Source organism: Vibrio sinaloensis (assembly GCF_000808535.1).
In the GTDB taxonomy this organism is placed as follows: Bacteria; Pseudomonadota; Gammaproteobacteria; order Enterobacterales; family Vibrionaceae; genus Vibrio; species Vibrio sinaloensis_D.
In genome coordinates, this window is record NZ_JWLV01000001.1 from 574,828 (window position 1) to 632,498 (window position 57,671).

A 57,671-nucleotide genomic window follows, 5' to 3' on the forward strand; every position below is an offset into this window, starting at 1 on the left:
TGGTGACATAGGCAAAATGCGCTAATCCAACCTGATGGCCGGGTAAATCACGGTTCTCCCCTTCCCCGTGGTCACTCATTGCAATGTATTGATACTCATCACCAAAATGTAACCAGTTTCTCGGCTTTCCACTCCACTCGCCCTGACCTTCATCGCGAACATACCAATGCGGGAACGCCGCTTGATAGAACTTCAACATTTCTGGGATATCTTTTACTACTAAGTTCACATGCTCTAGTTGAATCATGGTTTTCTCCTTTGATTTCTTAGCCAACGGAGACCATGCTAAAACCTCAAGTTAGGTTTAGGTAAAGTGTTTTTTTTGCTTTTTTTTACTCAGGTGCATTTTTCACTAGCGCGACCATGATCTCGCCACTTTCAGGCTTAAAACTCTCTGGCTGAGTGATCAGATTGATATGCTGAGCGGTACTGACGACAAATAGAGGCACCACCGTCGCTGATTGGTATTGCAGTTGGTAATCCTCAAAGGTGAAACTGTCGCTTATTCGAGTGTGCTTAACCTCCGCTCCCTGAGCGATCAAGCTGGCAATTTGTTTATAGCCAATGGTTCCTCCAAGCAACAACGAGTAGGAATGCTCTCCATTATGAGAAAGTTTATCTAATGAATCTTGGTTCTTTTTATCTTGCAGGCTAAACACTTTTCTGGCGCCAAATTCATGAGAAAAGTGCACGCCCGCCACAGAGTTTAAGTGCTGGTCGGGAGTAACAGATATCACCTGCCCTATACCGATCAAGTCTAAATACTCATCCGCATGGCTCGACGTTGGATTCCCATAATAACTTTCAAAACCCGCCATGCGCGCCTTACTAACGTAATCCCAGTTGGTATCCGACATCAGTACACGGCAATCGTAGTTTTTTATTGCGGTGCCAATCGTTCGAGCCACATCATTTGCGCCAACAATGAGGAACCCTCGCGGAGACGGTTCCGCAACCCCAAGCAACCTTGCAACGGGACGGGCGGTTGCACTCTGCAGTACGACTGTCCCAATGATCACCATAAAGATCAGAGGCACCAGCAGGTTCGCCTGTGAGACTTCTAAGTTCGTTAATTTTAGGGCAAACAACGAGGACACCGCCGCGGCTACAATACCACGTGGAGCAACCCAAGCGAGAAAGGCTTTCTCTTGAAGCTCTAGGCTACTTTTGAGGGTTGAGAGAAAGATGGATACCGGACGCGATACAAGCTGGATGAAGGCAAACAACACTAACGCGGATAGACCTAGCTGTTCAAAATCACTGAGCTCAACACTGGCTGCGAGCAAAATAAACAAACCAGAAATAAACAGGATGGTTAAGTTCTCTTTAAAATGAAGAATATGACTGATGTTGACGCCCTTGGCATTGGCTAACCACACCCCCATCACGGTGACCGTCAATAAGCCTGATTCGTGCTCTAAATAATTTGAGGCGGTAAATACCCCAAGTAATATGACAAGAACGGCAAAAGGCTGCAGATACTCAGGTAACCAATGCCGCCTTATGATTGCTGCGACTAATGCGCCTGCCGCAATACCAAGCGCAAAGCCAATGAGCAGTATGAGTCCAAACACAATCAGACTGTTCACTTGGCTTTGCGAGACAATAAACTCGTAGACCATAACAACAAACAGAGCGCCCAACGGATCAATCAGTATCCCTTCCCAACGCAGAATGTTTGACAACTTGCTGCTGGGTCGCACGGTGCGAAGCAAAGGCACAATCACCGTAGGCCCTGTAACAACGGTCAAACTCCCGAACAGTAAAGAGAGGGTCCAATCAAACCCTAATAGATAGTGGGTAGCCGCTGATGTCATTGCCCAAGAGATGATGGCCCCAAGGGTCACAATACTCCAAACGCTTTTGCTTATTCCTCTTATCTGCTTGAAGTTCAGTGTCAGGCTACCTTCAAACAGAATCACAGCGACGGCAAGGGAGATAAACGGGAAGTAAAGCTCACCCAAGGTATCTTGGGGTTGGAGTACACCTAAGATAGGTCCAACAATGAGCCCAGTGACTAACAAGAATAGAATCGCTGGCAATTTAAAATGCCAAGCAACCCACTGACAGCACAACCCCAACAATCCAATACTGGCCAGAGTCAGCGCAATTGTTTCTGAAGACATCAACAAATTCCATTTCGTGGACCTAATGAATCTTGATTAAGCACGCTGCCTAACCCTTTTCCCAGGTCATGAGTTAACTGTGATTTCCGCTTACACGGATGAATAAGAGAGTACTCCTTTAAAGTAGCCAACAATCGCCCATTATTGAAAGCACTGTTTGCCAAAACCAAAAAGGACGGTTTATAAAAACCGTCCTTAAAGAAGATTGAGCCATGTGGCCAACTACTTGAAATACGCTATTAAGCTCAATCTAATTGACCAACAATCACTTACTTAATCGCAAAGTAGTCTAGCGCTATGCGCCCTTTGCCTTCTAGGTTTCCGACAGGTTGCATCTCCACTTTGATCGCCTCTCCCTTTAACTCAAATTCGTTAACCGTCACCTTAATCGCATCACTATCAAATGAGTTAACATCAACATTCGCAGCGACGATACGGCCGTCCACAATCAAATCAAAGGCGGGGATCTCAGCTTGCTTGGGAACCACAAACTCAATCGAATAACGTTCGCCCGGCGTGGCATAAGCCGTGGCATAGATTCCGCCATTGTCATACCAACCAGTTCCGTTGAAGTCGAAGCTCTCCGCCTTCCAGTAACTGAAGTACGCATGGTAGTCCTCGCTATTTTCTGGCGATGCTGGGGGCCATTTCACTTCATCAAGTTTTACTTCCTCTACATAACTGAAGCCATGCGTTTGCATCGTTTGTTTGATGAAATCAAGGCGAGTGAGCGTGTTTTCAAACGTGTCAAACCAGTATCGCGCGCCAATCTGTATCCCAATCTCGCCCAAAATGTAAAACTCACCATCCTTTTCAACCGTGATACCAGACCCTGAATCCCCAAGAATCGAATGCCACTGCAGATCGGTTTGCGGGGTATAGGCGTCGTCAAAAACCAAAGGCGTCACCCAACGGTTGTGGCGATCAAGGTAAACGTATTTTGTCCCGCCATTTCGACCGTTATAGTTTCCGTAGCCAATCTGATTAACTTTATAGTGCTCTTTTGGATCAAACATACCTTCAACTGGCAACTTGGCAGGCTTAATCCCAGTGATCGGTGTATCCAATCGAACAAGCGCGAAGTCTCTACCATCAGGAGACGTAAACTCGTATTCCCCATACTCCCCATTCGGATCGGTAATCGCACTGACGCTTTTTACCTGATGGAACACACCATCCTCATCTTTTTCGAACGATGAGCACGTAACTCGGTTTTGATAGTTTTCAGATTTTGCGCCACTCACATGATCCGCTGTAATAACCCAGAATGGGTCGATAAGTGTCGCGCTGCCCGCGTTCATGTGACAAGCGAAGTCAAACTTGCTCTGCAAAGCAAACTCTTTATGCTGCTGAACGGAGCGATCAGCACGACCTAAGCCTGCGTTGGCCGAAAATGACGCCAACACTGCGGTAGCAATAAGTAACTTGTTCATTTATTTGCCCTCACTTAGGTTGATCGCTTCCAAGCTCAAATAGCCGTCGTTTTGTGACCAACCAAATTGATCAGGCTTAAATGCAAGTTGAATCGTTAAAATGTCAGCATCAGATTCGGTAGTGAACTGCACATTATTTTGGGTCGTCGCGATGCTGGTCGGATAGAAGTTATCAATAGTGACGCACTCTTCGTTTAGGCAAGCAGTAAACTCTGAAGCAGACAACCAGTTGTGAGTATACAAATCAAGCCTAAAGTCACCTGATTTACCTGGCTTAACCTGAAAAGAAAAACCACCACCCGGCTTGGCATAAATGGCGTGATTCGACTCATCGAGGTAGTCTTTAGAGCTTCCGCCTTCCCAATAGTACTCGTTCCCATGGGCTGGCTTTTCGTTCTTTAATTCGTATTCACCAATCATCTGAACATCACTGATCAGATCGACACCTTGTTTCGCAGTAAAACGATGTTCACCGTACCAAAACACCCAATCCAAGCCATCGAGATCAACGACATCCGCATAGCGAGAATCACCTTGACTTAGTGTGTAACCGTAGAATTCTGACGATATCAATAGCGACTCACCCGCGACGGTAGAAATATTGGACAACTGATTTTCAGCCGCCAAAGCACCACTCGATAGAAACAGCAGAGCCATTATTTTTAGCTTCATTATTACTCTCCGTTATAGACAACCTCATGACTATACATTGGAAAAATGAAGCGTAATTACATGCGTTTAATATCAGGAATGAAACTTCAATTAATTTAACTGCTTACAGTTGCTTACTTGTAAACAGGCGAGGCCTTATGTAAATAGTACGCAATTCCATATTAATCGAAATATGACATTATGTAGGAGAAGAGAAATTGAGAAAAGAAAGTGAAGTAGAAACGAAAAAGCCCGCTAACTAATTAGCGGGCTTCTCTTGAATGTGGCGGAGAGATAGGGATTTGAATTTTATCTCCCGTACTCATATCTTAATTAAGCATTTAATTTTCAATCAATTACAATTATTGGGCAGGCTTATAGTGAAACAATTGATTTACCTTGTTGACTATATAGATTAAGGTTGGGGTGTCAAGAAACAGCTCAAAATATGTCAAAAAAAACGTTGAAGGAAAGTAAGTAAAACTGAGCTATTAACATAGTCCAGACACGTAATCCGACAAGCAATCAGATCAACTAAGTACTCGCACCATTGAGAACATGTCTTCTTTGATATTGTCAGCTCGCAACGCCAATATTTCATCTATACGGTTTAGTCTCGCCTCCTCCTTCAAAGCGAATAAATCCATTTTATCGAGTAGATACATAACTAGTGATGTGAGCACGGCAGTGAGTAATGATGAGATCAGAATTGACCAAGGCTCACCAATACCTGTGGAATTTAGCCAAGACTCAATACCAATACTCGCGAAGATACTTAAAGAACCCGCCATTAGCTTTAGTATTGCATCGCCTTTCTGAGTCATCGATGTTTTTTCATTGCGCAAAATAGGTACAATTTGCATAAGCGCCTTAAAGCCTTCTTTAACCATTCTGAAGATACTTTTGAAAATACCTACAAAACAGTTCACTATCCCTTCAAGTAACATAGATAAGAAGTTTTTAAAGAAAGACAATAAGCCAGACTTAAGCATTGATTCAGCTTTATTTAAAACATGATCTTTTAGGCGGGTTACTCGAATCGACAACGCTTGCTTAAATGACGTAGCTTTAACTCCCTCTTCTATCCCTTTAACAAAGCAATCTTTAAGTTCAAAGTACAATGGTTTAATAATAAACATGACTAAATCACCAATTGACTGATGTCCTGCCGCACTAGAAGCGTCAACTGCCATTCTCTTTTGTACTTCTCGATCATTCAATAAATTATCAGCAACCTTTGTATTGGTCTTAAAATCAATCTCTTGTTGAGCCTCATCCATCTTTTTAACCATATTCTTTCTAGTAGCGATTTCTTCTTCTGAAAGCTCTTTCTTTTTCCCCCCAACAATCACGAAGCCTTGTTCTGCTTCTTGTGCAAGTTCATCTCTCGATTTATCAAATTTGCCAACGTTCGCACCACTATTGTTCTTTCTACTCGTAATTACTAAGTTAGCTTCGGTGTTTACAATTTCTTTAATATCTTCAGGATGAAGAGCTTTATTCCCAGAAAGGTTATTACATATCTCCGCACATGAGATTGCATGATCTCCTTCAGCAGATTGTTCAACATCACCATGTTTTTTCGCTTCTTCTTGAGTTCGGAAAATGGTCTTTCCTGGCTCATACTCATCATCAGCGGAAGTTGAATCGCCGAAATGTTTATCTTTTGACTTTTCTACATCTCTTACATTGATAGTTGTGCCATCTCGAGTAAGTTTACCGTGATTGTATTCTGTAGCTTTGGCAAGGTTATCAATGTGTTCCTGTTCGTTTAAAGTTTCCGTAAAGCTATCGCTCATCGGTATTACAATCTCAGAATCATAACTGAATGATTTACATTCGCCATACAAGCGAGTCGCTGTAATTCCTTGCTTTACACCAATTTTAAACGCTCGCATTGTGCCGTCAAACAAGCTAAGAAATACTGGTTCTAAGATATGATCCAGTGGATCAATCTGGTCATCTAAAACCTTCAAAAGAGCATTTGCTTCCTCTTTTGAAGCCAACGTGTCAAAGTTACGAATATGCTCAGAGTATTCTTTAGACATATCTGCAAATGTAAGAGCTCCAGTATCAACCTGACCTTTTAGATGGCGATTGTTTTCGCTCATTTTTGGAACTGAGCGGATATAAGAACGTTCTTCAAACTTTTTTAACTTGGCTCGTCTATTTTTTAGTTTTTGTAAATCACTCATAAATACTCCTAATCATTAGGCTACCAAGCTATTCCAAGCATCAATAAACTCCACTTCATGATCATTTAGGTCATCATCAGCCAAAGTGACCATGTTTATCACCGTATCGAAAATAGCAATATCCTCGGGCGTGTTGAGCCCATTGTTTTTGATCAGTTCCCATACCGTATTCAAGTTCGGTGGATTGTTGTACCACTCCTCCATCCTATCTTTCGTCGCTTGAGATAGCTTATCTGACCTACCAATACCGGCAACCAATACCTCTAACTCTTCACGCTCGTTACCACAAATCTCATGATCAGCACTTGCTGCGCAAATTCCCACGGCAAAAGCAGTAACAAGGAAGTTTTCTCGGGACTCTATATCAGAAAGCTTGCTAGCTAATTCATCTCGGAGTTTCTCCATTTCAATGTTTTTACTAGCCTCGGCTTCTTGTTTGCCCATACGCTTCCCTCTAGCGACAGCCTCATTTTCAGAATCATCGTAATACTCAGCCACCCCTCCCGCAGCAGCTCCAACACCTGCGGCCACAGCTGCTCCAACAGCAGTAACGGCTCCAACAGGCCCCGCAACAGGCAAAGCAACGACTGCTGCCACACCAGCGCAAGCACCACCTAAAACTTTCCAAAAGCTCATACCAATGTCCTCACGTAATAAACTAAATGAATATAATATGAATCTAGAATCATTTAAAAATGCCCAGTAGGCAACACTTTGAAACAATTTATCGTCCTTCATCACACTTCGTTTGATTCTGTTCCTTTGAGCTGATCTAGATATGTTTACCTTGCTAAAGCGCTAAAGGGACAGGCACCCTTAACCACTATATCTATAGCGACCTTTTTACATAACGAGGCTAATAAACAGTTTCTATAACCGACACTGTACAAAGCTGCCTTACTTAGATTTATGGAGAGAATCTCACGTTGCGTTTAAAGCCCAGCTGATAGCAGCGTTAAAACTGGACTAAGAAACCCACTGACATCTTTTCTACGTTGACGTGGAGCCTGCAACTTTAGCTAGATTTGAGGGAAAATACGCAGCGATAGTAAGTCGGTAGGTGGATCATGTAAGCACAAGTAGAAGGTCGAGGAGTAATCATTCCTTTAGAAATTATTGCTGTCATTGTCGATAGCATCCAGGTGTCATTACAGGGCGATAATGATCATCATTGAAGAGTAAGTTGGATGATTAATAGGTTGCTACTGATTTTTGGTATGGTGTGTGGTGTCACAATCATGCTTGTGCTTTTGTATATTCTCATGGCTGATTTCTATGCAGTATTATTTTTAACGCGAAACGAATTAGAAATCTCACGTATCTACGCCCTGATGCCTTTGCTGGCTTCCATTACATTATTGTTTCAAACCACTGTTCCGCTCCTCATGCTAGGGAAGTTTCACTATGCTGTATCTTTAAGAGAAAGATGCGTACGCCGTAACATCATTGTCTACCTTTCAATCTTTACAGTTGTACTGTTTTTTACTGTTAGGCCGATGCTTGATATGTACTTAGTGGCTAACAGTTATGAGTATGAAAGAACGGTAGATACTAAAAAGCCATTCGATGTTGATGTTTATGTCCAAAGGATAAATGAACATATGCCTTTGCGGCCTGACTAGTTAAAGGCACAGGCACCTTTAACATCCGTTTATGCGAAGAAAACGAATGGGGTAGATATGCCTAATGTGGCTTTGCAGTCCGACTAGGGATTGGGCGAAGCTCGATAAGCTTCGAGTACCCAGAACGACGAAAGCCCGCTGATTTTTCAGCGGGCTTTCTAAATGTGGCGGAGAGATAGGGATTTGAAAGCTATACCTACCGCAAAAAACAAAAATTAACCGTTATATATCAACAATATACATTAAGAGTGCAAAGTGTTAATTGTCAATTCTTTTAGTCAGTTGACATTACACTCTTTTCTACTAGGGTTCAACCAAAACGATACAATCTTCACCGCTCATAAAACCATTCTAGATAGTCAGACTCGACAGTCATATCAGCTATATGGGTGCAAGAAATACGAATTAATGATCGATCCCATACGCTAGCTGTATTGAGCTTCCGTTACGCATATTTTCCCTTCAATCGCCACGTTAAGCAAAGCGCACTACTCGCTGCTTCACGAAGAGCACAGGGGGCTAGAGCGATCGCGACTCGACCACTATAAAATATATCTATATTTATCAAACAATTAGAGTTAAATGTTCCTATGAGATATACAGGGTGTAGGAGTGATCAATACGCTCAATGAATTAGATACAGAAAGGGTTATCTAACCGCTCACGATATTAGTATCGATAGTCAAGCTTAACACCCATATCATCTATATGAGTGCACACATTTATGGATCGATCCCTGAGCTACGTTTAAGAGCGCTGATTACACTCATAGCTCACATCCAATAGTCATACTGAGCCAAATTTACTGTTCGAAGTTTCACAAGATGCATAAGGTGCTGGAGTGATCAATACGCTCAATGAACTAGATACAGCAAGCGTAATTTAACCGCTCACGATATTAGTACCGATAGTCAAGCTCAACACCCATATCAACTATATGAGTGCACACGTTTATGATCGATCCCTGAGCTAAGTATAAGAGCGCTGATTACGCTCATAGCTCACCTCCAATAGTCATACTGAGCCAGAATTTACTGCTCGAAGTTTCACAAGATGCATAAGGTGATAGAGCGATCGCAACTCGACCATATATTAAATATTACCTATACTTATCAATAAATTAGAGGTAATAATTCCTATAAAGCATACAGGGTGCTGGAGTGATCAATACGCTCAATGAACTAGATACAGCAAGCGTAATTTAACCGCTCACGATATTAGTACCGATAGTCAAGCTCAACACCCATATCAACTATATGAGTGCACACGTTTATGATCGATCCCTGAGCTAAGTATAAGAGCGCTGATTACGCTCATAGCTCACCTCTAATAGTCATACCGAGCCAGAATTTACTGTTCGAAGTTTCACAAGATGCATAAGGTGCTAGAGCGATCGCAACTCGACCATTATTAAATATTACCTATACTTATCAATCAGTTAGAGGCGACGATCCCTATAAAGCATACAGGGTGCTGGAGTGATCAATACGCTCAACGAACTAGATACAGCAAGCGTAATTTAACCGCTCGCGATATTAGTACCGATAGTCAAGCTCAACACCCATATCAACTATATGAGTGCACACGTTTATGATCGATCCCTGAGCCAAGTATAAGAGCGCTGATTACGCTCATAGCTCACTTCCAATAGTCATACTGAGCCAGAATTTACTGTTCGAAGTTTCACAAGATGCATAAGGTGCTAGAGCGATCGTAACTCGACCATCATTAAATATTACCTATACTTATCAATCAGTTAGATGTGACAATTCCTATAAAGCATACAGGATGCTGGAGTGATCAATACGCTCAACGAACTAGATACAGCAAGCGTAATTTAACCGCTCGCGATATTAGTACCGATAGTCAAGCTCAACACCCATATCAACTATATGAGTGCACACGTTTATGATCGATCCCTGAGCCAAGTATAAGAGCGATTACGCTCATAGCTCACTTCCAATAGTCATACTGAGCCAGAATTTACTGTTCGAAGTTTCACAAGATGCATAAGGTGCTAGAGCGATCGCAACTCGACCATTATTAAATATTACCTATACTTATCAATTAATTAGAGGTAATAACTCCTATAAAGCATACAGGGTGCTGGAGTGATCAATACGCTCAACGAACTAGATACAGCAAGCGTAATTTAACCGCTCACGATATTAGTACCGATAGTCAAGCTCAACACCCATATCATCTATATGAGTGCACACATTTATGATCGATCCCTTAGCTAAGTATAAGAGCGCTGATTACACTCATAGCTCACCTCCAATAGTCATGCTGAGCCAAGGTTTACTGTTCGCAGTTTCACAAGATGCATAGGGTGCTAGAGCGATCGCAACTCGACCATACATTAAATATGTCTATATTTATCAACCAATTAGAGTTAAAGGTTCCTATGGGATATACAGGGTGCAGGAATGATCAGTACGCCAATAAATTAGATACAGGAACAGGTATCTAACCGCTCACAACATCAGTATCAGTAGTCAGGCTTTACAGGCATATTAACTATATGGGTGCAGCATTATATGATTTTATGATCGATCCCTGAACTCACCTTACTAAGCTACTCAGTTATAGTAATATATGCCTTATGTGGTTAAGGAGAAACCTAATGCTATTCTGGACACCTGATATCCCTTGTGAGCTAAACAATTGGCTAAACTCAGCCACTGATCGAATCCTGTGTTGTGAGGTGAACCCCTGGAATTGTGCTGGGTCTTCAGAGTTTGAGACTAGAATCGCAGAGAACGCTCAATGTCTATGCATCCCCATAACTATTAGGGGCGATCAGGTCGAGGATATTATCCATACAATTTGGCAATATACATCCTCCAACAAAAGCTGCACCGAAAGTTTTATCAATAAAAATCATACACTTCGCCGTGATGAACTACGTCAACAGATACACTCCAAGGAGATACCAGACCTGAGTATCTATGATTGTGTCGATTTACTTTCTGAATTCAACACAGCTACAGTGCTGTGCATTAGAATTGGCAACTCAATACCAGATTACTTAATGAGCTGGGTCGATTATATGAGTCGATATACCTGTATAAAAGTTATCATTCTTTATCCAAAAACCTTACGTAAGAGAAAGCAGTTTATACACCTGCGCAGCCTCAAAGCACCAGTTCTAACAAATAGCTGCATTGTAGATGCATGTAACAACGCGGCATATCAATTGACGGGAAAGCATATGCAATACAACGAATTGATTACTGCTCTCTCAATTAGTCATTCACTAAATGATTTCTTATCGATTGTACAAACAGCAATTCTATCTCAATGCACCATTAAGGCACTGTTATCCCCCACTGGCAAACTAAGATTAACGAGTTATCGACAGCATTCTTGACTAAATTAGGGAGCGGAAACTTTCAGCCTACCAAGGCTTCTAAGGTTTAGGGTTTAGGGTTGAGTACATACTTTTGATTGTAAGCTATTGTTTTATCTTTCAATAATAAGAATTATCTTCCAGTTTTAACGTGGTGCACGAACGATCACGATATCTATATCGGTGCGTAGACATTTCTTAGGTTTACACCGCATTACTTACTAAAACAATGAACCTTGTACTATGGGTGTCAATAATAGGTTCGGATCGATACCTTCTGTACCCCCAACTAAAAAAGGGCTTTTGGGGTCATGGAGACTTTTGTTTTTCATAACTATATTCTCATTAAAAGTAGCATAGCAATATGAGCAGCCATGAAGGCATGTATTGTACATGCCTATATCAATACTTTTTATACAGCCACAGGCTTCTCGCTGACCACTATCCTTTATAGAGCTCACATCTAAGTTAAACACTGATTTTATCAAGCGATCATCAATGCACTTACCATGCTTGATTCCATATGACTCTCCATCAATCTCTTCTGCACAGCTCTCTATTGTCATCCCGTGTTCGTTAGCAACTCTTGCCATGTAGCTAGACAACTCGTTTAGCTCATCTGGCATCTTAGTGATATCAGCGTATGTCAGACCGTCAATTAGGTTTAAGTTTCTCTCCGTCTTCTTATAAAAGTCAGAAAAGCTAATTACAACTTTATGGGTTTTGCCTGCCAACATTGATGCAATTTTAGCAAATACTCGCTTGTGTTCATTTATATCAACTAGGCTGGACAACAGTATGGGATCATACCGCCATATAACTTTATCAGCACCTATCCTGTCGCTTAGCTTTACAAAAGTATCAATAGCCCTGTGGGGACGGGGAACTCTAGTTTCCAGTTGCTTGGGGTAGGCAGTAACCGTGTACTGGAAATAGTATTTATACCCTAGGGCATCTAGCTCATTAAGATGATTCATTAACATGGCAGGGTTTCTAGTCCAAAAGACAAAAAGCTCTACGTCTTCTGGTAACAGGGAAACCCTTCTAACTTGATGGGCGTTAAAAGGGTTTCTAGTCAATAAAAAACCCTCACGAACTCTATTCATGAACCATGGCGTATAAAAAGCTGGTATATCAGTTCTACGGCTAACGCTAATGATCATACTTTTCGCTCAAATTTCAGCATATTAAATGCTAGGTAGTTTGCCTTCAATATAGGGTAAAAATCTATTGAACATGATGAGCAGTCACTCTGACTGCCATTGTTAGTACACTGTGATTTCAAGCTACTCACATTTGGAACAACTTCATCTGGAATAGTAAAAAAATTATAGCTATACCCAAGCCATTCATTATGCTTTGTTTTGTAGAAGTACCTACTTGGATCAGTTGAAGGCTTGAATGAACTTTGCTGAAGAATTTTACTAATTGTACCGAACTGACTTAACCCATCCACATGAGAAGATTCCGCAGGGTAGTCTGTAACATATGTGTTTATAAAATAGACATTTTGTTTTTTATTACTTTTCGCTAATAAATTAGCGAAGTCGCAACGATGCTCATAACTTAATTCCGTGAGTGACTTCGGAAAAACTATCAGATCTACGTCTTGTAAGTCTGAAGCTCCTAGCGAGCTTATACAACCTTTTTTAAAAGTTGCCCAACCAAACGTTGGTCGGTAGCTCCAATCAACAAAATCTAAGCCTTTATAGTTGATATCGACGCCAATACCTTTATCAATCAACACTCTATATAATGCATAACAATCAATACCTGATCCACAGCCAATCGACAAAATGTTCACATGGTCACCTTCGAAATCGGCGAAAAAATCTTCATACATCTCATAGTATTCACAAAAATATGCGGAAAAATACTTAATTATATACTTTTGCTGATATGTGATATCTGCATACGAGTCGACGGATAAGTCCGCTCCGTTTAATGAACACCACTGATTTGCTGCGATAAAATCATCAAAAACCTGCCCGACTTTATCATTGAGAAACTCTTTAGTTGACATAGCTACCTAACCTTATGCTCGCTCGTGTGTAGAGGCACCAGCTTTTAATTGGACTATTTCTATATTATCGGAACCCCAATATGCATAATCATGCATTGATCACAGTAAACTCTAAACGCTAAGGCATTGTTTATCAAAATTAAATGAGCGCAGCGTTTAACAATTTTTACAGAAGAAGCGATTTCGGGAACATAAGTTATCGTATAGAAAAACCCGCTCTAGGCGGGTTTCTGTTATGAGTTCTTTTTGTAGTCGTATGTGCAGAGCAATCGTCGGTAGTCAGTGCCTTTCTTGTTTGGCATCCCAAGCAATACTGCCTCTACCTCATCATAAGGAATTTGATCATTCCACAAAGACCAGATAATCGCGTCTATTTTCCGCGTTCGAGTTATACAATTATCAGCGAAGATTTCATCAACAGATGTATGAGCAAGCTCTTCCACCCAAGGCAATGTCTTTAAATGCCCCTCTATTTTAGCCACTTGCTGAGCCTTTAAAGTCTCTGCTTTTGCCAGTGTGCTATTAATTTTGTCAAAGGCATAGATGGGAAACCACTGCTGAACTGAAATGTTGATTTTATCAATAAGCTGTAACAACTGGTGGTTCGACTCTTCTATAATGTCAAAATAGTCGGTCATATAGCTAGCAGCGTTCTTGTGCTCATATTTAATTGATTTGCTTGAGCCGATAACTAGTATCTTATCGTTATTGTTTAAAGAATCGATATCCTCGGTAATGTTAACCTCAATGCTAGAGCCATCAGGATTAGCACCACTATAGATATCCTTTACAACGCTTTGCACTTTCCTGATATCCATCGCAGATACAGGCAGGTTTAAGTCCGATAGTGAGCGATAAATCTCTCCAAAGTCATCGGTTTTAACCTTGTTAATGCGAATAGTGGTAGCAAAACCCTCAAGATCAATATCATGTTCGCTAATCTCATGAGACATAGAGCCAGCGTCATGCTCTACCAGCAAGAAATTATCACGAATCCGCTTAGCATCATCAGAGTTAGGTTCAACATACGTAAACACAGTTTTAAGCAAGCTCTTGATATTATCGTCACCGATTCCATAACCAAGGAATATTATCGGGTTATGAATAAAGATAGAAAGTAACTGCGCTCGAATTAACTCGTATTTCTCGTTAAAATCGTTGTAGTCTCTATCGGTAATAATGACCTTTGACGCGTCACTATGACATCCATGAATTTTGTAGACAGAGCCGTACGGATTACTCAAAAGGATATCGTTACCGACTAAAGGTTCAAAGCTAAACACATCCTCTATAAGACTGTCATAGTTTGTAGTGATTACAGAGCCAATGTTTTTCCTTATTTTTTTTAGTTCTGCAAGCTCATCTAGCATCCCTTCACGATAGTTCAGCTCAGACAGTAAGCTGGCTATGTAAATCTTGAATCTGCTTAGATAGTTTTCCTTTGCCATTTCCTCATAGAAAATGTCATTGATATGCTTAAACTTGCCATTTCTATCTTCCTCCAATGTCTGGTTAAAGATGACCTCTAACTTACCCGCTACCTGCGTGTAGTCGCACTTGCCATCAACACGAGACTTTGCTTTGATATCAAGGTAAGCCTCTATGTTACCAGTACACTCCAATGCGATATGTTCTAGCAAACTATCCCATGTAAAGCTGTTTTCGAGATAACGCAAACTGACACCAGTACCAACAAACAGTACAGGGTGGTTACGGTACTTACCTATAAAATCCTTTATTTCCATTTAAGCCTCGCATGGTTTTTTCGTTTATTGTACATGGCTCGCCAGAAAAATAATTAGTTAAGCATCAGAAAATAAATGATTTGCTCCAGTAAAAAACACTTTGGGGCAAAAGCTTCCCAGTTCGTAAATTGCGAACCGTACTTCACGAACCGCCCCCGACCTCATCAGTACTTTTCATTGGCTCTAAGTCATTTCAGATGATGAAATGACTGTATTTTCGGGTTTGGCCAAAGACTCTTCATAGAAGCGTAAAGTAGCCATAGCTTGAGTGTTGTCTTCCATCAATTTATCGCGTTGCTTTTCTGACCTATGTAATGCGTCCTGTGATGCAGTAAGCTTTGCTCTAGTTTCAGCTACATGCTCTCTCGCTTCATCATGCGCTTTGGACATACTGGCTAAACGTGATTTAAGATTTTCGTTTTCGTCAGTGGTGAACTCTAGCGTCACCTTTAAGGCAGTGTATTCTTTCTCCAGCGTTGAAAATTGCTTATTCAGGCATAGGTGTTTACTTTGAAGTGTTTCATATTTCTCGGTCGATGAGTTCAAGTTACTGGTAAGCTGAAGGCTTTGCTGAAATAACTCGGAGCCGCTTTGTTTAGAGTCAGCCAACTCTGCCTCCAACACTTCAATTCTATCTTCAAGCTGCTCTTTTTCTTCAACTTGTTTTTGTAGCCGCTCTTCGATGTCAACAGCTTCTGTTTCAGCTCGTTCCTTCGCTCGAACCGTTAAGTTGTATTTTGCATCGAGATCCCTAATACGAACTGTCATCAGCGACTCATAATGTTCATGCGCTTTGTTGTTTAACTCTATGGTCATATCACGCAACACTTTGCGAAGCTCTTCCTCACGCCTAGCTAGGAGATCTTGCAACTCGGCAGGTAAGTCAAAGTTCAGGAAAGTGGATTCTGCTTTAGACTCTTTAGTATCCGCAGCTATTGGGGTCGCAACAGCAATTCGTCCCTCGTCTATGAGCCGCTCCAAGTCCGATTGAATAGCAGAAATCTTCCCTCGGCCGAGGGCTTCTTTAATAAGCCAACCAGTGGGATTCTTTCCTTTACTCATTAATTGAGTCGCAGTTTTGATGATATCTTCATCCGTGTATGATTTCGGCCTAGCCATTGTTTCACCGTTCTTTTAATTATTATTTTTAGGTTTGTTAGTTAGTACAGTAAGTTAGTCACGAGGACTAACTTACTTATCCACTGAAAGCTCGGCTTCAGTAGGGGTAGCAGCCTTCTTAACAGTCGCTAACTCTCTAGAGAGCCCTCTTGCTACAGAAGGAGGGAGCTCAAGTGCTGTATTAAACGCCGACTCAAGGTACTCAGATTGTTTTTTTGCCATATTTTTGTCTTTAGCATTGATAGCAAGAAGCACTTTTTTAAAGATATCGACTAACTTAGGCACAAGAGCTTGTGTTAACTCCTGCGTGAGTGTTGCAAGTCGACTCGTTTCTACTTTGAGGTCTGACACCTCGATTTTCATAGTGTCTCGCTCTACCTCTAATTGGCTCAGACGTGCCTGCGCCTGCGCGGCATCATCAATGGTTTTAGTCAGATGTAGTTCAACTTTTTCTTGCTCCTTCAACAAGCGAGCGTGCCTTTTCTCTGTCAGCGCAATTTTGTCTTGAATATGCTCCAATTGATGGCTGTGGTGGTTATAACTGCGTTCAGATTTGGGCAGACTGGCTTCTCGATTAATTTCCGCTCGATGTTCCGATTGCTGCTCAGTGAGTGGGGCGAATACTACATTTATTCCCTTAGCGTGAAACAAGTGTTCATTTGCGAAATCCTTGACCATTCTTTGAAAGAACATGCCGAAATCCTGAGCTTCATCTCTAGTCAGGTTTCCATTTCTGGGAAAAAAGCCCTCAACTGAGTAAATTTGATGGACGTACTGGTTTACTACTTGAATTTGCCTTTTGTGCAAATCGTACTCACCTGTTTCACTGTTACGCCCTGACAAAAAGTAATGGGGATGACAACCTGTCGTTTGGTCAATACCACGCTCGTCATCATGCCCGATAATCGCTTCGATGGGATACTGCGGGAAGTAATGCGTCAAAAATTGACGGGTGAACTCGATATATTCTTTCAGGCTGAGGGCATCCGAGCCCACATTCCATTTATGCGGCACTTTGAGGATACCCTCTTGCAAATAAACAGCATTCGTTGGCGCACGGCTCTGAACTTGGTTGTGCGCGTTTAAGTACGTCTCCAGCATTTTTAGTCGCTGTTTTTTACGTTGCATAGTGAGCTTCTCAAACTTCTCAATCCTAGAATACGACACATACCCCTTGGCATTTAGTATCACTTGAAGAAATTCAGCCGCTTCGTTATTACCCTTTTTAAGTTCACTCGCAATCGCGGTTTTCATTTTTTTTCGGTACTGACGATGCTGAGTTTGTAACCCCTTCTGATTGCGGATGCGCGGAGTGGGGGTCATTTGATATAGCAAATCGGTACGCGCTTCTTCCGACCAAGTGTCTAGTGGCGACAACCTGCCATTACACCAGATAAGATTCTGAGCTGATAACTCGTCATTCCATTCCAGCTTTTTTGTTGGTTTAGACTTCGCCTTTGAATCAGATAAAGTGACTATTATCCTGAGTGAGTGTTTGAGCGACGCTTCGCATTTCACTCTACTAACAGACTGAGAGGTGTAGTTCACTCGTCGATGAAAGTGATGGATATCCTTCATTCTGGCCTCCTTAGAGGCCAGGTATTTAGAGAGTTAAGAGAGACTTCTCTTGCCCGCAGCTCACGTGCATCTTTTGCGCAGCAAAAGTGTGACGGGAGCGTAGCGGGTTGCTGCAGCGTCCCACTTTTTAAGTGGACGGCTTTGGCACTGAAAGTGCCATTGATGGCAGTCTTACTGCCATCGTTGACATCGAAAGTGTCAGTCACAATATGGGGCTGATTTCTCATGACGCACTCCCCATATGTCCCTGCAAAAGTGCGGCTTTGAGCTCGGGCTTATCATGAATAAGCGTTTGCAATAAAGCGATCATCTCGGGAGAGGTATCACTGCGTTTGACTGTTGTCTTAATAGGAGTTGTATTAACACAACCCAAGACATCAGCTAGATGATTGGCTGCCGCATTGGCGTAATCAGGTGCATCTTTACGCATCCAACGACCATAATGCTTGTCAATCATATGAGTATTCGTGTGCCCCATTTGACTAGCTAGCCAATCTTTACTGATACCCGCAGTCAGGTTTTGACTCGCGTAAGTGTGTCGTAACTGACTCGAACCACGGTGCTTAACTCCAGCTTTTTTGAGAAACGGAGTGAAGAACGTCTTATTAAACTGCTTAGCATTCAAAAACGGCTGGCTAGTCTGGCTGTTGTAGAAGATAAAATGGACACGCTCTTTGATTAGAGTCTTATTATCTATTTGCAAGACTGAGATGGTGCGAGCTCGCTTTTTCTCAGTCAATAGCAACTGGTCTCTCAATACGTTGAGTGCCAATTCATTGAGCTCAACTTCTCTAACAGAGCCTGGTGTTTTTGGAACTTTGTAGTCGTTGAGTACCCTTGAGCGTCGAACATATAAAACCCGACGGCTCCAATCAATATCTTCCCACGACAGCGCCAGTAGCTCACCGATGCGAACGCCCGTCAGAATATTGAATAAAAGTGCGTGTTTAGCACTTTGACACTCAGTGGGTGTGTTAAAGAGCTTTTGGATTTCTTCTTTTTCAAAGGGCATTGGCTCTGCATTGACTACTTTCAGGTTTTCAATGCCATCCATGGGGTTAAGAGTTATTAAACCGTCGCGTTGAGCTCGACTGAACACTGCTCGAAGAATGGTCAGAAACCCATTGATGGTTTTGTTCTTATAGCGTTTATGCAGCTTACCAATGACATCATGAATGTCACTGTGATTGATGTCTTGAATCGCGCGTCGACGAAAAAGCTTCTTCAGCTTAGACGCTTTGCTTTTCTCAGCAATGTGAGTAGAAGGAGCACAGATAGATTTGCGTTGCTCTTCATATTTTTCAATGAATAGATTAAGGGTGTCCTGATTGTTTAATTTCAACTGTTTTCGCTTAGGCAGCTTACTGCTGCTCTTCATTTTGCATACAGCTTACAAGCAGAAAAAGCAGAAGTCACACCTGAAAGTACTAATAATATCAGCTAGTTATTATAATTTTCTCAGCATTTCCTTAGTTATCAACCAGTTATTAATTTTGAGCTTTCGATAGTAACCTACGGGTAATGAAAAGCGATAATTTGCATAACTTTAAGTAATGCATCCACTTTTTTGTTAATTGAAAAACTACACTTTTTGCCATGAATAATTTGTTACCCCTACACTTTTTCCCATGAATAAGTGACAACCTCACACACTTTTTCCTATGAAAAAGTGTGTACTTATAACTCAAGAAACGATTAAGTAACTGTTATTAAATGGGTTTCTATCATTTTTCATTTATAGCAAACTTTTTCAATTAACCAACCAAAAGCGACATTAGAAAAAATAATTCATTTATCTCTGTGAAGGCGAGCAACGCCCCTTGGAGTTACTCGATTTGTGCGAGCTACTATTTCCAGTGTAAGGGCGTATAGTCTATTTGGTTCACTACCTCGGCTAACGTTTCTATTGGTAGCCGTTTACCATAACGGCCATACGTCATGTTGTGGTTTGCATGCCCAACGATTTGGGCCGTTACGTGCTCAGGAACATTTTGCTGTTTAAGCTCATCAATAAAGGTATGACGAAAGCCATAAGCGGTCGGCCTTTGGCCTGCTTTCATGCCGATAGCAGTTTGATACTTGCCTATTTTGCTACAGTAAGACTTTGACCAATCATCAAATTGATTTTGCGGCTTGTAACTGAATAACTGTTTGCGCCCCATAGCTCTAACTTTCTCGACATAATCAAGAAAGCCTTTGTCTATCAATACATGATGAATTGGAACCTCACGGATACTGTTAGCATTTTTCACATACTTACCCTCTTCATCGACTGAAATCGAAAAATAATCAATACCATTCTTTTGTCTGATATCTGTAATTTGAAGCTGACAAGCCTCCGCAGGACGCAGTCCCGATAAGGGTAAGATTTTCGAAATCCACTGAAACTCTTCATCTTTTTCCACGAAATGGGGGGATTGAAAAAAGCGCTTCATGTCGGTTAGTGACCATCTGGCTCTTTGTTCATCAATACGTTTAGTTGCTTTCTTTTGAATTTTTACGTCTTCGAAGGGATTGATTTGCGTGTGATTCATCAACTTTAAGTATTTGAAGAACTGAGAGCATGCCGCAAGGTACTCTTTATTTGTTTTTACGCTTCGCCCAGCTTTCAGAAGTTCATCACGATAAGTCAAAGCGTGTGCTGTAGTGACTTCAGCAACACCATTAACGGGAGTACTTTCAATGAAACATTTAATACGAGCTTCTAGCTGTTGGATAGTTAACGGTCTTACTTCTTGCAACTGTTTAGACTCAACAAAAGATGCCAGAGCATCTTTTAATGGGACGATAGGGCATCGCTTAGACACTGTGGGCTCAGGTGAGCATTCTGAACTTGTAGGGCGGACTGGTATCACGACAGTAGATGTGACATCAAGCCCTTCGACAAACGTGCTTCTGAGAGTATTGATAAGCTCATTGGCCGCTATTTTGAAGTCTGCGGGATGTGTTTGTGGGGTAATGCTCTCGATAAGCTGTTTGAGCTCAATGGCAACAGTAAGATTACGGAAAGAAGCAAGTTGGCGATTTTTGGTGAGTAAGGAAATTTTCAGATCAAATGGGAAACCAAGATCTCGAAATTTTTTTGGTAAGCAGATACGCGTGTAGTAGTTATGATTAGCGGTCTTGAATAGGTACATTGTCTCAGTCAATCCTGTGGTTTGACTTTGCACCCTTCAGATATGAAAAAAGCCGTTGATAATCAACGGCTTTTTTCATTTTTGAAAGTGGCGGAGAGATAGGGATTTGAACCCTAGATACGCTATTAACGTATGCCGGTTTTCAAGACCGGTGCTTTCAACCACTCAGCCATCTCTCCGTTGCGGGATGTATAGTAGGTTTTGGCACAACTCTTGTAAAGTAATAATTTGAGGCAACGTGTTCAAGTGGTGAGTTTTCACACACCTGACTAAACTCTAGTCAGATGGAATAACGCTGTTGTGTATGATTTTTGTTGTACAAAAACTCTAATCTTTAGATTGTAATAAAATAGTGTTTTATTTATAACTCAATGAATTTATTGAATTTAAGCACTTTCAAGCAACAGATGTACGCTCGAAAGTCATTGCACAATATTGTGAAGTAATTCAAACTTACTGAGTTAATCGAACCAAATTGTATATTTCAGAGGTTTTTATGAAAGTCGCTGACCTGTTTAAACATCGTGGTGAATCCCACTCAAAACATCATTCAGAATTCATGCAGTGGATGTCTCCAACTGTGCGTGAGTACTGGGGAGAGTTTTTGACGAAGGCAAACAATCGCCACCTTTTTACACGTCTACGCGATCTTCAACAACCTGCTGTTAATGACGAAGTTGAGTCTCCTGCACCAATCACGACCGAGCAGCCTAAAACGATCGAACTCAAGCCAGAAGCCCAAGCCTTGTATGAAGAGCTTCAGGCAAAAATTGGTGAAGTCATTCATGTGGGTGATTGGCTGGATGTCTCGCAAGAGCGAATTAATCAATTTGGTGCAGTTACCGAAGACATGCAGTGGATCCATACCGATCCTGAACGTGCGGCGGCTGAATCGCCTTTCAAGACAACGATTGCACACGGTTTTTTGACTTTGGCGCTATTGCCAAAACTGACGGACAGCGTCGACCCTGACCAAAACCTATTTCCAACCGCGAAAATGGTGGTCAACATCGGTCTAAACCAAGTTCGTTTTCCTTACCCAGTGAAATCAGATAACCGCATTCGCGCAGTGAGCACTTTGTCAAAGGTAACGCCTATTCGCAAAGGGTTAGAGATTGAGCGCGAAATTAAAGTTGAAATCGATGGTGTTCGACGCCCAGGCGCAGTAGTGACATCGGTCATTCAATTGCATTTCTAACTCGATAACAGAGATCAAAAAAAGGATACGCATGCGTATCCTTTTTTGTTTCTGCTGAATCGCGCTATTTATTCATGGTGTAACAGCATTCCAAGTCGTAGTCCTCACCGCTTTTAGCTGTGTAGGCTTTTGATTCTGTGCACGCTTTAGGTTTACCCTTCTCATCGCCTCGAACCAAACTGATCCAGTGACGCATTGCTGAAATTTCAGAGCTTTCTTGAGGGAACATGGTGCATGTTTCCAGTTGGATATCATCAATTTCAATCAGCTCAACGCAGCCAGTCCCTTTATGGCGACCAAATGTCAGCTCAACGTGGCTACCGTTACCATCACGGAACAAAATCGACGTTGGCGTCTCCTTTTCACCGCTGTAAGCGACAAAGTGCTTGTTGCTTTTCAAACCACTGTGAGACCCATCTTTGAAATACGCTACAAGATGGCGGTAATCAACCATGTACGCCGTTACTTCTTGGTGAGAGCCGTTCTCTAATGGAAACATACGATCCAGTAGCTGTTTTGCTTTTGTTTGCTTCTCAGATGATTGCTTCGAGTTTGTTTTCTCTACCGCGAAGACTGCTTCAGCGATAAATGGCTTGTCTTGTTTTTGGATGTCTGTTTTATCGATTGTAAGCATGTTCATAGCGTTTCCCTCGCGGATATTTCACAACTTTTATGTCCTAGAGCAAAGATTTCAAACTTGCGTTCAGTTGTTTTAAGTTTTGTGACTTTGCTTACTTTCTATACTAGCGATTTTTTGACTACAATTTCACAACAAAAATTTTACAATGTGAATTTTACAAAATTATGCTGTCGAAAAGTCTTATACGTCAGTCCCATTTTTTAGGGACGAAGATCAGAAATCTTAGAAAACGCAACCACTTAACCATGGAAGATCTCTCTGCGCGTTGCATTCGAGTAAATCCAGAATACGCACCGTCGGTTTCTTACCTGTCAATGATTGAGCGAGGGAAACGAGTCCCAAGTATCGATATGCTAGAAGTCATTGCGGAAGTGTTCCAAAAAGATCCCGCGTGGTTTTTAGATGATGAGCCAGAGCAAACGGACATCACTCCCGACAAGGGGAATCGTGGTGGGATCAGTGGCATGGCGCTTGAGCCAAGTTTCCTGTTCTCTAACGATATTCTTCAAATCGCAATCCCTGAGATGCTCTCGCAAACGGGAATTACCGGACGCCAGTTCGCGCATTTGCTTATTCGAGCGCATCAAGAAAACAACCAGAATCACTTTCCTGATCTGGAACGCGCAGCCGAAGAGATTGGACTGAAGCGCCTTAACCTCTCTGCGGAAGACTTAATGGATATCGCGCGCAGTATGGGGCTTACCATCCGTTGGACATCTCGCCCGCCACAAGACATTGTCGATGAACTTGGCGTTAGTGCTAAGCAAGTCGTTACTTCCTTTTTCGAGCCACCCGGCTTTATCTACTTGAATGAAATACTCAAGCAGTACCCTACGCGCCTTAAATATGACCTTGCGGTCTATCTAGGTCACTGTGTGTTACACAACAAAGAAGGGCTAAAGAGCGTTCTCTCTGTCGGTCACGCCAATAGCTGGGAAGACAACACTCAGCAAGTGAACCCAACGTCTGAGTTGAACTCGCAAGACATACTCCAAGCCTGGCGAGACTTTGAGTCCAGCTTCTTTGCTGGCGCATTGCTCTGTCCTAAGGTGCCATTTCGTCAGTTGCTTGATAGAAATGGCTACGAGATCGATGTTCATGCTAAGGCAGGCGTCTCCCCATCGGTTGCGATGAGACGCATGACCGTTGTCTCCCCATATCCGCACTGGCACTACTTTGATGCGTATGGGCAGAACAAGCTCAAAGCGGTCTATCGGGGAAATGGCATCCCGCTACCTTGGGGCAACATGCGACAAGTTAACGACCCATGCCAACACTGGGCGGTGTTTAGACGTCTTTCTGAGCCTCGCAGTGGCAGTTCAGCGCAGATCTCCATTTTGAATGTGGGCGACGAACCAAGAATATACTGCTGCGAGTCCATTAATATGACTGATCCTGCAGGCAACAATCGTGTTCTCTGCGCTGGCATTGATTTAAATCCGGCGATCGATGCCCAAGGTGGTGACTCGAGAAATATCGCGGAAGAGCTGAAATCCTTGTGTGTCAGCCAAGGTGGTTCTGCGCCGATTCCAAGACATATTCAAAAGGAGTTCACGACCATCGCGAAGATTCTAAACATCAATTGGATAGAGCGTGGAATTGAAACGGATGCACGAGTGATTTGTTCCCGAGGTGCTGTTTGCCCAAGAAAACCAAGCTGCTACAGTGGATGCCAAGACGCCTAGCCCAAAAAGAAAAAAAGCCAATCACAATAATCGTGATTGGCTGTATTTGATTGTGAACAAATTTCGGTTCACTAACAACGTCAGTTGGCTAGGTGACCCTCGGCTTAATAAGGGTCATTACAACTAAAGCATGATACGTGCCAACTTTTTCTATCAATAAAAATCGTTGATTTTGTTCACTTTATAAACTGTTTCTTAAAAACAAGGCTCATAAAGCAATCTCGAAATGATAAATTTCGCATAATGCAAAAATCACAACCTTTGCAAAATGCAAAATCCTGGTTGGATACTTGCGTTACTTCTTCCTAAATACCCAAATAGGACCAATCAATAGGTAAACCAGATCGTCAAGAAATGAAGGTCTTTTCCCTTCTATTTTGTGGCCAATAAACTGCAGTAACCACAGACTTGCAAAGCCGGTCAAAGAGATAAGGAAGACGGGAAGCTGCATCAAGTCGAGCGACCAAATCAATGAGATGCAGGCTAACGTGAATCCGAGCATCATAAGAAAGACACTCAACGAGAGCCGAAAATAGAATACCCAGATCGGCATCGCTGCGACCCAGACCCAGTTAACGGTTGTGCCAAGCAAGTTAATCGACGGAATAGACCAAACCAAACCGACGACCGAAAGAAAAATACCGGGTACCGCGACTTGATGAATTTTCTGATTGATTGGATGCTGATGGCTCTCGCCGTAATCCGCTAACCACTGAGCTAAACTGCGCATACTGACCTCACAACCGACTCTTTATATTGTCTATAGCATGGTTTGAGAGTATTTGCCCACTAGCTCAATGGGTTAACATCATTTCTTTGTGACTGACGCCGCTTCTCTAAATACATTCTCTCGTCCGCCAGCTTAAGCATATCTTCTATGGTCGTAAAATCCGGGTGGTACAACGCATAACCAACACTGACGTGAATATTGATGAGTTGCTGATCGTAAATCACTGGACTGTGACAAATTGCTCGCTGAAGCTCGAGGTTAATGTGGTCAATGTCTTCAGACTTGGTCACTCGTGGCAGCAGCACTAAAAACTCGTCTCCGCCAATGCGGGCAACAACATCCGAGGATCGCAGTACTCCCTTGATTCTTTCTGCCGTTGCAATGAGAACTTTATCGCCAGCAACATGACCGTAACTGTCATTGATCGCTTTAAACTTATCGAGGTCGATATTTAAGATCGCGAAACCATCTTCAGCTCCCCGTTTCTTGGCGGCGTCAAACTGATTTTCTATGGTATACATAAAATAACGTCGGTTTGGCAGAGCAGTGAGTTCATCTTGGAACGAGCGTTGATTTGCCACAGAGTACAATCGGTAGACCAGCACAAATGCGAAACCCAATAGCGCCAACAAAGGATAGCCGATCAACCTTACCGCATGAACACGGTACCACTCACTATGGTTGAGCAGATCGTCCTTCGTACTTGCAGCAATATGCCAGTTACCATATGGAAAATAGACGTTTTCTTTGGCAAATGCGTTGTCAAATACGTTGGCATCACCGTAAAAGTGCTCTCCCTCCGCACCAGTGCTGTCTAGCCCACGCATCGCAATATTGTATTTGTGCTCAAACTTTTCGATGCCCACATCGTGAAACAGAGAGTTTAAATCGAGCACGACACTGCACACGCCCCAATAGCGACTGTTATAAGGCGGATCTTCATAAATGGGCACACGGGCAATCAAACCTTTGCCGCCTTGAACTAAATTGACGGGACCAGCTATGAAAATGTCTTGGATTTCATTGGCTTTGTGAACAGTGCGCCACTGGCTTGGAACGGTCTTATAGTCTAAGCCCAAAGCAGCCTCATTGCCTTGAAGTGGGTAAATGTATTTGATGACATCATTAGGAGCTAGGCCAATGACTTTGACGTGGCTACTTTTGCGCATAATGCTGGAAGCAATAAGCCCCCAACCGTTAAATTCAAACTCAGGGTTAGCAGCAAGCAATACCGATATACTGTTTACAGCAAAAATATCAGACACTATTGCCGCTTCCAGTTCGGAACGAATAATCGAGAGTTCTTCTTTTGCTCGGCCGAGTAGACTGTCTCGCAAAAAGTTTTTCTGACTGCGATCCATGACTTCGACCAATCCAATTGCGAAGCTACTGATCAAGATAATAAATATGTAGACAGACCAACGCCTGTTTATGCGATCCTGCATTTCTTCCCCAAAACTAAAAAGCGCTAAAAGCCTTTTTCGACAGCCTAATTGATGTTTCCAGCACTTCTATGGTGCTGTATTTTTTTGGTATTTCTATCAATTATACAAAAAGGCGCATTGATTTGGATATTATTTCATCTAATATTCAGTCAATATTTTGCAGCTATCTGACAAGCGCTTTACATCCAGCAAAGCAATAATTGATATTTTATCGCCAATTCAAACTCAATCACTTCCCCACCAAGGAATGGTTCGCCTACCCAACGAGATAGGCTTCGATAGGTAATGGTATTTTTATGCGCCAACGAATACTCGCCCTTTGTTTAGGGCTCGCTCTACTGCCTACAGTTTACGCTACAGATTTAAATGAAGAGTCAGCGGACATCATCAAGCAGACATACGAAAGCCAGCTGTACACTTTACCAGCCTTCAAAGAAGGACATTACGGTTTGCGTATGTACCGACAAACGCTCGACAACAAATACGCTGCCGCAGTCTGGAGTGACATGGCGCGTGTTGCGAGTCGGCTCAATCGTTTTGCGGCAGAAGTGAACACACCGGAGCAAATCTTGCTCTACTCAGAGAAGCGTATTGCTGGCTATCAAGACGAGACAGACGAACGCAGCGTGCGTCGCTACACCGTGACAAAACACATGCCTGAATACCTCTACTTAGGTGTGGATTTACTAGGCTCGATGGCGCGAGCCAATGAATATGGATTAAAGCACAAAGAGGACGCGAAACTGCGCCAAGTGATTCGCCGCTACGACTTCAACAAATACGCCACAGATCCAGAAATGATCCGAGCGTGGGCAGCTCAGCTCGCAAACCAAGTCTTTTGGCTAAAGCAACTGGGCGAGCAAGATGTCACCCAAGCTTTTATTGAGTCCTTTAAAGCCACTTATCCAGACAACGAAGACAAAAAATTGTCCAAACAGCAGTATGGCAACAAGCTTTACGGTTTGACGCATATAATCTTCGCCGATTCGCAGTATTACCAACGTCTTGTGAGCGAAAAACAGTACCAATGGATTTATGACTATTTTCGCGCCAATATCGACACCATCCTTCTTAGAGCGAAAGAGGATATCATCGCCGAAGTGGGCATCAGCTTTTTGTTGGCAGGTCTAGAAGACGACCCTGTTGTGGCAAAGACCCGCGATGCAATACGCAAGTCGATTGATAAAGACAAGGGGATGATTCCGTCTGTTTCAGGGGATTTTGATTTGGCTTACGGTGAACACCGGAACGTTTTGGCAATCATGCTGCTAGATTGGCAAAGCGTGAACAAAGCCCCGACAATAGAACAGCATCCACGGGTTTTTTCTCGTCTTCCATACGGTTTAGAGAAGAAGTAGCGCTCTCTGAACTGTTGAGGTAATGCACAAAACGAAGAGTACCGTTAGACCATTTTATTATATAGATCTGGATATTAACGTACTTTTCGTTTTTAATTCAGTCACTTGCCACCGTCAACAAACTAGCGCTTGCTTGAAATCTTTCTTTTATACAATACGTTATCTAAGCGCCAAATTTCTGCCTAACTCCAAGTTAGCACCCAAATAATCAACTAAATTCATATAAATCAAACTAGATGCCTAACTAGCAAGAGACAATCACTGAAGCAAAATCACATTTTACTTCTAGAATTTATGCAAGGAATACTAAAAATAGGACTTGCAGTGCATGGGTAATTTTGTCGGTCGGCATTTAGAAGAAATGGCGGACTTGCGCTCTTCGAGGAAGCACAAGGTCGTACAAATATGTTCGATCGTCTCCATCGCGATACTGCTAGTCTACAGTACGGTCCATTTTCTTAACGGGTCATTACTGTTTGCCGTCTTTAACTTGGGGTGCACGGTCATCTTGCTCCTTAACCTGTGGTTTGGACGACATCAACAAGCGCGCTTTAACGACCTGATACTCAGTGGAGTCTTGCTTCTTCAAGCATTCATATTGCTGCTCTACGGTGAGCACGGACCAGGAACGCTTGTTTGGTTGTACCCGATTCTCGCTGCTGTGATATTTGCCAATGAATTCAAAGTCGGATCGATCTTGAGTACCTCTTTCTGCTTGTTGGTCGCCGTTATTACACTTTCCGGCGGAGCCATCACATTAGAATCACTGTCAGCCGACCGATTTGTGATCAGCTTGTTTGCCCTCTGTCTACTTTGCAATACCTCCTCCTATTTTTACGATAAAGCGGTCGCCTATATTCAATCTTTGTATCGCGAAGGTATTGAAGATCTCGCCTACTTTGACCAACTGACTGGACTTGCCAATCGTTGGAGCTTTGAAAACTGGGCGATCGAGAAGTTGGAAGAAGAGCGGCACAGCAATACGCTCACCGCGATGATATTTTTAGATATTGATGATTTCAAAGCGATTAATGACTGCTACGGTCACGATGTCGGCGATCGCGTATTGCAGCACTTTTCGCGCAGGCTGAAGAATAATATCCGAAACAAAGACCGGAAAACCGACAAGCACGATTATTCCATCGCTCGATTTGCTGGCGATGAATTTGTTCTACTGCTCTATGGGGTCAAAAGTCGCTCGGATCTTGAAGGCATACTCAATCGCATCCTGCACTTATTTGAGGACTGCTATCAGGGGAAAGAGGAAATCGGCAAAGTAAACGTGAGCCTTGGTGTAGCACTGTTTCCTGAAGATGCTGACACTTTACCAGAACTCACACGTTGTTCAGACAAAGCGATGTATTCAGCTAAACACAGTGGTAAAAATCAGTTTCACTACTATCGAAAAGATCGGGGGGAAAAACCAAAAAAGCAAGATAATGTAACACCTATTACTCAAAGAAGAGTTTAGCCCGTCATATACATTAACCATAAGCTTACCGCCATAACCACAATCATCCACACCGCATATCTCACCGTATTCGGCTTATCCTTCTTCGGCGTAATAATCGGTTTGAACGCAACATCCTTCGCGTCAGCTAACACCGATTGTCTGGCTGATAATTTGTCTCGTCTCTTTTGAGCGGAAGACGCGACTTTTCCGAAACGGTGCAATTGGTCCTGAGTCAGGTCTTGGCTCGGATCATATCGTGGGTGAGAATCTTTATGCTTAGGAACAACAGCCATGTTCACCTCCTAGTTACAATTTCTCATAATAGAAGTATAGCCTAGGTTTATCTTGATAACTTTGATAATAACTGAAGGACAGTTCGGCAAAATCGAATCGGCGCTTGGAGTAAACGAGCGCACTTTGACCCTAACTGAGTATGACAAAACAAAACGCCGCTGATTAGCGGCGTTTTGATTTATAGAGCGATTTGCTTAGAGGTATTCACACAGGTAAGCAGTCGTTACCAGTATTTTGACGTCAAATGAAGAGTCTCCAGACACATCGAAAGACTCACCTGCCTTGTAAGTGTTCCAATGGCTTTCACCATCTCGCTTAACCGCCATTTCACCTTTTACAACCGTCATTTTTTCTGGCGCCGCGGTACCAAAGGTATATTCACCAGCAAGCATGACTCCAACACTCGAGTTCTCTTCGCCCTGCGTAAAGCCCAACGACTTTACACCATCATCGAAATAGCTGTTTACTGTAATCATATGTCCCTCATGAACCTGTTTAATCAAATTATTGTTGTCACGTTTTAATCGATATTGTCGGTCACAGCAATCTAAAATGCTGAAATCTAACCAATATCGACAGCGTATGTGTCTAAATCAAAGCGTGCCTACATAGATTTCATGCTGTTGAAGAAGATCTCATTGCCGTTGACTGCTAGTCTTACAATAACCAGTGACAGTTTACTCTGTTTTCTCATTGAGTTAGCGACGTTCAGCACTCAATGGATTTGGGGTAAATATCAAATTTCTTGGTCAGGTAATTGATTTAAATATTCATTTCTTTCAAGCTGACTTTGGTTGACGAGTTCCACTAGGAATGGCAGTTCACATCCATTGCTTCAAAGGTAGTTATGATCCAAGCCAAAATTATCAAGTTGTTGTTTGTTGCCATATTCTTATCCTTGGCGGCTGGCTTTTCATCGCTACTCTATTTTAGCTACAACGACTATATTGACCCCAAACACGTGTATGGCACTTGGATAGAGGTCGGAGCGCCATCGTACAGCACCGAGACGCTTACCCTGAACGAACAGGGCGTATTCCGTAATAATCGCCTTATTGCCACCAGCTTTGAGTTCGATGGAGAGCAAGTCTTTATCGAAACAGGCAGTGGTACCACCATCTATCAGATTGCAGGAACGTTTAATTCTCCGCAATTGCGTCGTCTTCAGCCAAGCATACCGAGCCAACGCTTCGTCAAAGCAGGTTATGAAGACACTGTTGATATGGAGGGTGGGGGTGGCGCAAGCAAAAGACGCGCTGCACTGTCAGAGCATTTTGGTAACAAATAGGATCGCTCTCTATTTAGGCTTATTGTTCAAACCAACCGTTTTCTCACCTTGACGTTTCAATACAGAAACAACCACCTGCCACTCCATCACCCGACCTAGTATCACTACAGAGGATTGCTTATAATCGCTCCTCCTCCACCATAATAAGAATCGTTTATATGGATCAGCTACTTTCCTACTTACCGCCTTCAATAGCCGGCTTGTTAGAGCAATGGGATACCAACGTCATACTCATCACTATTGCCAGCTTTTTTGCTTGGGTTATCTGGAGAATCGTTTATGGACGATTGGAGATCCTAGCGGAAAAAACTCGCTTTCACTGGGATGATCTCACGCTTGCTGCATTGAAAACGCCCGTCAGCACTTTGATTTGGTGTTGGCCAGCGACCGTATCACTTGGCTTTCTACTCCAAGACCATATGGGTGATAAGCTCAACTGGCTAAGCACTGTTAAGCTCCTGCTCGTTATCGCGATCTTCGTCTGGATTACCATACGCTTAATTAACAACATCGAAGAGTATGTTCTTGACCAAACGAACCGAGACGAGACCACCGTACAAGCAGTAGCCAAGGTTTCGCGTTTGTTCTTCATTGTCATTGGCGGGATGACGGTCATGCAAGCCTTCGGTTTAAGCCTTTCCGGTTTGCTCACCTTCGGTGGTGTCGGTGGTTTAATTGTCGGTCTGGCTGCTAAGGACTTGTTGTCCAACTTCTTTGGCGGAATGATGATTTACTTTGATCGTCCGTTCAAAGTCGGCGACTGGATTCGCTCCCCAGACAGACAAATAGAGGGTACCGTAGAACGTATTGGCTGGCGCATGACCATCATCCGCACCTTTGACAAACGGCCGCTGTATGTCCCTAACTCCGTCTTCAGCAGTATAGTGGTAGAAAACCCTTCTCGTATGCAAAACAGACGCATCAATGAGACGATTGGTGTCCGATATGACGACAGCACTCAGGTTGAAACCATCGTTGAAGATATAAAGGCGATGCTGAAAACTCATCCGGACATCGACGCTAAACAGACGTTGATCGTCAACTTCAACGGCTTTGGACCGTCATCACTGGATATCATGGTCTACACCTTTACTAAAACCGTCAACTGGGTGAGATTCCATAAAGTAAAGCAAGACGTATTACTGAAGATATTGGAAATCGTCCATCAAAATGGCGCGGATATCGCCTACCCAACTCAAACCATTAAGTTGGACGCACAAAACAACGAGATGCAAGGCGAACCCGTTTAGCAAATAAAACAAAGGCTAGCAAAACGCTAGCCTTTTCAAATCCCCAATCTTGAGATCAACTATTTGAGACAGCAACCTCGCGCTCCACTTGATCGTCAGTGTGCTGAGCAATCCAGTAAAGCCAAATCATGGTCACGCTGACAACAAAGCAGAGTCCAAATAGCCATTGTGCCCCCAACCATTCGACCATTGCACCGCCCAACGCTGGTCCAATGGCAAAACCCAGTGAGTACAGAGCTGTCGCACCAAAATAGGAACCCCGTAAATGCGCGGGAGCCAAACGGTCGATTTGCACATTAAGCGTCGGGAAAGTGATCACTTCTCCCAAACTAACGATAAAACAGGCAATAGCCCATCCAATCGCCGATTGCTCGGGAGTAAAAATGAACGCCAGTTGACCAAGCGCGATGGCACTCATCCCGATTCGAGTCCGAGTAAACAATGGCAGTTTTTCCATTACCTTGAGCACCGGAAACTGCAACAATACAATCGTCACCGCATTGACCATCATCAAGAGCGCGATCAGTTTTGCCGCATCTTCAATACCACTGCGGACAATGACTTGCGGGACCGAAGATTCCAATTGAGCGTAGACAAACATCAAAAGCACGTTGGCAAGCAAAAGCAATACAAAGACGCGATCCCTGCTGATCACTTTAACCGTTTGACGAAAGTTAGGCAGTAAAGAGAGATCAGGCTTGGTAAAACTGCCTTTGCGTTCAATGCCAAACAAGATCCAACCGCTGTAGAGCAAGTGAGTGACACCGGTAGCAATAAATAGCAACTGAGGCTGGGCCAAAGCGAGTGTCACGCCAATAAGTGGGCCGACGGCAGCGCCAATATTCAACAAAAAGTAGCGAATGTTGAGCGCTAGTTCCCGATCTTTAAGATCACTCAATGCATCGCCGATCACCGCCTTGGCAGGGCCATCGATCAACGGGCGCATAAATCCAGCCAATAGGATTAAAGCATAAAAGTGCCAAACCTGAGTCGCTAAGCCAATCCCCGTGTAGGCGATGAACGCTATCAAACACCCTGCGACCATGATCCATTTGCGCCCGAACTTGTCTGACAGGTAGCCAGAATATAATCCGGTGAGCGATCCCGTTACCGCTGAGAGTGCAAGCATTCCCCCCACTTCCACCGCCGATGCTCCGTAATCTTGATAGAGAAAAACAATCAAGAATGGCCAAGCCATAAAGTAGCTTGTGCGTGCGATAAGAACGCCCACGAGTACAGTCCAGACAGGAAGATTAAATCGTTTTACTCGCTCCCACTGAAACAGGCTTTGTTCTTGTTCCATACGCACTCCTTTGAACTCAATATTGTTGCATTATTGTGATCGAGTATAAGGAGGTTTTATAAAAACAAAAGCGTTATTTACCCTTGCAAGCAAACATCTAAAAATACAAGTAACAAGTTAAAATTATCAATTATTTTAATTACTTAACAAGTGGGTTTTGAAATTTTACTTGTACGCTTTCTAGCATTTTATCTTGAATTTCCCACTAAAAAGTTGCGTATATCTCGTTTTTGATCGCCTACTCTCCACACTACGCAAGCGTGATCAACCGTACTCTTCATTTCCCTTATGTTCGCAGAGCCATTTGCAACTACCCAAGAAAGTAAACGATGATGTATACTTTGGGCATAGAAATTCTTGAACGTTAACTCGCCCGTTAACTTTAAATCGGTACAGGTTCTATTCATGCTCAAAAGAAGTGATATAAAACAAGAAGATATCATCCAATCTGCGATAGAGGTTTTTTCTCAAAAAGGACTTGAACAAGCGAGTATGGAGGGCATTTCCAAGCATGCAGGCGTGTCTAAACGCACTTTGTATAAGTACTACCCGAACAAAGACGCGCTGTTCGAAGTCATCGTAGACAAATTGATATGTCGCTTTGATGACCGTTGTGAGCTCAGATATGAGCCGTCTGTCTCAGTGTTTGAACAATTGAAGGCGCTGACACTCAAGCAAATGTGCTACATCAACACGGAAGATTTTCAAGTAACCGCAAGGCTAGTGATGGCGGAATGCATTCGTTGTCCGGAGACGTCAAAACTCTTAATGAATAAATTTGAGGCGATTGGCGATTCGTATGGTTTGCATCAGTGGATTAAACAAGCGGTCGCCGCTGAAGCCATCGAGGTAGACAACATTCCACTCGCGGTGGAGCAGTATATTGGTAGCATTAAGGCGATTGTATTCTGGCCTCAGTTACTGGCTCATCAACCGCCTGCCACCCAAGATCAGCTCATAGTTGCTGTCGACACGGCTGCGCAGATGTTTGTCTCGACCTATCAAACAAAGAGTTAACCTCACTGGCCGATAGATTAGAAGATCAAGTCCGGCCCTTAGACTGAATCGATAGTATCTGTCAGGCGTTTGAACAGGTTAATCAGCGAAGATTGTAGTTCAGTGTCTGTAACGAAGATGCTTATAATCATGATTGCGACCACACTCAAGATGAGGACGTATTCGATCGCAGTCACTCCACGCTGATCATCTCTAAACTCTGTGAATAGGAGTTTTAGCTGACTATAAACTCTATTAAACATTTGAATTCTCTTTCTATTTTTATCAATCGACGTCGTGAGACCAAACGAAACCGCATAAGAGTAAGCTCAACTTCATTTTATTGGACTATGAAGGGTGCTATCTGACTAATTTTACAAATAATTAATGACGATTACGCCGTTGCGCAGCCATTTAATGGCATGCAGTCTAGTTACCTTGGTCCACTCAATCAAGACATTCACTTGTTTTTATTGATTCGGCCCTAATTCGGGCCGATATTCATTACCTTCAATTATTGATGATGAATGATGACATCGTGATCAAGCAACGAAGAGACAATGTCCAATGAGCTCATACCATCAAGCGACAGCTGCGGCGCCAGATCCTGAACTAAAATGGTCTGTTGCCCTTGCCCTCCTCCTGGATGAAGTGTCAGCTCGATATCTGCACCATCTATCACTTTGGCGTCAATATGATCGAGCAAAACATCCATGTCTATCGACGCTTGTTTAAGCTCAGGAAGCACTTCTCGAAGATCGATTTTGTCTCCTTCTGCGATACTAAAATCTGTGATGGTGTCCGTCGCGCCGTCATCAATATCCAACCAGACGAAGGTATCCATGCCCCCTCCACCAGTGAGGATGTCTGAGCCAAGCCCACCTTCGAGAATATCATCGCCTTCTCCTCCTTGAAGGTGATCGTCTCCAGACCCTCCAATCAGATGGTCATTCCCCGAACCACCTTGCAGCAAATCATCACCGCTGCCGGAATGGAGCTCTGTGTTTCCACCGTCTCCAATAAGTTGCACATCTTGAGCTTGCGTGGACTGGTCTATCATCGAGCCGTCAATCACCACATCCAAGTTTAAATCTAACGAGGTTGAGCTCGCGGTATCCCCGTTGGACTCTTGCGATATCGCCGTTACGGTGAGCGTATGGTTCCCCACATCTGCGCCCTCTAACTTCAGGCTGCTGATCGCGTCGGCAGACACCGTCCAAACACCAGACGATAGCGTCACAGTGCCAGCATCACTGGTTAGCGTCGCCTCTGCTGGTACGCCAGAAACCTGCAAGAACAGAGTCTCGTTGCTATCAACCAATGCGGCTACGATCCCGACTAATGCGATACCATTTGAGCTTGCCGTCTGGGTCGCGCTGATGTTTTTCACATAATTGTACTGAGGGTCGATGGTTAACGTCGGTGAGTTGGCGACAGGCGAGACGGTAATCGTATGTTGAGTCGTCTCCTGCATCACCATTCCAGACGGGTTACCTGAATCAGTCGCAACGACCGTTAAACTGATGGTATCCGTTGGGGCAAAACTTGAATCAAGTAACACACCGCTGCCACTTGCAGGGCTATCCAGCAATGCATTTAGTTCTGTGATAGTACCCGTTAGCGTGATGGATGCGCCAGTCACTGGGTTGACGACAATTCCCGAACCCGCAGGCACAACAACGCTGAGCGTACCGTAGTCAACACTGAGCTCGACCGACATAAGATCGTTGCTATTGGCTCCAACGTAATCCACATCCGACACGGAAATACCACTAATCAACTGCCCTGCCGCTTCATCAATCAATGCCGTGGCACTGCTCAAGTCCAACTCGGGTTTGTCATTAACTCCTTGTACCTCAAAGTGCACGCTGGCAGCGTCTTGCTTAAAGTCATTCGCACCATTCGTTGTACCATTATCTTCAATGGTGTAGTCAAGTTTCACCTCGCCATTGAAGTCTTGCGCCGCGGTAAACGTCCAAGACACACCATCTGGATTGAGCGTTAAGCTGCCTTGCCCTTCGGCCACCGTTAGGTCCGTCACCGTGAGTGTGTGATTTTCTGGATCGCTTGACGCGTCGATCAACTGCTGGGCGGTGATGATAATCTGACCTTCTTCCAACATCGGAGCCAAATTAACATCCGCAGCATTTGGCGCATCATTGACCTCCGTCACCTGAATTTCGAAGGTTGTTTGATTGGTTGATGACGTCGAGGCATCTCCCGAGATGATTGCGCCATTGTTGCCGCCATCATCCACACTTGCTGTCACGGTTACCGCCCCACCTGAATTAAGATCGTTGCTGTCGAGATCAGGATTAAACGATATGTTGCCTGCAGACAACGCCGCATTGATGTTGACGACAGTACCTGAAATGACCAAATTCTGATTGGCGTCGTAGTTCAAACTTAGATCAAAGAGAGTAGCCGTATTCGGATCGAAAATAAGCTCCCCTTTATCGAGACTCAATGTGAGTGTATAAACCGCGTTGGGGTCATCATATTGAGCATCAATGTCCGCGATTTGGAAATTATCAATCGCAATCGCCGTGTCTTCTTGTGTCTCTAAATCAGTGACATTGACAAAGGTAGGACGGTCATTAATTGGGTCGATGCTCAATGCCACCTCAAAGCTCACCGCAGGTCCAAGATATTCATTGCCAGAGGCATCTTTATCGATTGACTGAACGCTGATTGTGAGAGGCGCATCAATGCCCAAAGCGTTGCCCACATCACTATTGTGCTGACCAGAATTAAACACGATTTTGTCGAGTTGTTGCGCAGCAACGTTAACAATCCAGACATTGTTCACTGCATCATATTGACCTAGATTGCCATCAGCATCATAGATAGTTGCATCGCTTGGAACATCACGAATTTCAACACGGACAGTCTCTGGAGCGTTTTCGCTGTAGACTCCATTGCCTGTTGCCGAAAGCACTTTATCCACGACAGACGCATTGATCGCAATATCTATGTTTTCTCCCTCAACGCCACTGACGGCATTCGTTGCATCAACATCAATCACGTCTCCCTGTGGCGTCACGTTGATTTTGAAGTTAGGGAGATTCGCCGCTTGCGTCGGCACACCCAGCAGCGATTCTTGGGTAAATACCGTCAAACCAAATTCCGCGCTGCCACTAAAATGCTTAGGAGGCAGAACAGATAGAGCTCCTAAGTTGAGAGAGTCTCCCGCGCCAGAAGGTAGCTGAACACTCCATTCTCCCCCACCATTGTTTTTCACTGTGTAACCGCTTGACGGATCAGCCGTTAAAAGAAAACCTTCCGGCACATCAGTGAACTTGATGGAAACAAATTGCTCAGAGCCATCAAGATCAGTCAGCGAAATCGATACGTCTCCGGAACTTGCCAATGAGATTTCTGTGTCTTCCAACCCCGTAACTTCAAGTGTTTGGCTAGGGTCCACACCTGGACCTGTAACAAGCACCGGATCAACCACAGGTACAACATCAAAACTCACACTCGTTGAGAAGCTTCCACTGTCTGTCGCGGTTTGCGTTGGAACAAGCTCGTTAAACGTTGCAGTATCCGTTACAGAGCCAGTCACATTGACTTGCACAGTATTGTCGTCGTTACCTGTTGGGTAGTTTGCTTGCGGCTTGAAGAGCACATTATCGAGTGCTCCCGCTGCAATCTCCGCTTGGCTGAAGGTGACTGTAGAACCAAGCGCCTGATACGAGAACGTCCCATCACCATTATCAACAAGCTGGTAGAACTCCCCGACCGAAGGATCCGCCAAACTTAGGGTGATGGAGGAAAGCACTTCATTGCCACCTTCAATTCCCGTCACTTGGTCTGCGATTTGGTAGCCAAACCCAAGTTGAATGTAGCTATCTTCATAGCCCACCGGGTCTTGCCCAGCGATGCCGTTCTGATCAATTGGCACTTGGTTATCATCTAACGAGCCTTTCACCGTTAAGCTAATGTCCGGTTCACTGCCAGTGACGTCCGCAATAGGGTCAACTTTGACGATCACATTGCCGTTTTCCACTTTCTCATCACCGGATGTCGTATCTTTGGTAATGACGGTAATTGGCAACCTGAAATCTCCTGAATAATCATCAGGTAAGTTGAGCATCAGACCATCAAAACTTTCCACCTGTCCAGAGGCTGAAATACCCGCTTGGAACACGAACTGACCGTTGACAAAATCGACCTCGCCACCGGATATCGAAATCGGATAAGTCACGCCGCCAACGGTCACCGTATTGCCTATGATAATGGCCACTTCGTCGGCGCTGCCATCTTGGTTGGTAAAGCTGATCACTGAATCCAGCTGTTTACCTAGGTCGACTTGATTGTCTTCGGTAGCGATAATCACACTATCTGGCGCAATGCTTGCCACAGCAGCGACCTCATTGCCTGCCACTACCTCTTCAGGGAAGGAGAGGTCCAACGTCGTTTCGCGAAGCGTCGATTTGGAATTTTCATTACTATCTTCACCTTGGTCAATGACTAAGGTTTGAATGTTCATCTTGATACTGTTGAACGCCAGAGGATCGTCATCAGAACTGCTATTCGGCGTCAGATCCAAACCATGAGGCGCATGAATACTGAACGCATCCTCATTGGTAATGACCCAGCGCCCATTGCCCTCATAAGCGGCACCTGTCACCAGCAGTTGGTCGAGAATCTCCTCACTTAGCGCACTTCCATCAAGGTGAGTGAGGGTAACAATAACGTCGCTGACCACTTCTTGTGATGACAAATCGGTTTCTTGATATTTCACCACATATTCGCCATCCCATACTTCGGCACCTGTTCCGTCGGTCGCGGTGTTATCAGCATTAGTGGTAAAACGAATCACTCCTTGCGCGTTAGCCGTAATTGCATTGACAACGCTAGCACCAGACTCATCCGTCACGATCAAGGTATTGTTGCTGTCTTGTGGCTCAACGATTGGGCGCACCACAACGGTCAGTTCGCCCGTGATGGTAGCGGTTACCCGACCACCTTCGCCGACAATTGAGTCACTCGTGTATTCATGATCTCGCTCTTCCACTTCCACAACGGTATTCAATTTGAAATCCGTACTGGAGTCTTTGGGCGGAGTAATTTGAATAAAGTTATTTGCCAAAGCATCTTGGGTGAATGCCTGTGCGGATTGGGTTGCCCCTGGGGTAATGGTTAACGTCCCCGATGCCGCGTCATACACCGCGACAACATCGCTACTGTTTACATTGACCGAGGCACCATTTGGAATTCCAGTAATCGTAATGGAAGTAAAGTGTTCGTCATCATCAATATAGTCTGTCCCTTCAGGATGCCAATCGATGTTGATTGGTGTGTCTTCATCGCCAACAGACCGATTGGTATAGGTCGCTGAGGTGTCAATAACGGGTGCAACCTTAATGCGAATCTCTTGTTCAAACTCGCGACTGTGTCCATCATTTTCCGTCACGATGACGGTACCTTTGATGTGAATATTCTCGGTTGATGAATCAACCGGTCGAACAATAATGCCTGACGTGGTGTTTAAGCCCGTTATATTGGCTTCATAGATCGGCTGACCGCTGCCATCATAGCCGACAAAGTTGAGATCAATCTGCGTTCCATCACTGTCCTCAATGACAACACCTTGCGGAATATTTGAGAGCAGTACGGTTAACGACTCTGAACCGTCCAGCGGTTTGTCTTCGCGCTCGCCAGAGATGATCGAGAAATCAAGTACCGCGAAGCTATCACCATTTTGACTCTCATTGATGGTTGTCTCTACGCCTGAAACTGCGCCATCCGTAAACTCGCTCCACTGGCTTCCGGCCACAACGCACTGAGGTACATCCGCCACCCCTTTGACACTGACATTGACTGTTTTCGTGCCCATGATCGCTTCGTCAACTAGCGTCGTCGTCGACAGGCTTGCGCTATCTTTCACTACCCCTGTCACATCAAACTTGAAGTCCGCGTTGCTGTGTAACTCTGGTATCACTTCTACGTTATGTATCTGATCATAAGGGACTTCTTGATAGACGACGCCATTGATCGTTACCGTTGTCAGTTGACTAGGCGCAGCGCCTTGCCAAGAAAGCGTAGCGCCCTCTGTAATGTTTGAGATTCTAACGAACAGCACTTCAGAGCCATCGGTGTCTCCTGAAGGCGACATTTGAATCACTTCGTCTAAAGTAAACGGGTCTTTGTCTGTCGCGGGATCAACCGTATTTTGGGTGGCCGCGTTGTCTTCGAAAATAGCAATCCGATTGACACTAAAACTGCCAAGATCCGCATCCGGTCGAACATCGAAAATGAGCGCTTTTACATCAGACTGGGCACTCCCCTTGTCGGTCACCGCATTGGTTGACTCGGTTGTAATGGCAACCGCATCAATCTGTATCGTGCCGGAGAAGTTCTCATTCGGGTTGACTTGAATCGTATTGATATCAGCAGATGAAACAATGAAATTCCCGTCTGCGTTTGGCACTAATGGTGAGCCGTTTTTGTCAAGTAACTCGAAGTGGCCATCACCCTGCGAAACGGTTAATTGATAAGTTATCGTTTCCGGGTTGAGCGTGTCTTGAGTCAGCGCCTGTAGATTCAGGGTTGCATTAGATGAATCTTCATCTAACACGTAATGATACGTGCTATTGCTATCGTCCCATGTGGCAATATCCGCCACGCTTTCCACTTCCATGGTGAACTGCGAATTGAGTCGATGATCTAACGCACCATCATTGTGAATCTCAAGTTGATATTTAATTTGAAAACCGCGATCAGTCGTGGAGTAGTTTCTGTCTGGCACAAAATACAAGTTGTTGATTGTGGTTATCTGATCGCCATTACCATTCACAATCGAACTCAGGTCTATCAAAGATCCCGCAAAGTAAATTTTGCCTGAATTATCAGCCGTGAGCTCTACATACTCTGCCCCATCAAAATAGAAGAACTTGCCATGATGTTGCCCTGCTTTGATTGTCATGCCGCCAATCGATTCGTTATTGTCAGCATCGTATAGGTTGGCTTGCAACTTAACCTGTGTAGGAACGCCAACACCCGGAATGTCCGCTTGATTGTCTTGTGAGTTGGCTGTCTCCAAAGGTGTAGGGTTCGCGGCGCTATAATCAATTGACGGCGCTCTACCCGAATCTTCAAACGAGACTACTTTAAGAGGGATCGCAGAGGCTCTTCGATCTTCAATGGTGATTTCAAGCGGCGCCACAGAGGTATCTTTATCTCCGTCGGTGGCGGTCAGATTTACGGTAAACACAAAGTTATCACCGTCATGTTCGAGGTTATCGAACGCTCTAAACTCAACTTCTCCGTTAGAGTTTATTCTTAACTCGCCCAAATCACGCACAGCGGTATTGCCATTACTGTCTTGATACTCCTGCGCTACGACAATGCGTTGGCTTCCAGAACTCAGGTCGACACCATCCACGTAGCTGCCACCCTGCTTGAACAGAATGTCCGAACCACTGGACGTTGTCCCTTCAATACGGGTTAGCTCTGCGCCATCTGCGCCTTTGTCGGTCGCACTGTCAAACATATTGACCATCGAGCGATTGAAGCCTTGCCCCTCAACACGACTGATCTCCTGCTGGGTTAATGTCGGAACGTCATCCACAATAGTAATAGGTAGGCTAATTGGGTTGGATTTGTCACCATCAAAATCCAGCGCCTGAATGTTGAAATCAATTTGTACTTGATTCTGCTCATTGGCATTCGGATGCTCGACCGGCTGCAATAAATTAAAGGTGTAACTGTTGTCAGAGGTATCAAAAGTCAAGGAGAACACAGCTTGCTGACTGCCAGACGTCTGTGCAATATAAGTAAACGTCGTCCCGTTCTCGACAACGGCTCTCCACTCGAGGCTCTCGCCCCCACTTTGCAAACCAACCAGGCTATCGGCAGGCGCGATTAGCTGGTACTCGGTAACGCCGTCGGCGCCTTCGTCAACCACAAACTGGCCGTGGATTTGGGTATCCTCTGTTTGATCGGACCCAATACCAACCAGATCATCCTCATCAACTCGCGTTTCGCCTTGAGTACCTGTAATGATCGGCTTGTCGTCAGCTACTGAAATAGGCAACGGGTACGCAGGTGACGTATCCCCATCTCCATCTATCGCAACAACATCAAAGGGAATAGTCAGAGAGTCGGAATCAGACGCATGATCTAACGGTTGTAACAACTCAAAGCGATACGAACCATCGTCGCCTAGTTCAAGGGTAAACACGACCGTATTACCTGCAACCGCTTGATAACTTGTGGTATTCGCTGCACCGTCATATTTTTCGAGTGTTAACTCGACGCCACCGGAATGAAGACCTGACAGTGCGTTGTCGATATTCCCAAGCTCGAAGTGGACAATATCGTCGGCACCTGCCGTGACTTCAAACTGTCCGGTCGCGACCGAGCTAGCGGAGAGATCATTTTCATCCACATTGAAACCGCTTCCAGCGTCAGTACTGTCTATGGTAGGGCGATCATCCGCAATCGTTACCACCATAGGTTTCATCAATGAGTCATCATTGTCACTGTCAACCGCATAAACCGGCAAGTTAAAGCTTAAAGCATCATCTTTCGCTCCAGATAGAGCATGATCGAACGCTTCAATCAATGTGAAAGTGTAATCGGCATTATTAAAATCAAGGGTAAAGACGGTGGTCTCCACACCATTCGCCGCCGTGGTAAAGCCGATATATTGCCCAGAATCTGCGGGCTCTTCTCGAAGCTCGACCACTAGCCCATTCGATTTGAGCGAGCCGTCAGTATTGAACTCAGTTGGCTCCAGGCGGAAGTGACTTAGGTTGTCGCTGCCTTCGGTATAACTGATTGTGCCCGTAGCTTGGACCACACTGCCGCTTGGCGCGGAGCCATCGGTTAATTGAGCTTCGGACAGACTCACCGACGGAACAGTATTGATCACTGGATCGTCGCCATCTTGGATGGTTAAGGTGACCGTTGCGCTGACACTGTCTTTGTCGAAATCGCCCGAGGTCACGACGATGTTTTTCACAATATCGCCATTCTCATGATTTAAATCGCGATTAGGCTCAAAGCGCATCTCACCATCGAGGGTGATATAGAGCGAGCCTTCTGGGTAATCGAATTTCTGCTCACCTGTGAGGCTTTGGTCAAGTTGCTGCGCTGGGTTATCACCAAACTTAAATTCGGTGATGGTGGCGCCATCGGCACTGTGTGCTGGCATTACATCGATGGTCGCAGTGGTTGGCGCCTCTCCGGAATTTGGCTCCGCAATGGTCCAGCTGCCGTTTTGCATGAGTTGGACATCGTCGGTGATGGTGATATCGAGATCGGCTTTGGCGGAATTATCACCGTCGCTGTCGACCATATAGACGGGCAGCGCAAAGCTGAGATCGTTATTCCCGTCCGCATTGGCGTGGTCGATCGCTTCAATCAGTGTGAAGGTGTAATCGGCATTACTAAAATTAAGGGTAAAGACAGTGGTCTCCACTCCGTTTGCCGCCGTGGTAAAGCCAATGTACTGACCAGAATCTGCAGGCTCTTCTCGAAGCTCGACCACTAACCCATTCGATTTGAGCGAACCGTCAGTATTGAACTCACTTGGCTCAAGACGGAAGTGACTTAGATTGTCGCTGCCTTCGGTATAATTGATTGCGCCCGTGGCTTGCACCGCACTGCCGCTTGGCGCGGAGCCATCGGCTAATTGAGATTCGGATAGACTCACCGATGGAACAGTGTTGATCACCGGATCATCGCCATCTTGGATGGTTAAGGTGACCGTTGCGCTGACACTGTCTTTGTCGAAATCACCCGACGTCACGACGATGTCTTTCACAATATCGCCATTCTCATGGTCTAAATCGCGATTAGGCTCAAAGCGTATTTCGCCGTCAAGCGTGATATAGAGCGAGCCTTCTGGGTAATCAAATTTCTGCTCACCAGTGATGTTTTGATCAAGCAGCTGCGTGGGGTTATCACCAAACTTAAACTCAGCGATGGTGGCGCCATCAGCACTGTGTGCAGGCATCACATCGAAGGTCGCAGTGGTTGGATTTTCACCTTGATTCGGCTCAGTGATGGTCCAACTGCCATTTTGCATTAACTGGACATCATCAGTGATGGTGATATCGAGATCGGCTTTGGCGGAATTATCACCGTCGCTGTCGACCATATAAACGGGCAGCGCAAAACTGAGATCGTTATTCCCGTCCGCATTGGTATGGTCGATGGCTTCAATCAGTGTGAAAGTGTAATCGGCATCATTAAAATCAAGGGTAAATACAGTTGTCTCTACACCATTCGCTGCCGTGGTAAAGCCAATGTACTGCCCAGAATCAGCAGGCTCTTCTCGAAGCTCGACCACTAGCCCATTCGATTTGAGCGAGTCGTCAGTATTGAACTCACTTGGCTCAAGGCGGAAATGACTTAGATTGTCGCTGCCTTCGGTATAACTGATCGTGCCCGTGGCTTGCACCGCACTGCCGCTTGGTGCAGAGCCATCCGTTAGTTGAGATTCAGATAGACTCACCGACGGAACAGTATTGATCACCGGATCGTCGCCATCTTGGATGGTTAAAGTAACCGTGGCGCTGACACTGTCTTTGTCGAAATCACTCGAAGTAACGACGATGTCTGTCACGATATCGCCATTCTTATGGTCTAAATCACGATTGGACTCAAAGCGCATCTCACCATCGAGGGTGATATAGAGCGAGCCTTCTGGGTAATCGAATTTCTGCTCGCCAGTGACAGTCTGGTCAAGCTGCTGCGTAGGGTTATCACCAAACTTAAACTCGGTGATGGTGGCGCCATCAGCACTGTGCGCTGGCATCACATCGATGGTCGCTGTGGTTGGGTTTTCGCCTTGATTCGGCTCAGTGATGGTCCAACTGCCGTTTTGCATTAACTGGACATCGTCGGTAATGGTGATATCCAAGTTGGCTTTGGCGGAGTTATCGCCATCGCTGTCAACCATGTAAACGGGCAGCGCAAAACTCAGGTCATTATTCCCGTCCGCATTAGCGTGGTCCATCGCTTCAATCAGTGTGAAGGTGTAATCGGCATTATTAAAATCAAGGGTAAAGACGGTGGTCTCCACACCGTTCGCCGCCGTGGTAAAGCCGATATATTGCCCAGAATCTGCGGGATCTTCTCGAAGCTCTATTGCAAGCCCATTGGATTTGAGCGAGCCGTCAGTATTGAACTCACTTGGCTCAAGGCGGAAGTGGCTGAAGTTGTCGCTGCCTTCGGTATAGCTGATTGTGCCCATGGTTTGGACTGCACTGCCGCTTGGCGCTGAGCCATCGGCTAATTGAGTTTCGGATAGACTTACCGATGGAATGGTATTGATCACCGGATCGTCGCCATCTTGGATGGTTAAAGTAACCGTTGCGCTGACACTGTCTTTGTCGAAATCACCCGACGTCACGACGATGTTTTTCACAATGTCGCCATTCTCATGGTCTAAATCGCGATTAGGCTCAAAGCGCATTTCGCCGTCAAGAGTGATATAGAGCGAGCCTTCTGGGTAATCGAATTTCTGCTCGCCAGTGACAGTCTGGTTAAGTTGCTGCGTTGGGTTATCACCAAACTTAAACTCGGTGATGGTGGCGCCATCGGCACTGTGCGCTGGCATCACATCGATGGTCGCGGTGGTTGGCGTCTCTCCGGTATTCGGTTCAGTAATGGTCCAACTGCCGTTTTGCATCAACTGGACATCGTCGGTGATGGTGATATCCAAATCGGCTTTGGCGGAGTTATCGCCATCGCTGTCGACCATATAAACGGGCAGCGCAAAACTGAGATCGTTATTACCGTCCGCATTAGAGTGATCGATGGCTTCAATTAGCGTGAAGGTGTAATCGGCATTATTAAAATCAAGGGTAAAGACGGTTGTCTCTACGCCGTTCGCCGTGGTGGTAAAGCCGATGTACTGACCAGAGTCTGCGGGCTCTTCTCGCAGCTCAACCACTAGCCCATTCGACTTGAGCGAGCCGTCAATATTGAACTCACTTGGCTCAAGACGGAAGTGGCTTAGGTTGTCGCTGCCTTCGTTGTAGCTGATTGTGCCTGTGGCTTGCACCGCATTGCCGCTTGGCGCTGAGCCATCAGCTAGTTGAGACTCAGATAGACTTACCGATGGCACAGCGTTGATCACCGGATCGTCGCCATCTTGAATGGTTAAGGTGACTGTGGCGCTGACACCGTCTTTGTCGAAATCGCCCGAGGTGACCACGATGTCTTTCACGATATCGCCATTCTCATGGTCTAGATCTTGATTGGGCTCAAAACGCATCTCACCATCAAGGGTGATATAGAGCGAGCCTTCTGGGTAATCAAATTTCTGCTCACCAGTGATGTTTTGATCAAGCAGCTGCGTTGGGTTATCACCAAACTTAAATTCGGTGATGGTGGCGCCATCGGCACTGTGCACTGGCATCACATCGATGGTCGCGGTGGTGGGGTTTTCGCCTTGATTTGGCTCGGTAATAGTCCAAGTGCCGTTTTGCATCAACTGGACATCGTCGGTGATAGTGATATCCAAACCGGCTTTGGCGGAGTTATCACCATCGCTGTCGACCATGTAAACGGGCAGCGCAAAACTCAGGTCGTTATTACCGTCCGCATTGGCATGGTCGATCGCTTCAATCAGCGTAAAGGTATAATCGCCTTTGTTGGTGCCATCGAAGTTGAGCGTAAAGACGGTGGTCTCTACGCCGTTCGCTGCCGTGGTAAAGCCGATATATTGCCCAGAGTCTGCTGGCTCTTCTCGCAGCTCTACTACTAGCCCATTCGATTTGAGCGAGTCGTCGGTATTGAACTCACTTGTCTCAAGACGGAAATGACTTAAGTTGTCGCTGCCTTCGGTATAACTGATCGTGCCCGTGGCTTGCACCGCACTGCCGCTTGGTGCAGAGCCATCCGTTAGTTGAGATTCAGATAGACTCACCGACGGAACAGAGTTGATCACCGGATCGTCGCCATCTTGGATGGTTAAAGTAACCGTGGCACTGACACCGTCTTTGTCGAAATCACCCGAAGTAACGACGATGCCTTTCACGATATCGCCTGCAGAGTGGTCTAGATCGCGATTGGGCTCAAAGCGCATCTCACCATCAAGAGTGATATAGAGCGAGCCTTCTGGGTAATCGAATTTCTGCTCGCCAGTGACAGTCTGGTCAAGCTGCTGCGTAGGGTTATCACCAAACTTAAATTCGGTGATGGTGGCACCATCAGCACTGTGCGCTGGCATCACATCGATGGTCGCGGTGGTTGGGTTTTCGCCTTGATTCGGCTCGGTAATGGTCCAACTGCCGTTTTGCATTAACTGGACATCATCGGTGATGGTGATATCTAAATTGGCTTTGGCGGAGTTATCGCCGTCGCTGTCAACCATATAGACGGGCAGCGCAAAGCTGAGATCGTTGTTGCCATCCGCATTGGCATGGTCGATCGCTTCAATCAGCGTAAAGGTGTAATCGGCATTATTAAAATCAAGGGTAAAGACGGTGGTCTCCACACCGTTCGCCGCGGTGGTAAAGCCGATATATTGCCCAGAATCTGCGGGATCTTCTCGAAGCTCTATTGCAAGCCCATTCGATTTGAGCGAGTCGTCAGTATTGAACTCACTTGGCTCAAGGCGGAAATGACTTAGGTTGTCGCTGCCTTCGGTGTAGTTGATTGTACCCGTGGCTTGCACCGCACTGCCGCTTGGCGCTGAGCCATCGGTTAATTGAGATTCAGATAGACTCACCGATTGCACAGAGTTGATCACCGGATCGTCGCCATCTTGGATGGTTAAAGTAACCGTTGCGTTGACACTGTCTTTGTCGAAATCGCCCGAGGTGACGACGATGTCTTTCACGATATCGCCATTCTCATGATCTAAATCGCGATTAGGCTCAAAGCGGATCTCACCATCAAGGGTGATATAGAACGAGCCTTCTGGGTAATCGAATTTCTGCTCGCCACTTATCGATTGATCAAGCTGCTGCGTGGGGTTATCACCAAACTTAAACTCGGTGATGGTAGCGCCATCGGCACTGTGCGCTGGCATCACATCGATGGTCGCAGTGGTTGGCGTATCTCCGACGTTTGGCTCCGTAATGATCCAACTGCCGTTTTGCATTAACTGGACATCGTCAGTGACCACAACGTTTAAAGAGGTTGTTGGTGTTCGGTCATTGTCGGAATCAATTGCGAAAATCGGCAATGAAAAAATCAGTTCATTGTTATTTTGCCCATCGGGATGATCCAGAGCTTCGCTCAACTCAAACGTATAGGAGCCCTTGGTATTGGTATCGAAACTAAACGTGAAAACCGTAACTTCACTACCCGTAGAATCAGTATAAACACCCAAATAGGTCCCCGAATCTGCCGGCTCTTCTCGAAGTTCAATCGAATATCCCTGTGACGTTAAATTTGCCGAAGCATTAAACGCATCGACATCAACAACAAACTTAGTGATAGTGTCACTACCTTCGCTAAAGGTAACCTGCCCCTGTGATTCGACGGCACTGGTTGATGGTATCGACCCATCAGTCAAAGCTGACTCACTTACTTGAGCCTGAGGAACAGATTCGATAGCAGGATTATCACCGTCAGCGATTGTGACTTGAGCGGATACGGGAAGCTGAATTGGGTTGCCCCCAGTATCACTACCAATAATTTCGAATGAGATGGATACCTGATCATCAGCGATAGACACCAAGCCCCCCGCAATACTCGGCACATGATCGATGGGTTGGTATATCGTGGTTGTCAGCTGAAGATTGACGTCTTTGCCAATGTTGGTCGCGTCAATATCAATGTTCACGACTTCAAGACCGCCGAGCTCACCTATAATGGCGTTCGAAGCTGAATAATATCTGAAAGAGACAGCCTGACCACCAGAGGTGATATCACTGTTAAGTTCAGCCAATAGCGCTGAAAGCGAGGCCGCCGTCGGCACAAAAGTGTTAGAGTCTAACGGTAAATCACCAGCAAAAATCGTCGCGGAAGACGTTATAGACTGAGGGTAGGTACTAAGAGATATTGAGCCTTCGACCAAGGTTTCTGAAAGATTATTTCCCCCGGCTGCAAATACCAATGGCCTAGCTTGCTCCTCATCGACAACGTCCGCTTCTCCTGAAATCCCATTCGTTTCGAAAAACGTACTCGCGAGTACCTCAGCACCATTGTATTCGATCGTAACAAAACCAGCGTTAGCAGAACCTGCACCGCCACCGGCTGCCGTCGCTTCCAATATTTCAGTTGGATCGGCGCCAGCTAAAATGGCTTCTTGTATGGCATCAATATCGAGACTGGAAAAGGAAGCGTCTTCCAACTGCTCGACGTCAATTGAGACATCTCCATCAATATCCGCGGTTACCCAACCGCCAGAATTGTCAGAGCAGGCGAGGCAATTATCAGGGACATATACGGTGTCCAAGACAATAGAGGCGTGACTAGCCGTTAATACTATGTCGTTGACTGCAATGGTATCGCCGACTTTCGCCTTTCTGGCATCCCCATCGGCGTTAACAATCACAACGTCACCGTTAACTTCTTTTACAACAGCAGCTTGGCGCAAAACCTCAATATCCATACCTTCTCCCCCGACCTTCTAGTCGATGCGACTCGATCGATGTTTATTATTTGTTTTATAAACTCATTCACCCAAAGTAACAAATTTCGACATTTTTGCGACTCATTTAACCTGATATGAGAACTATCAAACGGCTGATTTGAGTATAGCCAGTGACATATTTCTTGTAGCTTCTCTAACTTATTGAGTTATTGACAAAAATCATCCGCTGAACCATGCGTATCAAAAATGAGAATTTAGACTACAAAAACAAGCAGAATCGAAGAAATTGGCTGATTGAAAGCAAATATTCGTACATCTGAAGAAAATTAAAACCTATAGTACTTACATCGATTTAGCGATTGAGCGCGATATGAAAAAACGCAATTTTATGGTTGAAAATAGATTCAAAGAGATTTGGAGTCATTTCCCGGTGCTATTGCCGGTCACATCGATATTTGTGGGCGTTTTCTTACTCGCGGCCATCTTCAATCACCACCAATTACGCAAACATGCGCTGAACGATGGAAGCGATTCGATCAATAAACTAGAACGTTATATCGATACCATGGCGGATGATTTGCAGACGCTCGCCATCAAAGTTGGGGATGATTGCAGCGAACAAGACAAACTGGCGCTAAGGGCAAAGGTTTTCAACTCGAGAATGTTGAAAGAAATCGGCCTGTATAAAGATGGCATCGTTTACTGCACGAGCAATGAAGGCCCATCACAAATTCGGCTCTTTAACTCAACGTTGCAACGCATTGACGCCTCCCCCAAACACATCACCATTTCTCTTACCGAATCGAAAAGCAAACTAAAAACCTTTTTTATTTACTCATCTTCAGATAAGAAACGAGGCATCAACGCACTTCTTCATCCTCAGCAGTTTTTGGAACTCATTTCACCAGTATTTGAAGAGCGTAAGTATGGATACCAAATTCATGTACTCAACGAAGTCATCCAAAGCAATCAAACACAGCCCGGCTTAAAACTCTACAGTTTTTCATCCTCGCTTTACCCTTTGTCGATCAGCGTTTATCTCACCAGCGAGTCATACCAAAATCACTACTTGTCGCACATGGGTGAGACCGTCTCTATCGCCCTAGTCTTATCATTGCTCTACTTGATGATCCGATACCAAACATTAGTAAAAAGATCCGTTGAATACTCACTCGTTAATGCAATCCACCAAGAACAAATCGAACTCTACCTGCAACCTATCGTTGATATTCACTCCAGAAAAGTGGTGGGAAGTGAAGCTCTAGTGCGTTGGAACCATCCGGTACAAGGGCAGATTTCTCCGGAGCAATTTATCCCTCTCGCAGAAAAGCTAGGGATCATTGATCGCGTAACAGAATACGCGTTTAGGGAGGTCACTCGTTTTCTTAAACGCAATCCAGACTATTGTGAACATAACTACATCAGCATCAACATCAGTCGTTACCAAATCGTCAAACCTGAGTTCGTCGAATATCTGACAAACTACGCCAAGCGCCATCCAAAACTGGTCTCAAGAATACTATTGGAGCTCACAGAGAACGTTGATCTCACCTCCGAGCAACTTGATTTAGCACTCACCCATTTAACACAAATCCAATCACTCGGTTTTGAAATTGCCATTGATGATTTTGGCACTGGTTACTCGGGATTAAACCTCATTAGGCAAATGAAATTTGATGTGGTCAAAATCGACCAAGTGTTTATCAAAAGTTTGCATTCAGATTCCAATATTAAGCCGGTTTTGAAATCGATGATTCAACTCGCGACAGACTTGGGGATGAGAGTGATTGCGGAAGGCGTGGAAACCGAATATCAAATCGAACAACTCGAGCAACTTGGCGTTAAATACATCCAAGGTTTTTACTACGCCAGACCGATTAAGCCTGAAGACTTTGCAGTGTTCTACCAAATGAGCGACACCGCACACATACAAGCTCAGCCTGTTCCTAGGTGGAACGCGGATGGCTAACCCGAACAGCCTTACCTGATTTCCCCTCTCAATATGGCTTCCTACTCTGTGATAGATGGGTGATCTATCGCCCATTTTAGGGCGTAGATGGGGAGAATGATGTCGCACTTATCGGTTCCTTTTATGATTAGCTAACTATCATAAAAATAAGGACTATTACGTGAAACATTGCCATACTCTCATCGCGGCGAGTATATTGCTCGCGACAAGCACTTCGGCCTTTGCTGCGCCTAGCTTATCGGTTAGCACTACCACCACGAGCAGAGACTTTCCTTTGACCGCTTCAGAACCCCTCGTTCTGCCACTCACCAAACAACTCTACCAGCTAAAAATTTCAGATGTTGAAGGGGAATGCGAGGCGCCTGCCGAACAAAAAGTGAAGTTTCGCCGCCCTTTGCAGTTGAACTGCGGTAAAGAAACACTGCTTGACCTCAACGTTCGCTTCGCTGGTGATTACTCCTTTTCTTACGATGAAGAAAACAAAACAATCGCCATCGCGAGAGAAGCCAAAAAAAGTAAGCAAACCGTATTTAAACGCCCGATTCCCAATGTGCAGTGTGAACAATTGTCAACCGAGCCTGCAACGTTGGATCTCGCCGAAACTTATCCTGATGGCACAAAGTTAAAAGAGGCATTCAGCGGACAAGTTGTCATGGTTGAAAATGGGAAGGTCACACTTAGCCCAGCGCAAACAAGCGGGGGGCTGGTTCTCCTAGAACCGATAGAAAGCCAACCTAACGCCTTTCCATTTAGTTACAGCAACGCCAATATCTACTTTGTGATGGTGGATCGATTTAATAATGCTGACCCATCCAACGACCAAAGCTATGGCCGACAGAAAGATGGCAAACAAGAGGTGGGCACATTCCACGGTGGTGATCTAAAAGGCGTAACAGCAAAACTAGACTACATAAAAAGCTTAGGAACCGATGTGATCTGGCTGTCACCGATTGTTGAGCAAGTCCATGGGTTCGTGGGGGGCGGAGAAAAAGGCAGCTTCCCATTTTATGCCTACCACGGTTACTGGACGCGAGACTTCACCAAGATAGATGAAAACTTTGGCAACGATAATGATTTAGAAGTCTTGGTCAACGAAGCTCACAAGCGAGGCATAAAAGTTTTCCTCGATGCCGTGATCAACCACTCTGGATATTCCACATTAGCGGATCTCCAGTTCGACAACATTGATGTTGTTAACCCGCAATCACTGCCAAGCAAATGGGCACAATGGTCTCCAAATGGCAGTGAGAACTGGCATAGTTACCACCAAGCGATCAACTATCAAAGCGACAATTGGGTAAACTGGTGGGGGCCGGATTGGGTTCGAACTGGTCTGCCTGGCTACTCGAAACCGGGCTCAAGTGACATCACCATGACATTAGCAGGCCTACCCGACTTTCTCACCGAAGCCGACCAGCCCGTCACGCCGCCTCAGTGGTTACTCGATAATCCAGGAACACGAGTCACCAAAAGAGATAATTTTACCGTCTCTGATTACTTAATCAGTTGGCAATCTGACTGGGTCAAACGCTTTGGTATTGACGGTTTTCGCGTAGACACCGTCAAGCATGTTGAAGGAGATGTGTGGCGCAGACTCAAAGCGTCCGCCTCCCAGAGCCTTGAACAGTGGCGTAGAGAAAACGGTAAACAAGGCGAGCCTTTCTGGATGATGGGAGAAGTGTGGGGCCATTCGGCGTATCGCTCTCCGTACGTGGATGATGGCTTTGACGCATTGATCAACTTTGATATGCAGAAAAAACTGGATAAAGGTGCCGCATGTTTTAGCCAAATGCAGGATACCTATCAAAATTATGCTGATTCAATGCAAGAAACGCCTGATTTTACGCCGGTAAGCTACATGTCATCTCATGACACAGAGCTATTTTTCGACCGCTTCAAGTCGTTTGAAATGCAGCGCAACGCTGCCAATGCGCTCATGCTAAGTCCAGGCGCCGTTCAAGTGTACTACGGGGATGAAATCGCTCGTGAGCTTGGCCCATACGCCGATGATTTCCACCAAGGCACTCGCTCAGACATGCTGTGGAAACTCGACACCGAGCGCAAAGCCCTTTTAGAACATTGGCAAACTCTCGGCCAGTTTAGACAACGACACCCAGCCATTGGTGCCGGTCAACACAAGCTCATCCCGAATGAGTCCGCCTATGTATTTTCTCGTACCCTTGGCAACGATAAAGTCGTAGTGGGTTACTTGGGAAAATAATCTAAATAGAAAAACGAGCTCAAATGAGCTCGTTTTTTAAGGTTGGTCGTTTGGCAAAATCAAACGGGTTCGATATTCCTGATCCGCTTTTGCTTCCGCGACCATTTGAAGCACGAACAAACTCGTATTTCTTACCCCACATTTGACATCACACGGCTGTCGATATTCGATTGGCAGAGTCTCATCTTTTACGAGTATTTCATCCGAATAACTCTTTTCAGGTTGATGAAGATCTTCTTCGACCGGATTATCCAGCGAGTAGAGAAATAGCGGCGACGTTTGACTGTTCGCCCAGCTCAGCGAAGAGAACGACAGCAAGAGCAACAGGCTCACTCTAATCAACATAATTCATCCCTTCTATGATCAACTAGCGCAGTATAACCATACAGCTGTAAAAAGCAAAAAAGCTCCCGAAGGAGCTTTTGTATCGCTAAAAGGTTAGTTTACTTATTGTCTCGGCGAGCTTGGACCGAATCGGCTAATTGGCGCAACACTTTCTCAGTGTCTTCCCAGCCAATACACGCGTCAGTGATCGATTGACCGTAGTTAGGCGCAACGCCGTCCACTAGGTCTTGTCGCCCTTCAACCAAGTGAGATTCAATCATCACGCCAAAGATCGCCTCTTCACCACCGGCAATTTGGCCTGCGACATCATCACTCACTACCATTTGGCGTTGGTACTGCTTAGAGCTGTTTGCATGGCTAAAATCGATCATCACTTTTTGAGGAAGGCCAGAAGCTTCAAGCTCAGCCTTGATCGAACCAACATGATCTGCACTGTAGTTAGGCTCTTTTCCGCCACGAAGGATAATGTGGCAATCTGGGTTACCTGCGGTTTCTACAATCGCAGAGTGACCATACTTGGTAACAGATAAGAAATGGTGAGATGCACTTGCGCTGCGAATCGCGTCCGAGGCAATCTTAATATTACCGTCAGTACCATTTTTGAAACCCACTGGGCATGAAATACCCGAAGCCAGTTCACGGTGCACTTGTGATTCTGTGGTACGAGCGCCGATTGCCCCCCAACTGATTAGGTCTGCCACATACTGTGGTGTGATCATGTCGAGGAATTCACTTGCAGTTGGGAGCCCCATATCCGTCAAATCGAGAAGCAGCTTACGGCCCATACGCAGACCATCGTTGATCTTAAATGTATCGTTTAGGTAAGGGTCATTGATCAGCCCTTTCCAGCCCACTGTCGTACGTGGTTTTTCGAAATACACACGCATGACAACTTCAAGTCGGTCGCCCAATTCATCGCGTAGCACCTTTAAACGCTTGCCGTATTCAATCGCGGCTTCTGGATCGTGGATAGAACACGGACCAACGATAACAAGCAGGCGGTCATCCTCACCTTTTAAAATATTTGAAATCGCTTGGCGGGAGCGAAACGTGGTTGAAGAGGCGGTTTCTGTTGCTGGAAACTTCTCTAAAACAGCAACTGGTGGTAATAATTCTTTTACTTTGCTGATTCGTACATCATCTGTCTGGAACATTGCTACTACTTCCTATTTCTCTTGGCGTGAGCGCCAGCATCCAACGGGTTGATGCATAATTGCTCAACGTGTTTTTCCTGTTCCTTGTAACTTATCTATCAAAAACCAAGGTTGCAACCACTATTTTCATCAAAAGGCAATATTTCCACCAATTTTACACTTTACGATTAGTGTAAAAATTAGATTACACCCGGTAATTTGCGGTTAAAATCCACGATTTAGCGGCAGATATTCGCTATGTGTGATGCAATATCCGATTGATATTGCTATGGTAATACCACTATAAAAACAACGCAGTATCGTCATGACCGCGATTAATTTTTCGAATGTCAGCAAATGGTATGGGCAATTCCAAGCCCTAAAAAACATCCAACTCTCGGTATCCAAGGGAGAGATTCTGGTGATCTGTGGCCCTTCTGGATCCGGTAAGTCCACCCTGATACGAACAGTCAATGGGCTAGAAAGCGTATCGGAAGGCGAGATCTCTGTTCTCGGTTCATCCATTGATCAAGTCCCACCTGGAAAAGTGGGTATGGTGTTCCAACACTTTAATCTCTTTCCTCATTTAACTGTGTTAGAGAACTTAACACTGGCCCCTGTTCGAACCCTCAAGCTCTCTAAGCTCGAAGCCCAACAACGAGCAATGCATTACTTAGAGCGGGTCAACATCGCTGAGCAAGCATCTAAATACCCAATCCAACTTTCAGGGGGGCAACAACAGCGTGTCGCTATCGCCCGTTCTTTGTGCATGCAACCAGAAATTTTACTGTTCGATGAACCAACATCAGCCCTAGACCCTGAAACGATTCAGGAAGTCCTTGATGTAATGATCGACCTTGCCAACGACGGCATCACAATGATGTGCGTGACCCACGAGATGGGTTTCGCGAGAAAAGTCGCCCATCGAGTGATCTTTATGGACAAAGGTGAAGTACTAGAAAGCGCTCCTCCTGAGCAGTTGTTTACCGCGCCGTCTCATCCACGAACAAAGCAGTTTCTCACCCAAATACTCAGTCATTAATCATGGTTAACATATTTAAACCCGTTTTTTCCGCCATTTTTCAGATATTGCTGCTCGCTGCGGGACTATGGTGGCTGTTGGATTCAGGTGCCAAGACGATGGGCTACCAATGGCAATGGGACCGAGTACCTGACTACATTGCCTTTTATGAAGAGGGAGAATGGTGGCCTGCTGAGCTTATTGAAGGCCTGTTTGTCACCATAAAAATATCGTTAATCAGCCTACTTATTACCTTAGTGATTGGGTTAACCACCGCTTTGCTAAAACTGTCCAACTCGGTTGTCGGGCGTGCGCTAGCGACTGGCTACATTGAACTGATCCGCAACACTCCATTGCTGGTACAGATCTATCTGCTCTATTTTGTCTTTGGTCCTGTGATTGGCTTAGACCGTTTTGCAACAGCGGTACTCGCTTTGTCCCTCTTTCAAGGTGCTTACACGGCCGAGATTTTCCGCGGTGGCTTGAATAGTATATCGAAAGGCCAGTTTGAAGCGGCCAAGTCATTGGGGCTCAATCCGTTTCATACCTACTATGATGTTATCTTGCCTCAGTTGCTGCAAAGGACGCTGCCGCCTTTGACCAACGAAGTGGTATCGTTGGTCAAAAATTCCTCCATTGTATCTGTGATGGCGATTTTTGATCTCACTACGGAGGGGAGAAATATCGTCGCTGAAACTGCGATGCCATTTGAAATTTGGTTCACCGTCGCAGCGATTTATCTGCTGCTCACCCTGTCATTGTCCGCTTTGTCTGCTCTCCTTGAGCACAAATTGGGCGCTAGTTGGCGAACACAATAAGGAACAACCATGAAAACGTTAGGAAAGTTCGTATC

At 44.9% G+C, this 57,671-nt stretch carries 37 protein-coding genes and 1 tRNA gene (2 of these 38 only partly in view); 13 read left to right on the forward strand and 25 right to left on the reverse strand.

Features of this window, described 5'->3' with window-relative positions; translation table 11 throughout:
* From RJ47_RS02545 to RJ47_RS02570, 6 genes are all read right to left on the reverse strand, one after another.
* Nucleotides 1-247: the 5' portion of a VOC family protein gene (locus tag RJ47_RS02545; protein ID WP_038136191.1), read on the reverse strand. 173 nt of this gene lie to the left of the window's left edge; 247 of the gene's 420 nt are visible here — the first part of the coding sequence; its start codon is at nt 245-247; the stop codon falls past the left edge of the window.
* 85 nt (nt 248-332) lie between these two features.
* Nucleotides 333-2,126 carry a cation:proton antiporter gene (locus tag RJ47_RS02550; protein ID WP_039481094.1) on the reverse strand — a complete coding sequence of 598 codons (1,794 nt, stop codon included), beginning with the start codon at nt 2,124-2,126 and terminating at the stop codon, nt 333-335.
* Between the two features lie 269 nt (nt 2,127-2,395).
* Nucleotides 2,396-3,559: a trypsin-like serine peptidase gene (locus RJ47_RS02555; RefSeq protein ID WP_039481097.1), complete on the reverse strand. Its 1,164-nt coding sequence runs from the start codon at nt 3,557-3,559 to the stop codon at nt 2,396-2,398.
* Nucleotides 3,560-4,231 carry a hypothetical protein gene (locus tag RJ47_RS02560; protein ID WP_039481098.1) on the reverse strand — a complete coding sequence of 224 codons (672 nt, stop codon included), beginning with the start codon at nt 4,229-4,231 and terminating at the stop codon, nt 3,560-3,562. It abuts the gene before it with no gap.
* Nucleotides 4,232-4,740: 509 nt separating this feature from the next.
* Nucleotides 4,741-6,405, reverse strand: coding sequence for a hypothetical protein (locus RJ47_RS02565; protein WP_052237900.1), 1,665 nt, complete (start codon nt 6,403-6,405; stop codon nt 4,741-4,743).
* A 15-nt stretch (nt 6,406-6,420) separates the two neighbouring features.
* Nucleotides 6,421-7,143 carry a hypothetical protein gene (locus RJ47_RS02570; protein WP_038140542.1) on the reverse strand — a complete coding sequence of 241 codons (723 nt, stop codon included), beginning with the start codon at nt 7,141-7,143 and terminating at the stop codon, nt 6,421-6,423.
* A 449-nt stretch (nt 7,144-7,592) separates the two neighbouring features.
* Here RJ47_RS02570 and RJ47_RS02575 point away from each other — a divergent pair, with 449 nt between their 5' ends.
* Nucleotides 7,593-8,027: a hypothetical protein gene (locus RJ47_RS02575; protein ID WP_039481101.1), complete on the forward strand. Its 435-nt coding sequence runs from the start codon at nt 7,593-7,595 to the stop codon at nt 8,025-8,027.
* Between the two features lie 3,573 nt (nt 8,028-11,600).
* Here RJ47_RS02575 and RJ47_RS02585 read toward each other — a convergent pair.
* From RJ47_RS02585 to RJ47_RS02625, 9 genes are all read right to left on the reverse strand, one after another.
* Nucleotides 11,601-12,542, reverse strand: coding sequence for a DUF1848 domain-containing protein (locus RJ47_RS02585; RefSeq protein ID WP_039481108.1), 942 nt, complete (start codon nt 12,540-12,542; stop codon nt 11,601-11,603).
* Nucleotides 12,539-13,402 carry a class I SAM-dependent methyltransferase gene (locus RJ47_RS02590; protein WP_039481111.1) on the reverse strand — a complete coding sequence of 288 codons (864 nt, stop codon included), beginning with the start codon at nt 13,400-13,402 and terminating at the stop codon, nt 12,539-12,541. The genes RJ47_RS02585 and RJ47_RS02590 overlap by 4 nt, the downstream gene beginning before the upstream one ends.
* A 233-nt stretch (nt 13,403-13,635) precedes the next feature.
* The gene (locus RJ47_RS02595) at nt 13,636-15,147 is read right to left on the reverse strand and encodes an SIR2 family protein (protein ID WP_039481115.1); all 1,512 of its coding nucleotides are present in this window, start codon (nt 15,145-15,147) and stop codon (nt 13,636-13,638) included.
* Nucleotides 15,148-15,330: 183 nt separating this feature from the next.
* Entirely contained in the window at nt 15,331-16,266 is a 936-nt protein-coding gene (locus tag RJ47_RS02600; protein WP_072036310.1) for a hypothetical protein, read from the reverse strand.
* Between the two features lie 72 nt (nt 16,267-16,338).
* Nucleotides 16,339-17,844, reverse strand: a complete 1,506-nt coding sequence (locus RJ47_RS02605) for a hypothetical protein (RefSeq protein WP_039481117.1) — start codon at nt 17,842-17,844, stop codon at nt 16,339-16,341.
* On the reverse strand, nt 17,841-18,071 hold the full coding sequence (locus RJ47_RS02610; RefSeq protein ID WP_052237901.1) for a hypothetical protein: 231 nt from the start codon (nt 18,069-18,071) through the stop codon (nt 17,841-17,843). The genes RJ47_RS02605 and RJ47_RS02610 overlap by 4 nt, the downstream gene beginning before the upstream one ends.
* Nucleotides 18,068-19,222, reverse strand: a complete 1,155-nt coding sequence (locus tag RJ47_RS02615; RefSeq protein WP_156143292.1) for a tyrosine-type recombinase/integrase — start codon at nt 19,220-19,222, stop codon at nt 18,068-18,070. Before RJ47_RS02615 ends, RJ47_RS02610 begins: the two co-directional genes overlap by 4 nt.
* A 469-nt stretch (nt 19,223-19,691) precedes the next feature.
* Nucleotides 19,692-20,981 carry a tyrosine-type recombinase/integrase gene (locus RJ47_RS02620; protein WP_039481119.1) on the reverse strand — a complete coding sequence of 430 codons (1,290 nt, stop codon included), beginning with the start codon at nt 20,979-20,981 and terminating at the stop codon, nt 19,692-19,694.
* Between the two features lie 88 nt (nt 20,982-21,069).
* Nucleotides 21,070-21,160 (reverse strand) — tRNA-Ser (locus tag RJ47_RS02625).
* A 317-nt stretch (nt 21,161-21,477) separates the two neighbouring features.
* Between RJ47_RS02625 and RJ47_RS02630 the strand changes: the two genes are divergently transcribed.
* A complete protein-coding gene (locus RJ47_RS02630) occupies nt 21,478-22,179 on the forward strand; it encodes a MaoC family dehydratase (protein WP_005470247.1) in 702 nt (233 codons plus the stop codon).
* Nucleotides 22,180-22,243: 64 nt separating this feature from the next.
* On the opposite strand, the gene RJ47_RS02635 is transcribed toward RJ47_RS02630, so the two are convergent.
* Nucleotides 22,244-22,819: a malate synthase gene (locus tag RJ47_RS02635; protein ID WP_005470108.1), complete on the reverse strand. Its 576-nt coding sequence runs from the start codon at nt 22,817-22,819 to the stop codon at nt 22,244-22,246.
* Nucleotides 22,820-22,980: 161 nt separating this feature from the next.
* On the opposite strand from RJ47_RS02635, the gene RJ47_RS02640 reads away from it, so the two are divergent.
* Nucleotides 22,981-24,504, forward strand: coding sequence for a DUF3612 domain-containing protein (locus tag RJ47_RS02640; protein WP_072016629.1), 1,524 nt, complete (start codon nt 22,981-22,983; stop codon nt 24,502-24,504).
* Nucleotides 24,505-24,799: 295 nt separating this feature from the next.
* Here the strand turns inward: RJ47_RS02640 and RJ47_RS02645 are convergent, their stop codons facing one another.
* Both RJ47_RS02645 and RJ47_RS02650 read right to left on the reverse strand, forming a co-directional pair.
* Nucleotides 24,800-25,234: a DUF962 domain-containing protein gene (locus RJ47_RS02645; protein ID WP_005470096.1), complete on the reverse strand. Its 435-nt coding sequence runs from the start codon at nt 25,232-25,234 to the stop codon at nt 24,800-24,802.
* 59 nt (nt 25,235-25,293) lie between these two features.
* Nucleotides 25,294-26,679, reverse strand: coding sequence for a diguanylate cyclase (locus RJ47_RS02650; RefSeq protein ID WP_039481123.1), 1,386 nt, complete (start codon nt 26,677-26,679; stop codon nt 25,294-25,296).
* A gap of 296 nt (nt 26,680-26,975) precedes the next feature.
* On the opposite strand from RJ47_RS02650, the gene RJ47_RS02655 reads away from it, so the two are divergent.
* Nucleotides 26,976-28,037 (forward strand): DUF3541 domain-containing protein, encoded by a 1,062-nt coding sequence (locus RJ47_RS02655; RefSeq protein WP_038188459.1) that lies wholly within the window; start codon nt 26,976-26,978, stop codon nt 28,035-28,037.
* Nucleotides 28,038-28,365: 328 nt separating this feature from the next.
* The gene (locus RJ47_RS21525; RefSeq protein WP_039481126.1) at nt 28,366-29,508 is read left to right on the forward strand and encodes a GGDEF domain-containing protein; all 1,143 of its coding nucleotides are present in this window, start codon (nt 28,366-28,368) and stop codon (nt 29,506-29,508) included.
* Here the strand turns inward: RJ47_RS21525 and RJ47_RS02665 are convergent.
* Together RJ47_RS02665 and RJ47_RS02670 are read right to left on the reverse strand one after the other, a co-directional pair.
* Entirely contained in the window at nt 29,505-29,783 is a 279-nt protein-coding gene (locus tag RJ47_RS02665; RefSeq protein WP_039481131.1) for a hypothetical protein, read from the reverse strand. The genes RJ47_RS21525 and RJ47_RS02665 overlap by 4 nt on opposite strands.
* A 195-nt stretch (nt 29,784-29,978) precedes the next feature.
* Entirely contained in the window at nt 29,979-30,260 is a 282-nt protein-coding gene (locus RJ47_RS02670) for a pyrimidine/purine nucleoside phosphorylase (protein ID WP_005470007.1), read from the reverse strand.
* A 371-nt stretch (nt 30,261-30,631) separates the two neighbouring features.
* Between RJ47_RS02670 and RJ47_RS02675 the strand changes: the two genes are divergently transcribed.
* Together RJ47_RS02675 and RJ47_RS02680 are read left to right on the forward strand one after the other, a co-directional pair.
* Nucleotides 30,632-31,072, forward strand: a complete 441-nt coding sequence (locus RJ47_RS02675; RefSeq protein ID WP_039481134.1) for a DUF2850 domain-containing protein — start codon at nt 30,632-30,634, stop codon at nt 31,070-31,072.
* Nucleotides 31,073-31,230: 158 nt separating this feature from the next.
* The gene (locus RJ47_RS02680; protein ID WP_039481137.1) at nt 31,231-32,322 is read left to right on the forward strand and encodes a mechanosensitive ion channel family protein; all 1,092 of its coding nucleotides are present in this window, start codon (nt 31,231-31,233) and stop codon (nt 32,320-32,322) included.
* A 55-nt stretch (nt 32,323-32,377) separates the two neighbouring features.
* On the opposite strand, the gene RJ47_RS02685 is transcribed toward RJ47_RS02680, so the two are convergent.
* Nucleotides 32,378-33,625 carry an MDR family MFS transporter gene (locus RJ47_RS02685; protein WP_039481141.1) on the reverse strand — a complete coding sequence of 416 codons (1,248 nt, stop codon included), beginning with the start codon at nt 33,623-33,625 and terminating at the stop codon, nt 32,378-32,380.
* A gap of 405 nt (nt 33,626-34,030) precedes the next feature.
* Between RJ47_RS02685 and RJ47_RS02690 the strand changes: the two genes are divergently transcribed.
* Entirely contained in the window at nt 34,031-34,642 is a 612-nt protein-coding gene (locus tag RJ47_RS02690; RefSeq protein WP_039481144.1) for a TetR/AcrR family transcriptional regulator, read from the forward strand.
* A gap of 38 nt (nt 34,643-34,680) precedes the next feature.
* Here RJ47_RS02690 and RJ47_RS02695 read toward each other — a convergent pair whose 3' ends face one another.
* Nucleotides 34,681-34,884 (reverse strand): Flp family type IVb pilin, encoded by a 204-nt coding sequence (locus tag RJ47_RS02695; protein ID WP_038140524.1) that lies wholly within the window; start codon nt 34,882-34,884, stop codon nt 34,681-34,683.
* 251 nt (nt 34,885-35,135) lie between these two features.
* Nucleotides 35,136-50,147 carry a retention module-containing protein gene (locus RJ47_RS02700; RefSeq protein WP_039481147.1) on the reverse strand — a complete coding sequence of 5,004 codons (15,012 nt, stop codon included), beginning with the start codon at nt 50,145-50,147 and terminating at the stop codon, nt 35,136-35,138.
* Between the two features lie 352 nt (nt 50,148-50,499).
* On the opposite strand from RJ47_RS02700, the gene RJ47_RS02705 reads away from it, so the two are divergent.
* Together RJ47_RS02705 and RJ47_RS02710 are read left to right on the forward strand one after the other, a co-directional pair.
* Complete coding sequence (locus tag RJ47_RS02705; protein ID WP_052237902.1) at nt 50,500-52,098, forward strand: EAL domain-containing protein; 1,599 nt, start codon at nt 50,500-50,502, stop codon at nt 52,096-52,098.
* Between the two features lie 160 nt (nt 52,099-52,258).
* Nucleotides 52,259-54,319 carry an alpha-amylase gene (locus RJ47_RS02710; RefSeq protein WP_156143293.1) on the forward strand — a complete coding sequence of 687 codons (2,061 nt, stop codon included), beginning with the start codon at nt 52,259-52,261 and terminating at the stop codon, nt 54,317-54,319.
* 36 nt (nt 54,320-54,355) lie between these two features.
* Here RJ47_RS02710 and RJ47_RS02715 read toward each other — a convergent pair whose 3' ends face one another.
* Both RJ47_RS02715 and aroG read right to left on the reverse strand, forming a co-directional pair.
* Complete coding sequence (locus RJ47_RS02715; protein WP_039481149.1) at nt 54,356-54,664, reverse strand: hypothetical protein; 309 nt, start codon at nt 54,662-54,664, stop codon at nt 54,356-54,358.
* Nucleotides 54,665-54,762: 98 nt separating this feature from the next.
* Entirely contained in the window at nt 54,763-55,818 is a 1,056-nt protein-coding gene (gene aroG, locus RJ47_RS02720) for a 3-deoxy-7-phosphoheptulonate synthase AroG (protein ID WP_005470060.1), read from the reverse strand.
* A 304-nt stretch (nt 55,819-56,122) separates the two neighbouring features.
* Between aroG and RJ47_RS02725 the strand changes: the two genes are divergently transcribed.
* The 3 genes in view from RJ47_RS02725 to RJ47_RS02735 are tightly spaced (at most 9 nt apart) and all read left to right on the forward strand, a layout consistent with a single transcriptional unit that may run on beyond the window.
* Nucleotides 56,123-56,839: an amino acid ABC transporter ATP-binding protein gene (locus tag RJ47_RS02725; RefSeq protein ID WP_039481151.1), complete on the forward strand. Its 717-nt coding sequence runs from the start codon at nt 56,123-56,125 to the stop codon at nt 56,837-56,839.
* Between the two features lie 2 nt (nt 56,840-56,841).
* Nucleotides 56,842-57,636, forward strand: coding sequence for an amino acid ABC transporter permease (locus tag RJ47_RS02730; RefSeq protein WP_039481154.1), 795 nt, complete (start codon nt 56,842-56,844; stop codon nt 57,634-57,636).
* 9 nt (nt 57,637-57,645) lie between these two features.
* On the forward strand, nt 57,646-57,671 hold the start of the coding sequence (locus RJ47_RS02735) for a transporter substrate-binding domain-containing protein (protein ID WP_039481157.1). Its footprint extends 811 nt past the window's final position; only the first 26 of its 837 coding nucleotides appear in the window; it begins with the start codon at nt 57,646-57,648; its stop codon lies off the right edge, out of view.

Excerpts from the sequence above, each read along its gene's own strand:
- RJ47_RS02550 (WP_039481094.1), bottom strand. The coding sequence starts at position 2,126 with ATGTCTTCAGAAACAATTGCGCTGACTCTGGCCAGTATTGGATTGTTG.
- RJ47_RS02555 (WP_039481097.1), bottom strand. The coding sequence starts at position 3,559 with ATGAACAAGTTACTTATTGCTACCGCAGTGTTGGCGTCATTTTCGGCC.
- RJ47_RS02560 (WP_039481098.1), bottom strand. The coding sequence starts at position 4,231 with ATGAAGCTAAAAATAATGGCTCTGCTGTTTCTATCGAGTGGTGCTTTG.
- RJ47_RS02565 (WP_052237900.1), bottom strand. The coding sequence starts at position 6,405 with ATGAGTGATTTACAAAAACTAAAAAATAGACGAGCCAAGTTAAAAAAG.
- RJ47_RS02570 (WP_038140542.1), bottom strand. The coding sequence starts at position 7,143 with ATGAAGGACGATAAATTGTTTCAAAGTGTTGCCTACTGGGCATTTTTA.
- RJ47_RS02575 (WP_039481101.1), top strand. The coding sequence starts at position 7,593 with ATGATTAATAGGTTGCTACTGATTTTTGGTATGGTGTGTGGTGTCACA.
- RJ47_RS02585 (WP_039481108.1), bottom strand. The coding sequence starts at position 12,542 with ATGATCATTAGCGTTAGCCGTAGAACTGATATACCAGCTTTTTATACG.
- RJ47_RS02590 (WP_039481111.1), bottom strand. The coding sequence starts at position 13,402 with ATGTCAACTAAAGAGTTTCTCAATGATAAAGTCGGGCAGGTTTTTGAT.
- RJ47_RS02595 (WP_039481115.1), bottom strand. The coding sequence starts at position 15,147 with ATGGAAATAAAGGATTTTATAGGTAAGTACCGTAACCACCCTGTACTG.
- RJ47_RS02600 (WP_072036310.1), bottom strand. The coding sequence starts at position 16,266 with ATGGCTAGGCCGAAATCATACACGGATGAAGATATCATCAAAACTGCG.
- RJ47_RS02605 (WP_039481117.1), bottom strand. The coding sequence starts at position 17,844 with ATGAAGGATATCCATCACTTTCATCGACGAGTGAACTACACCTCTCAG.
- RJ47_RS02610 (WP_052237901.1), bottom strand. The coding sequence starts at position 18,071 with ATGAGAAATCAGCCCCATATTGTGACTGACACTTTCGATGTCAACGAT.
- RJ47_RS02615 (WP_156143292.1), bottom strand. The coding sequence starts at position 19,222 with ATGAAGAGCAGCAGTAAGCTGCCTAAGCGAAAACAGTTGAAATTAAAC.
- RJ47_RS02620 (WP_039481119.1), bottom strand. The coding sequence starts at position 20,981 with ATGTACCTATTCAAGACCGCTAATCATAACTACTACACGCGTATCTGC.
- RJ47_RS02630 (WP_005470247.1), top strand. The coding sequence starts at position 21,478 with ATGAAAGTCGCTGACCTGTTTAAACATCGTGGTGAATCCCACTCAAAA.
- RJ47_RS02635 (WP_005470108.1), bottom strand. The coding sequence starts at position 22,819 with ATGAACATGCTTACAATCGATAAAACAGACATCCAAAAACAAGACAAG.
- RJ47_RS02645 (WP_005470096.1), bottom strand. The coding sequence starts at position 25,234 with ATGCGCAGTTTAGCTCAGTGGTTAGCGGATTACGGCGAGAGCCATCAG.
- RJ47_RS02650 (WP_039481123.1), bottom strand. The coding sequence starts at position 26,679 with ATGCAGGATCGCATAAACAGGCGTTGGTCTGTCTACATATTTATTATC.
- RJ47_RS02655 (WP_038188459.1), top strand. The coding sequence starts at position 26,976 with ATGCGCCAACGAATACTCGCCCTTTGTTTAGGGCTCGCTCTACTGCCT.
- RJ47_RS21525 (WP_039481126.1), top strand. The coding sequence starts at position 28,366 with ATGGGTAATTTTGTCGGTCGGCATTTAGAAGAAATGGCGGACTTGCGC.
- RJ47_RS02665 (WP_039481131.1), bottom strand. The coding sequence starts at position 29,783 with ATGGCTGTTGTTCCTAAGCATAAAGATTCTCACCCACGATATGATCCG.
- RJ47_RS02670 (WP_005470007.1), bottom strand. The coding sequence starts at position 30,260 with ATGATTACAGTAAACAGCTATTTCGATGATGGTGTAAAGTCGTTGGGC.
- RJ47_RS02675 (WP_039481134.1), top strand. The coding sequence starts at position 30,632 with ATGATCCAAGCCAAAATTATCAAGTTGTTGTTTGTTGCCATATTCTTA.
- RJ47_RS02680 (WP_039481137.1), top strand. The coding sequence starts at position 31,231 with ATGGATCAGCTACTTTCCTACTTACCGCCTTCAATAGCCGGCTTGTTA.
- RJ47_RS02685 (WP_039481141.1), bottom strand. The coding sequence starts at position 33,625 with ATGGAACAAGAACAAAGCCTGTTTCAGTGGGAGCGAGTAAAACGATTT.
- RJ47_RS02690 (WP_039481144.1), top strand. The coding sequence starts at position 34,031 with ATGCTCAAAAGAAGTGATATAAAACAAGAAGATATCATCCAATCTGCG.
- RJ47_RS02695 (WP_038140524.1), bottom strand. The coding sequence starts at position 34,884 with ATGTTTAATAGAGTTTATAGTCAGCTAAAACTCCTATTCACAGAGTTT.
- RJ47_RS02700 (WP_039481147.1), bottom strand. The coding sequence starts at position 50,147 with ATGGATATTGAGGTTTTGCGCCAAGCTGCTGTTGTAAAAGAAGTTAAC.
- RJ47_RS02705 (WP_052237902.1), top strand. The coding sequence starts at position 50,500 with ATGAAAAAACGCAATTTTATGGTTGAAAATAGATTCAAAGAGATTTGG.
- RJ47_RS02715 (WP_039481149.1), bottom strand. The coding sequence starts at position 54,664 with ATGTTGATTAGAGTGAGCCTGTTGCTCTTGCTGTCGTTCTCTTCGCTG.
- aroG (WP_005470060.1), bottom strand. The coding sequence starts at position 55,818 with ATGTTCCAGACAGATGATGTACGAATCAGCAAAGTAAAAGAATTATTA.
- RJ47_RS02725 (WP_039481151.1), top strand. The coding sequence starts at position 56,123 with ATGACCGCGATTAATTTTTCGAATGTCAGCAAATGGTATGGGCAATTC.
- RJ47_RS02730 (WP_039481154.1), top strand. The coding sequence starts at position 56,842 with ATGGTTAACATATTTAAACCCGTTTTTTCCGCCATTTTTCAGATATTG.